This is a genomic window from Mycobacterium sp., from assembly GCF_044223235.1.
Lineage (GTDB): Bacteria > Actinomycetota > Actinomycetes > Mycobacteriales > Mycobacteriaceae > Mycobacterium.
Genome location: NZ_JBGAME010000006.1, coordinates 55,598 through 112,354, shown reverse-complemented (window position 1 = coordinate 112,354; position 56,757 = coordinate 55,598). Strand labels below are relative to the sequence as shown.

Sequence of the window (56,757 nt, the reverse complement as noted above, 5' to 3'; positions counted from 1 at the left end):
ACGAGCGAGATTCACATCATTCCGGAGCTTCGCCCCTTTGTGGATTCGAACGCTCACACGTTGGTTGTCCGGATTCTGGGGATCTACCTCTCCTTTGAAGTCACTGAACGCCATCCCGTCGCTCGCGAAAATCGGACCGAACTGCCGAAAGTCCCACCCGTCATTGTCGAAGTAGCAGAACCGGATGCCAGTCCCGTCGAGCGTCGGCGCGTCAAGGTTAGACAACACCGTTGGCGTTTCGCCCTTTCGCTCACGCGGGATCGCCACGCACATTGCGTGCCTGCCCACGCGTTGGTTGTCGTCGGAGACTTGCCGCTGGATCTCCACCATGACCCTGGCTGCACGGGTAACTCCGCTCTGCTGCCTGAGGATCCTCGGCACATACCGTCCCAGAAGCCGCCCGTGCACCGGACGAGTATGTCCGCCGCCTGAGACCAAGAAGCCCGAGGCGTGGCCCGGTAACCGAGTATGCATGTACGCCTCAAAGTCATTGGGACGCGATGGCATTGGCGCTCCCGGTTGGAAGTTTGTGATGGTTGCGACCTGCGGGTCCCTGTGGAAGTCGAAGCCCGCAATCACGATGGCGAGACGGCGATCCGCATACCACGCGGGTAGCTTGCCGATCTGTTTAGAAGCTTCCCTTTTTAAGGGTCTCGACGCCCTCCTGGAAGGAGTTGCAGTCAGCCAGCAGCTTGGCTATCCATTCGGAGGTCGGCTCCTTTTGGGCTGAGTCGATGCGAGCAATCCCGGTGAACCCCACACTGAAGCATCCCCGCCAGCAGACGAGCTTCGTCGTGTGGTCGTCAAACACGCCGCCGTTTGACTTCGTCAGGCGCCGGTCGGCTACTTGGAGGACGAGATCCTCCGTCATCAGGGTCTGAATCAGCGTCACGGTTCCCGTATGCCCGCTGGCTGAATACGCACCCTTTAGAGGCTATCGATGTAGTAGACAGATTTCTGCTCTCAAGCAGTCTTGATGTGCTCTGGGTGGGCGCGATGTTCGGGTCACTGCACACCACGTCATCGCAGCCAGCGCTACTCCCATCGCCGTTGAGCACGGCCATCGGGGCGGCGAGCGCCGCTCCTTCTCGAGCTGCCAGTGTCTCGGCCTTCCCAGTCTGGATACAGGCTGGCCACCGTCAGCGCATCACCGCCCAGGTGTGCAGCTAAGTCGACTTCGGGGCGCCCAAGTGCCCTAGCCGTTGCGGCTCCACTGACAGCTCTGCGCCACTTCCCCACCCTCGTCGGGGGTGTGCTCCCACCGTTTGTCGGTCCGGCAGGGCAAGATGCCGTCCATGGTGTCGGGGGTCGGACAGAGCGATACGGCTGCCCTCCGCAAGGCTCGCGGCGCGTTCTTCACTCCCGAGGCAGTTGCCCGGTATATCACCGACTGGGCCGTTCGCAGCACGTCAGACCGCATCCTCGAACCGTCGTGCGGTGAGGCCTCGTTCCTGCTCGCGGCGGTCGACCGACTGGCGGCACTGCGCACTCACGACGGCAGCGCGCAGTTCGCCGCACTCGACGGAATCGAACTGCACGACGCCTCCGCCCGCGCGGCCCGCAAGCTGCTGAGAAACGCGACTGTCAACGCACGGATCGAGGTGAACGACTTCTTCGCCGTCGACCCGACCGGCTCGTACGACGTCGTGATCGGCAACCCGCCGTACATCCGCTATCAGGATTTCTCCGGCGCGGCGCGGGCGCGGTCGCGGGAGGCTGCGCTGCGTGCGGGGGTCGGCCTGACCAATCTCGCGTCCAGTTGGGCGGCGTTCGCCGTGCACTCGGCGCTGTTTCTGCGGCCCGGCGGGCGCATGGGGCTGGTGTTGCCGGCCGAATTGCTGAGCGTCAACTACGCCGCCGAGGTGCGCCGCTTCCTGATGGCATCGTTCGCCCGTGTCGATCTGGTGCTGTTCACCGAGCGGGTGTTCCCCGACGCGCAGGAGGAGGTGCTGCTGCTGCTGGCCGACGGCTACCTCGACGGTCCGACGGACCACGCCTCCGTCCACCAAGTGCGCAACGCCGCCGAACTGGCCTCGATCGCTGCCGGGCGCACCTGGACGCCGACCCGGCCCGAGGAGAAGTGGACGGCCTCGCTGCTGTCCGCCGATGCCCTCAACGCCTACACGGGGCTGCTGTCGAGCGATCGTTTCACCGTGCTCGAAAGCTGGGGTGACACGACGCTGGGGATGGTCACCGGTAACAACAAGTACTTCGCACTATCCCCCGCCCGCGTTGCCGATCTCGGGCTGGAACCCACCGACGTTCTCCGGCTGTCGCCGCCCGGAAGCCGTCACCTGAGAGGGCTGACGTTCGGGAGCGCCGCGCTCACCGAGCTTGGGCGCAACGGTGCTGCCACTTGGCTGTTCCGCCCGTCCGGCGACCCATCGCCGGCGGCGCTGGCCTACATCGCCGCCGGAGAGGGCGCAGGCGTCCACACCGCCTACAAGTGCCGCGTGCGCAAGCCCTGGTGGCGCGTGCCCAACCTGGCACCCGCCGACCTGCTGCTCACCTACATGAATGCCGACACTCCTCGGTTGTCGACCAACGCCGCCAAGGCTGCCCACCTGAACTCCGTTCACGGCGTCTACCTCGCACCGAAGGTGCGCAAGCTCGGCAAGGCCCTGTTGCCGTTGGCGTCGCTGACGTCGATGACGCTGGTGGGTGCAGAAACCGTGGGCCGCGCGTACGGCGGCGGGATGCTCAAGCTCGAACCGCGCGAAGCCGACCGGCTGCCGGTGCCTCCGACGGCGTTGGTCGAGGCCGCAGCAGAACGCCTCACGAACATTCGCCCGCAGGTGGCCGGGCTGCTGCGCGGCGGGAAGTTGACTGAGGCCTCCAAGCTCGTTGACGACGTGCTGCTGGTCGGCGAATTGGGCATGGCCCGCGCCGAAGTCCGAGTGTTGCGCGACGCGCACGCCGAACTCACCGCCCGACGAGTCGCGAGAGGTCGCCGTGGCGCGAATTGACGACCTGCTCATCGGCGCGATCAGGGCGGCAGGCCCAAAGCCGCCCGATGACGCACCGCAAGCGCAGAAGAACCCGTGGGGCAACAAGATCAGCACCACTCTGGCGCTCGCGATCGCCCAGGAGTTGCGGGCGCGTGGCATGGACGGAGCCCGCCCTGGCGAGCCGGGCGAGGGCGGATTGTCGGGTGCTGAGCGGCGGCTTGCGGGCGGTCTCGGAGCCAAAAAGGTCGACGTCACTTGGGCTACCGAGGAATCGGGTCTGATGCTGGCCTGCTCGGTGAAGACGATCATGTTCCGCGACGTCGTCAACGGACACTTCCAGAAGAACCTCACCAACCGGCGCGGTGATCTGCTGTTCGAGTCGACCACCCTGCACCGCCGATTCCCCTTCGCCGTCGTGGCCGGGTTTTTCTTCTTCGACATCGGCGCAGCCAGCGACCACACGCCGCGTCGCAACAGCACTTTCGACAACGTCTTCCCGCGCTTCCGGCTGTTCACCGGCAGGGCCGATCCGGCCGACCGCGACGAGCAGTTCGAACGGCTCTACGTGCTGCTGGTGGACTCCAACCCCGTTGCGCCGTCAGTGATCTGCCACGAAGTCAACAGCCCCGAGGCGCCGGTGGCCCTCGGGGTCGTGTTCGACGAACTCATCGAACTGACCGCGGAGCGCAACTTCGACATGTACGAGGCAACCAGCGACCACACCATCAGGAAGGCGCGCAGCAAGTAGGAGCGGCGTGGTCAATCGAAGGCTACGCCGTGGTTTGTCGAAGGCTACGCCGTGGCCTTCGATGTAGACGCTGATCCAAACCGGAACTCGACCACGTCGCCGTCGGCCATCACGTAATCCTTGCCCTCCATCCGGACCTTGCCCGCCGCCTTGGCCGCTGCCATCGATCCCGCCTCCACCAGATCGTCGAAGGACACGATCTCGGCCTTGATGAAGCCCTTCTCGAAGTCGGAGTGGATCACCCCGGCGGCCTTGGGGGCGGTGTCGCCCTGATGGATCGTCCAGGCGCGGGCCTCCTTCGGCCCGGCCGTCAGATAGGTCTGCAGCTTCAGCGTGTGGAACCCGGCCCGGGCCAGCGCGTCGAGCCCGCGTTCGGACTGGCCGATCGACTCGAGCAGTTCGGCCGCTGACTCGTCGTCGAGCTCCTGCAGTTCGGCCTCGATCTTCGCGTCCAGGAATACCGCGTCGGCAGGGGCGACCATCTCACGCAACGCCGCCACCCGCGCCTCGTCGGTGAGCACCGCCTCGTCGGCGTTGAACACGTAGAGGAACGGTTTGGTGGTCAGCAGGTTCAGTTCGCGCAGCAGCGAGGTGTCGGTACGGGACGCGAACAGGGTCGTGCCCCCGTTGAGCACCTCCTGGGCCGCCACCGCCGCGTCGTAGACCGGCCTGCGGTCCTTGTGGGTCCGGGCTTCCTTGTCCAGCCGTGGCAGTGCCCGCTCCAGCGTCTGCAGGTCGGCCAGGATCAGTTCGGTGTCGATCACCTCGATGTCCGAGCGGGGATCGACGCGTCCGTCCACGTGCACCACGTCGTCGTCGGTGAACACCCGCACCACCTGGCATATCGCGTCACATTCGCGGATGTTGGCCAGGAACTTGTTGCCGAGCCCGGCGCCCTCCGACGCACCCTTGACGATCCCGGCGATGTCGACGAACGTCACCGGCGCCGGCACGGTCTTCTCGGAGCCGAAGATCCCGGCAAGCGCATCAAGCCGGGAGTCGGGCAGCGGAACCACGCCCTCATTCGGCTCGATCGTCGCGAACGGATAGTTGGCTGCCAGCACGTTGTTGTGCGTCAGCGCGTTGAACAGAGTCGACTTCCCGACGTTCGGCAAACCGACGATTCCCAGGTTCAGGCCCACAGGAAGGACAGTGTAGGAGAATGTGACGGGCGCGCCGGAGCACGCTGGCAGCGCGGCAACGGCGGAAGCCGGTACGGTCGACCTGTGTCAGGACAGCGTGCACGGTCGACGGTGGCGGCCGACCATCGTTCTGTGCACCCCAATTTCCCGGGTCTGCCGTGGTGGGGGGCGGTGCTGCTGGCCGTGACGGCCACCGTCATCGGCTTCGCGATCGACGCCGGTTCCGGGAACAAGGAACTGGGCTTCGCCTTCGCCGCGTGCTACGCGATCGGCTGCGTACTGGCGGTCCTCGCGGTGCAGCAGGCCGGCCTGTTCACGGCTGTGATCCAGCCGCCGCTGATCCTGTTCGTCAGCGTGCCCACCGCCTACTTCCTGTTCCACAACGGCCAGCTCGACGGGCTCAAGGACCTGCTCATCAACTGCGGCTACCCGCTCATCGAGCGGTTCCCGCTGATGTTCTTCACGTCGGCGGTGGTGTTGCTGATCGGGATCGGCCGCTGGTACCTGGGAACGTCGACACGGCGGACACCGGCCACCAGCGCGGCGGCAGGCACCGGAATCGTCGCCGTCGCGTCGGCGAAGATCGCCGCACTCGTCAAGCGGCCTGCGAAGAATGACCCTGCGAAGAATGACGCTGAGCAGGTCAAAGCCCGTCGCAGGCATTCCAGCGATCGTCCGGCCCGAAAGGCCAGGCCGGCCAGCGGCGATCCGGACCGCGCAGCCCGCCGCCCCGCCAAACGCGCCGCACCGTCGCGAGCCAGGCATTCGCGCCCACCCGAGACCGAGACCGTCGAACCGGTGACCGACCGTCCGCGCCGCACCCGGAACCCACGGCGTGCCGAACCCCCACTGCCGCCGTCTACCGAGCCCAGACGCAGGTCGCGCTCCCAGCCTCCGCCCGATCGCTACAGCGGCTATGACCGGCCCGAACGCCGGCGCCGCTACGAGGATCGGTATGAGGATCGGTACTCGGAGCCCTACGACGACTACCCGCCGCCCGAACCGCGCGGACCCCGGACCACCGGCAGGCCGACGCACCATCCGATCTCGCGCGTGCGTTACCGCAGCAGCGGTGACGATGACCCGCGCGAGCAGACGTAAACGCGCCCCCCAAACGGGGGAATTTTCGGCAGTTTGTGGCTGCTCGCCGAGAGCACTACCGGCGCGGCGGGCGGATCTCCCTGGGCAGCGAGAACACCAGCGTCTCGTTGGCCGTCGTCACCGGCTGCACGGTGTCATAGCCGAAGTCGGCCAGACGTTCGAGCACCCCGCGCACCAGCACCTCGGGCACCGAGGCACCCGAGGTGACCCCGACGGTCGTCACACCCGCCAGCCAGGCCGGGTCGATGTCGTCGGCATAGTCCACTAGGTACGACGCATTGGACCCGGCGCCGAGCGCCACCTCCACCAACCGCACCGAATTCGACGAATTGCGCGACCCCACGACGATCACCAGTTCACACTCTGGCGCCATCGCCTTGACCGCGACCTGCCGGTTCTGCGTCGCGTAGCAGATGTCATCGCTGGGCGGGTCCTGCAGCGTCGGGAACTTCTCCCGCAGCCGCCGCACCGTCTCCATCGTCTCGTCCACGCTCAGCGTGGTCTGCGACAGCCAGATCACCTTGTTCTCGTCGCGCACGGTGACACCGTCCACCGCGTCGGGCCCGTCGACGAGCTGGACGTGATCGGGCGCCTCACCGGCGGTGCCGACCACCTCCTCATGACCCTCGTGGCCGATCAGCAGGATGTCGTAGTCGTCGCGCGCGAACCGCTTGGCCTCGTTGTGCACCTTGGTGACCAGTGGGCAGGTGGCGTCGATGACCTGAAGGCTGCGCTCGGCGGCATTGGTGTGCACGGTCGGCGCGACGCCGTGCGCGGAGAACACCACGATCGCGCCCTCGGGCACCTCGTCGGTCTCGTCGACGAACACCGCACCCGCCTTGGCCAGCGTCTCCACCACGTGCCGGTTGTGCACGATCTCGTGGCGCACGTACACCGGCGCGCCGTGCTTCTCCAGCGCGCGCTCGACGGTTTCCACCGCCCGGTCGACGCCGGCACAGTATCCGCGCGGCTCGGCGAGCAGCACCCTCTTGCCGGAAACACCGCCACTGACCGAGCTGGACGCACCCGGAATCCCCATATTGATCGTCGGCGGCATGGAAACAAGGGTACTGACCCGCGGCCAGACAAGACCAGTCGAATCACCCGGCCGTAGGCTGGGCGCCATGGCAACTGCACCGTACGGGGTCCGTCTGCTGGTAGGCGTGGCGGTGACCGCGATCGAGGAGACCCGAAAGCTCCCGCAAACCATCCTGATGTACCCGATAACGCTTGCCAGCCAGGCCGCCCACATCGTCATGCTGATCCAGCAGAACATCGCCGACCTCGTCATCAAGGGTGACGAAACGCTCGACACCATTTTCCCGCCCAAGGCGGAGAAACCCGAGTGGGCGACGTTCGACGAGGAGATCGACGACGAGTTGCCCTCCCCCGCCGAGAACGGGGAGCGGCTCACCGAGGGACGCTTCGCGCTGTACAGCACCGGAGAGCCCGACGTCACCCCCGCGGCAAAAGAAGCCCGGCTCGCCCGCGCCGACGCTCCCGACATCGTGCGCGAGCTGGACTACGAGTCGCTCACCCTGGCCCAGCTCCGGGCCCGGCTGACGTCGTTGCGCGTCGCCGACCTGGAGGCCCTGCTGGCCTACGAGGGCGCGACCAAGGCGCGCGCGCCGTTCCAGACACTGCTGGCCAACAGGATCACCCGCGCGACCGCCAAGTGAGCACGCCGGGGCCGCCGAACTCCGCGGAGAACCCCTGGCCCGTCCGCGCGGTGGCCATCCGGGTCGCCGGGTGGATCGACAAGCTCGGCACGGTGTGGGTCGAAGGCCAACTGACCCAGCTGAAGATCCGTCCCGATTCCAAGACGGTGTTCATGGTGCTGCGCGATCCGGCCGCCGACATGTCGCTGTCCATCACCTGTCCCCGTGACCTGGTCCGCAACGCCCCGGTGAGATTGGCCGAGGGCACCCAGGTGATCGTCTGCGGTAAGCCGACGTTCTACACCGGCCGGGGGTCATTCTCGTTGCGGGTCAGCGAGATCCGTGCGGTCGGCATCGGCGAGTTGCTCGCGCGCATCGAACGCCTGCGCAGGCTGCTGGACGCCGAAGGTCTGTTCGATCCGCGACTGAAGCGCCCGATCCCGTTCCTGCCCAACACCATTGGTTTGATCACCGGCCGGGCATCGGCGGCAGAACACGACGTCATGAGCGTGGCGGCCGACCGCTGGCCCGCGGTGCGCTTCGCGGTCCGCAACACCGTCGTCCAAGGTCCCAACGCCGTCCCACAGATCGTCGAAGCCCTTGCCGACCTGGACCGCACTGCCGGCGTCGACGTCATCGTGATCGCGCGCGGCGGCGGCAGTGTCGAGGATCTGCTGCCGTTCTCCGACGAGACGCTGTGCCGCGCCATCGCCGCATGCACCACGCCGGTGGTCAGCGCGGTCGGCCACGAACCGGACAACCCCCTGTGCGACCTGGTGGCCGACCTGCGGACGGCGACGCCGACCGACGCGGCCAAGCGGATCGTGCCCGACGCGGCTGCCGAGCAGGCACTGGTGTCCGACCTGCGCAGACGGGGCGCGCGCGCCCTGCGCAATTGGGTGAATCGCGAGGAACACACGATCGCTCAGCTGCGTAGCCGCCCGGTGCTGGCGCGGCCGCTCGACTCGTTGACCGCGCGCTCCGCCGAGGTCGAGCGGGCACACAGCGCGGGGCGACGTGACATCAACCGGCTCATCGGGACGGAAACCGACCGGCTTGGTCACCTGTCGGCGCGATTGACCGCGCTGGGGCCCGCCGCCACCCTGGCGCGCGGCTACGCCGTCGTGCAGACGGTGCCGGACTCCGGTGCGGCGACGGTGTTGCGGTCGGCGGACGGCGCGCCGCCGGGAACGAGGTTGCGGGTGCGGGTGTCCGACGGGGCTGTCATGGCCATCAGTGACGGGCCGGAAAGGGCATCATGACGAAACCTGTTGGCGAACTGGGCTACGAAGAGGCGCGGGATGAGCTCATCGAAGTCGTGCAGCGACTCGAGCAGGGTGGCCTGGATCTGGACACGTCGCTGAAACTCTGGGAGCGAGGCGAACAACTCGCCAAACGCTGCGAAGAGCACCTGGCCGGCGCGCGCAAACGGGTCCAGGACGCACTGGCCGGGCGGGAGCCCGACGAGGACTAGCTCCGGCCGCGCCATGAATATCTGACCAATCCGCGCAAGCCCTGACATCGGCTTGCGCGGCGCATAGCGTGGCCCTTGCCGAGGAACTCGAAATCGATACTCCACTACGAGGAGGCAGTCGTGCCCAACGGAAAGCCCAACATCCTGGTCATCTGGGGCGACGACATCGGGATCAGCAATCTGAGCTGTTATAGCGACGGCCTGATGGGATATCGCACCCCGAACATCGACCGCCTCGCCAACGAGGGCATGCGGTTCACCGACTCGTATGGCGAACAGAGCTGCACCGCCGGCCGGGCGGCCTTCATCAGCGGGCAGAGCGTGTACCGCACCGGGATGAGCAAAGTCGGAATGCCGGGTGTGCCGATCGGCTGGGCCGCCGAGGATCCGACCATCGCCGAGCTACTCAAGCCCCTCGGCTATGCGACCGGCCAGTTCGGCAAGAACCACTTCGGCGATCTGAACAAGTATCTGCCGACGGTGCACGGGTTCGACGAGTTCTACGGCAACCTGTATCACCTCAACGCCGAGGAGGAGCCGGAGCAGTACGACTACCCCCACAAGGATCAATTCCCGAGGCTCTATGAATTCGCATTGCCACGTGGAGTACTCGACTGCAAGGCCACCGCCGATGTCTCCACGGAACCCGACGATGCCAAGTTCGGCCCGGTCGGCAAGCAGACCATCGCCGACACCGGCCCGCTGGACACCAAACGCATGGAAACGATCGACGACGACATCGCCGACAGAACGGTCGACTACATCAAGCGCCAGCACGAGGCAGGCAATCCGTTCTTCGTCTGGTGCAACTTCACCCACATGCACGTCGTCACCCACACCAAGCCGGAAAGCCGCGGACAGGCCGGGTTGTGGCAGTCGGCGTATCACGACACGATGATCGACCACGACAAGAACGTGGGCACCGTGCTCGACGTGCTCGACGAACTCGGCATCGCCGAGGACACCATCGTCATCTACTCCACAGACAACGGCCCCCACCGCAACACCTGGCCCGACGCCGGCACCACGCCGTTCCGCAGCGAGAAGGACACCAACTGGGAGGGCGCCTTCCGGGTGCCGGAGCTGATCCGCTGGCCCGGCAAGATCGCGGCGGGCGTGGTTTCCAACGAGATCATCCAGCATCACGATTGGCTTCCCACACTGCTGGCGGCGGCCGGCGAACCCGACATCGTCGAAAAGCTCAAGACCGGCCACACGGCCGGCGCGGACGGCCAGACCCAGTACAAGGTGCACATCGACGGCTACAACCTGCTGCCCTACCTGACCGGCGAGGTCGAGGCGAGCCCGCGGCGCGGGTTCTTCTACTTCTCCGATGACGGGGATCTCGTCGCGATGCGCTTCGAGAACTGGAAAGCCGTGTTCATGGAGCAGCGCTGCCAAGGCACGCTGCGCATCTGGGCCGAGCCTTTCACCGTGCTGCGCGTGCCCCTGCTGTACAACCTCCGCACCGATCCCTACGAGTACGCCAACATCACCTCGAACACGTACTACGAATGGCTGTTCAAGCACGACTTCTTCGTGTTCTACATGACCGCGATGGCGACGAAGTTCCTTGACACATTCCGGGAGTTCCCGCCGCGGCACGAACCGGCGAGTTTCAGCGTCGACCAGGCCGTGGAGAAGCTCAACGCGTTCCTGGGCAAGGACTGACCCCGCGACGCGAATCACCAAAGATCATCCGAAAGGGGTGATGTGCCCGCCTATGCTCGGCTGGAAGCATCACCGTGCACAACCAAGCGCCCAGCAGGAGGTCAGTCATGCCCGGAGGTAAGCCCAACATCCTGGTGATCTGGGGCGACGACATCGGCATCTGGAATCTGAGTTGTTACAGCCGCGGGATGATGGGCTACTCCACGCCGAACATCGACCGGATCGCCGCCGAAGGCATGCTCTTCACCGACAGCTACGGCGAACAGAGCTGTACCGCGGGCCGGTCGTCGTTCATCACCGGGCAGAGTGTCTATCGCACCGGCCTCTCAAAGGTCGGCATGCCGGGCTTCGACGTCGGTCTGCAGAAGGAAGACCCGACCATCGCCGAACTGCTCAAGCCGCTGGGGTACGCCACCGGCCAGTTCGGCAAGAACCACCTGGGCGATCTGAACAAGCACCTGCCGACCGTGCACGGCTTCGACGAGTTCTTCGGCAACCTGTATCACCTCAATGCCGAGGAGGAACCCGAGCACGAGGACTACCCGACCCGCGAAGAGGCGCCACTGCTCTACGACGCCCTGAAGCCGCGCGGGGTCATCCACTCCTGGGCCACCGACACCGACAGCAGTGAGGTGGACGAGCGCTACGGCCCGGTCGGCAAGCAGCGCATCGAGGACACCGGGCCGCTGACCAAGAAGCGGATGGAGACCATCGACGACGAAACCACCGCGGCCTGCGTTGATTTCATCAAACGCCAGCAGGAGGCCGACACGCCCTTCTTCGTCTGGATGAACACCACCCACATGCACTTCCGGACCCACACCAAGCCGGAGAGCCGCGGGCAGGCCGGCCGCTGGCAGTCGGCCTACCACGACACGATGATCGACCACGACGGCCACGTCGGCCAGTTGCTCGACCTGCTCGACGAGCTGGGCATCGCCGAGGACACCATCGTCGTCTACTCCACCGACAACGGCCCGCACGCCAACAGCTGGCCCGACGGTGCCACCACGCCGTTCCGCAGCGAGAAGGCCACCAACTGGGAGGGCGCCTTCCGGATCCCCGAGCTGATCCGCTGGCCCGGCAAGATCAAGGCCGGTTCGGTGTCCAACGGCGTTGTGCAACACCATGATTGGCTGCCGACCTTCCTGGCGGCCGCCGGCGATGATGGCATCGTCGACAAGCTGAAAGCCGGGCATACGGCCGGTGATATGACGTACACGGTGCACATCGACGGCTTCAATCTGCTGCCGTATCTGACCGGCGAAGTGGACGAGAGCCCCCGGCCGGGGATGATCTATTTCTCCGACGACGGCGACGTGCTGGGCATCCGGTTCGGCAACTGGAAGGTCGTGTTCATGGAGCAGCGCTGCCAGGGCACGCTGCAGGTCTGGTTCGAACCCTTCACCAAGCTGCGCGCACCGAAGCTGTTCAACCTGCGCACCGACCCGTTCGAACGCGCCGACATCACGTCGAACACGTACTACGACTGGTTGATCGACCGGATCTTCATGATGTTCTACGCCTCCGCGCTCGTGAAACGCTTCCTGGACACGTTCAAGGAGTTCCCGCCGCGGCAGGAACCCGCATCGTTCACGATCAACGACGCGGTCGAAGAGTTGGAGCGATTCCTCGGCTCGACCGCCGGTTGACCGTGGGCGAACTCGACAGCTGGCGCGACGGGCCCACCAAGGCAGCAATCGTTGCCTTCGTGGACACCGTCGTCACACCCGGAACGGACTTTGTCGCACCGGAGGAACGCGTCGCCGTCTTCGACAACGACGGCACCCTGTGGGTGGAGAAGCCGGCCTACATCCAGCTGGACTTCCTTGTACGCCGCCTGGCGGAGCAGGCGACAGCGGACCCGTCGCTGACCGACAAGCAGCCGTACGCCGCTGCGGCATCGGGCGACCTGGCCTGGTTCGGTGACGCCGTCACCAAGCACTACAACGGCGACGACTCGGCATTGAACGTTCTTGCCGGAGGCATCTTTTCGGCCTACCAGGGGCTGACGGTCGAGGAGCACTCCGAGCGGGTGCGGGCGTTTTTCGGCGAGGCCGGTCATCCCACCCTGGGCCGCCCCTACACCGCGTGTGGCTACCTGCCCATGGTGGAGCTGCTGCGCTACCTGGAGGCCAACGGATTCACCAACTACATCGTGTCCGGTGGCGGCCGCGACTTCATGCGGCCGATCACCGCCCAGCTGTACGGGGTGCCCCCGGAGCGGGTGATCGGCAGCTCGGTGGGGCTGGACTTCAGGGAGGGGAATCTGGTGACCACGTCCAAGCCGGAGTTCCTCAACGACGGCCCGGTCAAACCGGTCCGCATCTGGGGCCGCACCGGCAGACGGCCCATCCTCGCCGCGGGAAACTCCAACGGCGACATCGAGATGCTGGAGTACACCAGCGCGGGGTCCGGACCGTCGCTGAGCCTGCTCGTCCACCACGATGACGCCGATCGCGAATTCGACTACACCGCCGGAGCGGATAAAGCGCTGGACCTTGCATCGTCGAAGGGGTGGACCGTCGCAAGCATCCGCGACGACTGGGCGAACGTCTTTGCCTGACAGGGCCGCGGGGCCGACCGTGGCTGATGACCTGTTCTGGGTCCCCGCGCAGACCGCGGCACTCGGCTCCGAGCGGCACTACCCCGAGGAGGCCCCGGCCCGTGAGGTGACGGTCGACGGTTTCTGGATGCAGACGCACCAGGTGACCAATGCCCAGTACGCCGAATTCGTCGATGCCACAGGATATGTCACCGTCGCCGAGCGGCCGCTGAACCCGGACGATTACCCCGGAGCCCCGCCGCAGAACCTGCAGCCGGGATCGATGGTGTTCCACCGGACCGACGGTCCGGTCGATCTCCGCCACCTCAGTCAGTGGTGGACATGGACGCCGGGCGCGTGCTGGAAGCATCCGCGGGGGCCGCGCTCGTCGCTGCGCAACCGGGACAGCCACCCCGTGGTGCACATCGCCTTCGAAGACGCCGCAGCCTACGCCCAGTGGGCCGGCCGCGAGCTGCCCACCGAGAACGAGTGGGAGGTGGCGGCCCGAGGCGGACTCCCCCGCACCGCCTTCACCTGGGGTGATCAACCCGAGCCGCGAGGGCAGAAGTTGGCCAACTACTGGCACGGCGAATTCCCCTACCTGCCCGATACCGGCTACGGCCAGACCACCCCGGTGGGCAGCTTCCCGCCCAACGGCTACGGGCTCTTCGACATGGCCGGTAACGTGTGGGAGTGGACCACCGATTGGTACACTGACACCCGCGCCGTCGAATCCTGTTGCGCCGAAAATAGTTACGATCCCGCCCAGCCGCAGTTCCGGGTTCCGCGCAAAGTCGTCAAGGGTGGATCGTTCCTGTGCGCCGACAGCTACTGCATGCGCTATCGGCCCGCCGCACGCAGGCCCCAGCCAATCGACACCGGCATGAGCCACATCGGGTTTCGGTGCATCAGCAGAACCGACACGCCATGACCCCGCCCTGAGCGAGACCTGATGTCCGAGATGTCCACATCCATCGTCGGAAAGGAAGAAGGTGCCGAGAACACCGGGCATACAGCTGCCCGCCGCATTGTCACCCGGCTGGGGTGCAGCGCTGTCACCTGGGCCGGTGGCCGCGACGACGATCACCGAGGCCTACGCCCGCCTGGTCGCCAAGGATGCCTACTTCTGGGCGTGGCCGCTGGTGAACATACTCAACCGCAGGCAAAAACAGTCACACGTCACCGCACACGTGATGGCCGGACCGCTGCCACTGGCTCCGCTGAACACCCTGGGCATGCTGACCGACTACATCTCGCCCGAGGAGCGCCAGGTGGCCTGCCCCAACCAGGATGTCGTCTACGGCAACGGCTTTGCAGCGCTGGATCAGACGCCCGTGGTGGTCCAGGTCCCCGACTTCGGTGACGGGTTCTGGTCGTTGACCCTCTACAACGAGCACCACTTCTTCGCCCCCAACGCCCTGAACAGGTACTCACTGGGCACCAAGAACTCCACCCTGCGCACCGACGACGACGGCAGCCTCACCATCCACGTGCAATCCGACCCACCCGGCGGTGACCGCGACGGCAATTGGCTGCCCGCACCAGCCGGCGCGGACTTCACCCTCTACATCCGCGCCTACTGGCCGAAGGTCCCTGTGCTGGACGGTGGTTGGACACCTCCGCCAGTGCTTCGCGTGGAATGACATCACCCTGGCGGGGGGATAGCGCATTTCGGGCCGGACGGCTTAGCCTGCGGTGTTGACTGGCGACACACGCCGCGGGAGAGGACTGGCATGACCGAGCCGTTCAAGGGTGTCATCAAGCTCGACGTCCGGGACTCCGTCCCGGACTGGACGCCCTACACCCGGAAGAGGGCGCCGGAAGGGGCGCCGAACATCCTGATCGTTCTCTACGACGACACCGGCCTTGCCGCGTGGTCGCCGTACGGCGGGCGCATCAACATGCCCACGCTGGACCGGCTCGCCGACAACGGGCTCGCCTACACGCAGTGGCATACCACCGCGCTGTGCTCGCCCACCCGGTCGATCTTCCTGACCGGCCGCAACCACCACGTCAACCGGTGCGCATCGATCACCGAGGGCTCCAACGGTTTTCCCGGCGCCGCGGGCAGGCTGCCCGCCGAGTGCGCCACCATCGGCCAGGTGCTGCAGGACAACGGCTATTCGACGTTCTGGCTCGGCAAGAACCACAACGTGCCCGAGGAGGACATCAACGCCGGCGGCAACCGGTCGGAGTGGCCGCTGTCGAAGGGCTTCGACCGCTTCTACGGGTTCCTCGGCGGGGAGACCAACCAGTGGTATCCCGACCTGGTCGAGGACAACCACTTCATCGAGCCGCCCTACGGGCCCGACGAGGGCTACCACCTCTCCAAGGACCTGGCCGACCAGGCGCTGCGGATGCTGCGCGACCAGCATTCGGCCACCCCGTCCAAGCCGTGGTTCATGTGGTTCTGCCCGGGCGCCAACCACGCCCCGCACCACGCGCCGCAGGAATACATCGACAAGTACAAGGGCGCGTTCGACGACGGCTACGAGGCGTACCGCGACTGGGTCCTGGCGCGGATGATCGAGCGGGGTGTGCTGCCCGCGGGCACGCAGTATTCCGAGCTGAACCCGATGCCCGCCGATGTCGCCAATCCGGCCGACGACGTGCGGCCGTGGGCCGACCTCAACGACGACGAGAAGCGGTTGTTCAGCCGCATGGCCGAGGTGTACGCGGCGTTCTCGGAGTACACCGATGTGCAGACCGGCCGCATCATCGAGTACCTCGAGCGCAGCGGGCAGTTGGACAACACGCTGATTTTCTACTGCGCCGACAACGGCGCGTCCGGTGAGGGAACCCCCCACGGGTCGGTCAACGAGAACAAGTTCTTCAACGGCTACCCCGACAGCCTCGAGGAGAACCTCCAGTACCTCGACACGCTGGGCAGCACCGAGACGTACAACCACTTCCCGACGGGCTGGGCGACCGCGTTCTCCACGCCGTTCCAGATGTTCAAGCGGTACTCGCAGTACGCGGGTGGCACCTGCGATCCCCTGATCGTGCACTGGCCCAACGGGATCAAGGCCAAGGGGGAAATGAGGCACCAATACCACCACGCCACCGATATCGTGCCGACCATCCTCGATGTCACCGGCCTCGAGATGCCTGCGGTGTACCGCGGGGTCGAGCAATACCCGCTCAACGGGGTGTCGATGCGCTACAGCTTCGATCAGGCGCACGCGCCGACCACCAAGAAACGCCAGTACTTCTCGATGCTGGGCACCCGCGGCATCTGGGCAGACGGCTGGAAAGCGTCGGCCGTCCACGCGCCGATCAGCAACAAGGGCAATTTCGACAAGGACGCCTGGGAGCTCTACCACGTCGACGAAGACCGCTCCGAGTCGCGCAACCTGGCCGTCGAGTACCCGGAGAAGCTGCAGGAACTCATCGACGCGTGGTTCGAAGAGGCGGAGGCGAATTTCGTCCTGCCGCTTGATGATCGGACCGCCACGCAGATGCTTGCCGTCGAGCGGCCGCAGGCCGAGCCGCCGCGTTCGCGCTACGTGTACTACCCCGACACCTCGCCGGTGCCCGAGGGGGCGGCGGTCAATGTGCGCGGCCGGTCGTACAAGATCATTGCCGACGTCTCGGTCACCCCCGACAGCCAAGGCGTGATCTTCGCGCACGGCTCCCGGTTCGGCGGGCACACGCTGTTCATCAAGGACCGCAAGCTGCACTACGTGTACAACTTCCTGGGCATCAAACCCGAGCAGACGTTCGTCTCGCCGGAACTTCCGGCCGGCGATCTGACGCTGGGCGTGGAGTTCGTCCGCGAAAGTGCGGGCGAGCACGGCGAATCGTTGGGTACCGCCAAGCTCTACGTCGGTGACAATGTGGTGGCCGAAGGGCCGCTGCGTACCCAGCCCGGGAAGTTCACCCTGTCCGGTGACGGGCTGTGCGTCGGCTTCGACAGCGCCGACCCGGTGAGCCGGTCCTATCCCCCGGGGTTCGAGTTCACCGGCGGCCGAATCCTCGGGGTGGGCGTCGACGTCGGCGAGGATGTGTACGTCGACTTGGAGCGGGAGGCGGCGGCGGCGTTCGCCCGCGACTGATCCACCGCTTGAACGTCAGAAGACTGAACGTCACCAGCGCCGGACCGCCTCGCGGCGGGTGCTCACCCCAGCTTGCGGTAGATCGACTTGCAGTGGGTCTTGAAGGTGTTCACCGACATCGACAGCGCCTGCGCGATCTCCACCGACGTCATCGGGGTGCGCAGGTGGGTGAGCACCTCGCGCTCCCTGGCGGTGAGGTCGCGGGAACCGGCCGCCGCGGCCGAGTCCCGGCACGGCTGGTCGTGGTTGTCGACGAAGAAGAAGCGCACCCGCTGCGGTGCGACCAGGGCCAGCGCGTCCTCCAGGAAGCGGTGCGCGGCTTCGGTGTGCCCGTCCTGCCATGCCACGAGCGCACGGGTCAGCGCGGCACCCGACCGCTGGTAGCCGGGGACGTCGGAACCCTCCGCACCTTCGGCGAGGCGCAACGCCAGTTGCGTGTCGCAGCCCGCGGCGCGGCCCGCACGCCGGTAGCTGCTCCACGGAGCGCCGTGCGTATCGGTCTCGGTCATACGCCCCACCGCCGCTTCCGCGGTGCGCACCATTGACACATCGTCTGCGGCCGACACCGCGAAGGCCAGCATCAGCCGGGCGAGGTCGGGGTAGCCGTGCCCGACGGCGGCGTCGACGGTCAGAAAGTCCTCCGCTGCCGCGCCGATCTCGCCGCGCCACAGTCGGATCCATCCGTCGGTCAGCCGCGTGATCCCCGCACCATCGTGCGACAGCCACGGCTTCGCCGTGCCCTCCTGGGCTGGCCGGGCGACCTGCCGCAGGTCCGGGCCTGGTCAGGCGATCGGCGGCGCGGCGTCGCCGTGGTCGGCAATCCACCGGCGCCCGCGTGCCACGGCCTCTTCCGTCGCGCCCAACACCCGATCGCTCGCCGGCACCACCCCGTCGGGCCCCAGCACGTCCGTCAGACCCGCGCGCTGCAGCAGTGTGACGGTGGCCGGGCTGGCACCGGCGATGATCAACCGGCCGCCGTTGTCGCGCAGGTCCTGAGCCCATCGGCGGATCGCCTTGAGTACCTTCGACGACGGGACGTCGGGCAGCGATCGCACGCCGAGCACCACCACGGCGTTGTGGGAGTCGGCCACCCGGGGCCAGTCCTCGTCGATGCGGGGTACCTCGGCGAACAGCCCGACCCCCGTGTACTGCAACACCGTCACCGCGTCGCTCTGCACGGCGTCGGGCACCGAGACGATCACCCATTCGCCGTCATCGGTGCGCTCCATGGCCATCAGCTGGGCGGCCTGCGACGCCTTCACGCAGTAAAGCACCAGCGAGGTGATGGCACCGATGAGGATCGCGGTGTGCAGCGGGAGCTGGGTGGTCGCGAGAAAGGTCACCAGCATGGCCAGCGCCGACAGCGGCGCGGTCCGGATCACCAGCGTGATGTCGGCCCACCGGCCCGCCACCAACTCAGCACCGATGACCAGGATCAGCCCGCCGATCACCGGCATCGGGATGAGTTCGGCGGTCGAACCGGCGACCAGCACCAGCACCGCCAGCCACACCCCGGCGAAGATGCCCGCCCACCGCGTCTGCGCACCCGCCGATACCGCCACCCCGGTTCGCGACAGCGACCCGCCCGTCGGCAGCGCCCCGAAGAATCCGCCCGCGACGTTGGCCGCACCCTGCGCGACGAAGTCGCCGGACGTGCTGGGCCTGCTGCGGTCGGGGTTGGGCACCGCGGCCGAGATGCCCGCCGCCTGCGCCAGGCCGACGAGGGCGACGGCTAGGCCGCCGAGCAGCAGGCCGGGCATCGCTTCGAAGTTCGGGATCGACAGCGACGGTAGCGCGTTGGGGATCGACGCGATGTCGCCGACGGTCTCCACGTCGAGGTCGACCCTGATCGACGCCACCGTGACGACGGCGGTCACCACCACCAGCGCGATCAGCGTCGCGAACGCTTCCAGCCGCTTGACCAGCCTGAACACCGCCCAGACAGCGACGGTGCCCAGCGCCACCACGCACGGCGCGAGTTGCCATGACCCGATGTGCGCGAACGCGTCGACGAACTTGCCGATGGTGTTGTGGCTGTCCGGCCGGTAGCCGGTGGCGTCCTTGACGACCCCGGCGATGATCTGCAGCGCGATGCCCGTGGTGAAACCGGTCATGACGGCGTTGGAGACGAAGTTCATGATCGAGCCGAACTTCAGCAGGCCGAACACCAGCATCACGAGCCCGACGACGACGGCCAGCGCGGCAACGTTGGCCGGATCGGCCGGATCGAGCCCCGCCTCCGTCAGCACGCTGCGCGACGACAGGGCCAGCGCGCTGGTCAGCGTGGTGACCATCAGCACGGTCCGGGCGAACATCGATCCGACGATCGTGGACACCACACCCGAGTACAGCCCGGCGACCGGGTTGAACCCACCGATGCTGGCGTAGGCCATGCCCTCGGGGATCGAGAACAATCCCGTCACCAGGCCGGCGATGACATCACGGAACCGTGGGCGGCCCAGCGCCGAACCGGCCCGCCTGACGCGTGACCGTTGAGCGCTCCCCGTAGACCCCGTGGACATTGCCATCACCATCCCACGTGGGCAGGGGGACGGGACATCACCCCCTTCGGGTGAGTTGTTCGGGTTGTGCGGCGGCGATCGCCCGGCAGCTCTGGTTCGACGGGGCCGCTATCCTCGGATCCGTACCGCAACGACGACAAGGGAAGCATGCGCCGCGCCGCCAAAAAACCCCGAAGACCTGTCCCACCCCGGCCTGACGGGAGCAACCGGCCGGAGGTGGGATCCTGCTGACGGCACTCGGCGGCATCGCTGTCGGCGTTGCTGTGGTGCTGCTCATCACGGCGCTGACCGGGTATTTCGTCGCTCAAGAGTTCTCGTATATGGCGGTGGATCGGTCGCGGTTGAAGGCTCGCGCGGAGGCGGGCGACTCTGCGGCTGCCCGCGCGTTGTCGGTGACCAGGCGCACCTCGTTCATGCTGTCGGGTGCGCAACTGGGGATCACGGTGACCGGCCTGCTCGTCGGTTACGTCGCCGAACCGCTCATCGGGCGGGGGCTCGCCCAGCTGCTCGGGGCGGCCTCGGTGCCGACCGGGGTGGGCGTCGCCGTCGGGGCGACCGTCGCGCTGCTCTTCTCGACGCTGGTGCAGATGCTGTTCGGCGAGTTGTTTCCCAAGAACCTCGCGATCGCGCGCGCCGAACCCGTCGCGCGCGCGCTGGCCGCGTCCACGACGCTGTACCTGCGGCTGTTCGGCTGGCTGATCTGGCTTTTCGACCAGTCGTCCAACCTGCTGCTGCGGGTGCTGCGCATCGAACCGGTGCACGACGTCGAGCACTCCGCCACCCCGCGCGACCTCGAGCACATCGTCGCAGCGTCCAGGGACGCCGGGGACCTGCCCCGCGAGCTGTCCGTGCTGCTGGACCGGATCCTGGACTTCCCCACCAGCACGGCCGAGCACGCGATGATTCCCCGCATCCGCGTCGACACCGTCCGCGAGGACGAACCCATCGACGCGGTGCTGGACCGAATGGCCAAGGGCCACACTCGGTATCCGGTGGCCGACCGGTCGGGTGACGACATCGTCGGCGTGGTCGATCTCAACGATCTGCTCGGCGCCGATCCGACCGGCACCGCCGGTTCGCGGTGCAGGCCGCCACTTACCGTGCCGTCGTCGCTGCCGCTGCCCGCGGTGGTGCGGCAGCTGATGGCCGCCGATGAGCAGATCGCCATGGTGATCGACGAGTACGGCGGGTTCGCGGGCATCGTCACCGCCGAGGACATCGCCGAGGAGCTCGTCGGCGAGATCGCCGACGAACACGACACCGGGCACCGCGCCGAGGTCGTCCGTCAGGGCGACAGCTGGGTGCTGCCCGGCGACCTGCATCTCGACGAGGCGGAACGGGTGCTCGACGAACGGCTTCCCGCAGGCGATTACGAAACGGTCGCCGGTCTGCTGCTGGCGCGGTTCGGCAGGCTGCCCGCCGTCGGAGACACGGTGGAGATCCCGCTCGAACCCGAGGGCGCCAACCTGTTGTCGGACTCGCCGTCCGCCAAACAGCTGGTGGCGACGGTCGCCGCTGTCGACAGGCATGTGCCGGCGTCGGTACTGGTTCGGGTGCGTAGCGATGAGGCCGAAGGCCCCGCCGATGAGTGATCCACTGGTGATCGTCGTCGTGACCATCGGTCTGATCACGGCCAGCGCGTTCTTCGTGGCGGTCGAATTCGCCCTGATCGCGGCGCGCAAGCACCGCTTGGAGGATGCGGCGACGACCAGCCGCTCGGCCCGCGCGGCGCTGCGCAGCACCACCGAGCTGTCCCTGCTTCTCGCCGGCGCGCAGCTCGGGATCACGGCGTGCACGCTCGCGCTCGGCGCCATCACGAAACCGGCTGTGCACCACTGGATCACACCGGTGCTGCAGAGCTGGGGGGCGCCGTCCTGGACGGCGGACGCGGGCGGTTTCGTGCTCGCCCTGCTGATCGTGACGTTCCTGCACCTGGTACTCGGCGAGATGGCCCCGAAATCGTGGGCCATCGCCCATCCCGAGCGGTCGGCGACCATGCTGGCGCTGCCCATGCGCGGGTTCATGGCGCTGACCCGCCCGCTGCTGCTGACCCTGAACCGGGCGGCCAACTGGTGTCTGCGCCGAGTCGGGGTCACACCGGTGGACGAGGTGGAGACCGGGCAGAACCCCGACGCGCTGCGACATCTCGTCGAACATTCGGCGACGCTGGGCACACTCGACGAGCGCTATCACGCCAACCTGATCAGCGCGCTGGAACTGGAGAAGCTGACCGTCGGGGATATCACGGACTCCGCCCCCCTGATGGGTGTTCCGCTCGACGCCGACGTGGCGCAGATCCACCGGCGCTCGATGGAGACCGGGCACCTGCGACTGCTCGTGTTCGGCGCCGACGGCGCGGTCGCCGGGGTCGTCCACGTGCGGGACAGTGTGCGGGCCGCCCCTGGCGCCACCGCGGGCGACCTGATGCGGCAGGTGTTGACGGTGCCCGCCGAAACGCCCGTGTATCAGGCGTTACAAACCATGCGGGAGACCCGGACGCATCTGTGGCTGGTCACCCGCGGCGGCGCGGTGTCCGGTGTGCTCACCGTCGGCGATGTGCTGAACCGGTTGCTCCCGGTCGCCGCCTGAGTCCGGGCCTGCGCCGACGCCGTGCACCGGCCGACCATCGATGCTTTACTATCTGCTTATGAATGCAGATAACCATTCATCGCGCGGGCACCGCCACGAGCACCATGACCACCCGCATCCGCACGTGCACGAGCACCGGCTCGGATTCGGCGCCGCCGTCAGGGAGTTCTTCGCACCGCACTCCCACGACCACTCCGACAGCGTCGACAGCGAGTTGGAATCCAGCGCCATCGGGATACGGGCGGTCAAGATCAGCCTGGTCGTTCTCGGCATCACCGCGCTGCTGCAGGTCGCGGTCGTGGCGGTCTCCGGTTCGGTGGCGCTGGCCGCCGACACCATCCACAACTTCTCCGATGCCCTGACCGCCATCCCGCTGTGGATCGCGTTCGCGATCGGGACCCGTGCCGCGACCCGCCGCTACACCTACGGGTTCGGCCGCGCCGAGGATCTCGCCGGACTGTTCGTCGTCGCGATGATCACGCTGTCCGCTATCGTGGCGGGCTACGAGGCGGTCAGACGGCTCATCGATCCCGTACCGATCGAGCACCTCGGCTGGGTCGCCGCGGCGGGACTGATCGGCTTCATCGGCAACGAACTGGTTGCGACCTATCGGATCCGGATCGGCAGGCGCATCGGTTCGGCGGCCCTGGTCGCCGACGGCCTGCACGCCCGCACCGACGGATTCACCTCCCTGGCAGTGCTTTTCAGTGCAGGCGGGGTGGCGCTGGGCATTCCGTTGGCCGACCCGATCGTCGGCCTGATCATCACCGCCGCCATCCTCGCGGTGCTGCGGACCGCCGCGCGCGACGTATTCCGCCGCCTCATGGACGGCGTCGACCCGCACCTCGTCGACGCCGCCGAGCGGACCCTTACCGCGCAACCCGGCGTCATCGCGGTTCGCTCGCTGCGGATGCGCTGGATCGGACACCGACTGCACGCCGACGCCGAATTGGATACCGACCCAGAAGTGACCATCACCGACGCGCACAAGATCGCCCACCACGCCGAACACCAGCTGACCCACGCGGTGCCCAAACTGGCGACGGCGTTGGTGCACGCCTACCCGGCCCACCGTGAGAGGCTCACCGAGATCGCCCATCATCACTGAGTGGTTCGCCACCGACTGGATGGACACGGCGCGGGCGCAGGAAAGTGCTGGGATTCCAGAGCCGTTCATGGCAGGCACTGCTCGCCGAGAGATAGGGTTCTTCCTCGGCGACGCGAAGGGGGTGCTGTGCTGCACGACGAACTCACCCTGACGCAGAAGCGTGCCCTGTCGGTGTTCACGCTGCTAGTCCTGCTGTTCGCCGCCTACTTCCTCAGCGGTTTCTTTATCCTCATCGTGGTGGGCGCGGTTGCTGCCTACCTGTTCTCCCCGCTCTATCAGCGGCTGCGGCGACGGTTCGGCACCGGCTTGTCGGCCACCCTGACGCTGTTGGCAGCGCTGCTGATGGTGATCATCCCCGTCACGATGGTGGTGATCCTCGCCGTCGTCCAGATCACCCAGATGGTCAACGCCGTCAGCGGCTGGATCGCCGCCACGGACGTCAGCACGCTTGGTGAACGCGCGCTGCGGTTCATCAACGAACTGCTCGCCCGGGTGCCCTTCCTGAACATCAATGTCACCGCCGACTCACTGCGTCAAGCGGTCATCACCGTCTCCCAGCGCGTCGGCGAATGGCTGCTGCACGTGCTGCAGGGCGCGCTGGGCGGGGTGGTCGGCGGGATCACGTCGTCGATCATCTTCCTGTACGTGTTCATCTCGCTGCTGGTCAACCAGGACAAACTGCTCACACTGATCCGCCGGCTCAACCCGCTGGGCGAAGAGATCACCGACCTGTACCTGGCCAAGACCGGCGCGATGGTCCGCGGCTCCGTCAAGGGTCAGTTCGTCATCGCGCTCGCACAGGGCATCGCGGGGGCGATCTCGATCTACATCGCCGGATTCCACCAGGGCTTCTTCATCTTCGCCGTGATGTTGAGCGCGCTTTCGGTGATCCCCCTTGGCAGTGGCATCGTCACGATCCCGTTCGGCATCGGAATGATGTTCTTCGGCAACGTCTTCGGCGGCATCTTCGTGGTGGCGTTCCACTTGATCGTGGTGACGAACATCGACAATGTCCTGCGCCCGCTGCTGGTGCCCAAGGAAGCCCGGCTGGACCCCGCCCTCATGCTGCTCGCGGTGTTCGCGGGCATCGCCATGTTCGGGTTCTGGGGTGTGGTGATCGGACCGGTGTTGATGATCGTGGTGGTCACCACCATCGGCGTGTACCTGTGGGTGAATAACGGGGTGCCGCTCGATGTCGACGGGGATGTCGACGGGGATGTCGATGGGGACAGCGATCGGGACAGGGACGGGGACCAACCACCGGATGAACCCGGCCTGCTGCAGCGGCTGATCGAACGATTGCGGAGCCGCGCACCGAAGCCCGCCGCCGCGCCGGCGCCGCAACAGCCGACCGGCGATTAGGGCGTGTCTGCGCGCCGAGATCGTGCGTGACTGCAGTGCCCCGCCCGCCGGTCCACGACCACCGTGCAGAGGTCGGTGCAGACGGAGGAGGCGCTGGATCAGACCAGCCGCTGTCTGAGGAACTCCACCACCCGCTTGCGCGCCTCGTAGGCGGGGTGACCGTCGGCCTCCCTCACCTCGAGCGTCAACACGGAATGCGCCATCCTGCCGAAACCGTGCGGATTGCCCGGCGCGGAATCGATCTCGATGATCTCGAACGCGTCGCCGAGCCGATCCTGCAGCGTCGCGAACCGCTCGCGCGGCGAGAGACGATCCGCACTGAACCTCAGGCCGAGCGCGCACAGGCCGTCGTCGGCGGCGCGCCGCTGCACCACCTGCAGTTCGCGTTCGGACAGCCCCGGGTCGCGGCGCCGCCGCGGTGTCAGCGGCACCGGCAGCGACGGTTGGCTCAGCACCGGCGCCAGGACGGCGTCGTCGACCGCGGCGGCCAACGCGAACCCGCCCGTGAAGCACTCGCCGATCACCCCGACTCCCCTGCCCGGGGTCCGCTCGTTGAGGTCGTGCGCAAGCGCCCGCACGAAGTGGGCCACCGGCCGGTCGGCGTTGGTCGCGAAGGCCGCGAATTCCCTTGCCACACAACCGCGAAGCATTGTCGGCACGCTGCCCGGGAAGGAGACTGGCCGACCCGGCACACCGAACAGTGACGGCGCGGCGACGGTGAACCCGTTGTCCACCAAGTGATCACCCAGACCGAGCACCTGCGGGGTGAGGCCGGGCATCTCCGGGATGAGCACCACACCGGGGCCCTGACCCTTGCGGTAGACGTCGTGGGTCAGCCCGGCGGCGGTGAACGGAGCGGCCGTCCATCCGGTCAGATCGGTTTGCGGGGCGGTCATGGCGACTCCGTTCTGGCGGACTTCGCGCAGGCTAGACCGCGGGAAGGGGGGCCTGCGCCTGCGTCGCTGCCGCCAGAGTACGGAACTCCTCGGTACTGCCCGCGCCGGTGATGGCCACCTGCGCCGGCCCGGTCGGCCCGTCGAGCCGTGTGGTCCACACTGGTTCGGTGCCCTCACCGCCGGTGTAGACCACCCAAGTGACGCCGTCGACGTCCTGCACCCCGGTCGGCACCACATCGGGGTCGATGGAGGCGACCAGCTTCTCCTCGTCGGCATTGCTCTGGGTCAGGCTCAGGTACATGCCGCTCGGCGCGAGGTAACCCACCCGCGTACTCACGGCGTGCATCGCCTTGCCGGTGGCGGGGTCGGTGTGGCCGCCGTCGACGCCACCGCGGCCACCCGAATTCGGCTGCCACCCCTCGGGCAGCTGCGGCAGCCGCACCGGGATCGGCAGCGCAACGGCATCGGCGTGCAGTGCCGCCGGCGCGTCGTAGGAGGGGGCGGGACCCGCGACGGGTCCGCTCGGCTGATACGAGCACATGCCGAGCACCCCCGCCAGCACGATGCACGCCAGGACCAGCGGCGCGATGGACCAGAACATGTCGCGGCCGTCCTGCAGCAGCCGGGGTTTGGGCGGCTTCGGACCGGGGGGGCCGGCGATGTGCGGGCCCGGCGGGCCGGGCTGTGGCGGAGACGTCACAACCGTCAGTATCCCAGGTGTTCGACGCCGGCCACCTTCTGGGAGAATCACCAGCCATGAGCCCTTCGCGCCGTGAGACACCTGACCGCAACCTGGCCCTGGAACTCGTTCGGGTCACCGAGGCAGGAGCCATGGCAGCCGGCAGATGGGTCGGCCGCGGTGATAAGGAGGGCGGCGACGGCGCCGCCGTCGACGCCATGCGTGAGCTGGTCAATTCGGTGTCGATGCAGGGCATCGTGGTGATCGGCGAGGGCGAGAAGGACAACGCCCCGATGTTGTACAACGGCGAAGAGGTCGGCAACGGCGACGGACCGCTGTGCGACTTCGCCGTCGACCCGGTCGACGGCACCACGCTGATGAGCAAAGGTCTGCCGAACGCCATCTCGGTACTCGCAGTGGCCGAGCGCGGCGCCATGTTCGACCCGTCGGCGGTGTTCTACATGAACAAGATCGCCGTCGGGCCCGACGCCGTCGATGCGATCGACATCACCGCGCCGATCGGTGAGAACGTCCGTCAGGTCGCCAAGGCGAAGGGCCTGTCGTTGTCGGACATGACCGTCTGCATCCTCGACCGGCCCCGGCACGAGCCGCTGATGGCCGAGGTGCGCGCCACCGGCGCACGCATCCGGCTGATCACCGACGGCGACGTCGCGGGCGCCATCTCCGCGTGCAGGCCCGATTCGGGCACCGACCTGCTCGCCGGTATCGGCGGCACCCCTGAAGGCATCATCGCCGCGGCCGCCATCCGCTGTATGGGCGGGGCGATCCAGGCCCAGCTCGCACCCAAGGACGACGACGAGCGCCAGAAGGCACTCGACCGCGGGTACGACCTGGACCAGGTCCTGCGCACCGAGGATCTGGTGTCCGGCGAGAACGTCTTCTTCTGTGCCACCGGTGTCACCGATGGCGACCTGCTCAAGGGAGTTCGCTACGCCGCGGGCGGCTGCACCACCCAATCCATCGTCATGCGCTCCAAGTCGGGCACCGTCCGGATGATCGAGGCCTACCACCGGCTGTCGAAGCTCAACGAGTACTCCGCGATCGACTTCACCGGAGACCTCACCGCGGCACACCCCCTTCCGTAACAACGAACACACCAAGGGAGAACATGACCGGCGACAGTGTTGTCGAATCAGCAGACGGCGTCCAATACCGGATCGAGCACGACACCATGGGCGAAGTCCGGGTGCCGATCAACGCGCTGTGGCGCGCCCAGACCCAACGCGCGGTGGAGAACTTCCCGATCTCGGGCCGCGGCCTGGAGCGCACCCAGATCCGTGCGCTAGGCCTGCTCAAGGGGGCCTGCGCGCAGGTGAACAAGGACCTCGGGCTGCTCGCGCCCGAGAAGGCCGACGCGATCATCGCCGCGGCCGCCGAGATCGCCGACGGACTGCACGACGATCAGTTCCCGATCGATGTCTTCCAGACGGGTTCGGGCACCAGCTCCAACATGAACACCAACGAGGTGATCGCGAGCATTGCGGCTGCCAACGGTGTGACGGTGCATCCCAACGACGACGTCAACATGTCTCAGTCGTCGAACGACACGTTCCCGACCGCGACCCATATCGCCGCCACCGAAGCCGCGGTGCGCCATCTCATCCCGGCGCTCGAGGTGCTGCACGAGTCACTGGTGGGCAAGGCGCGGCAGTGGCACACCGTCGTCAAATCCGGCCGTACCCACCTGATGGACGCCGTCCCGGTGACCCTCGGCCAGGAGTTCGGCGGCTACGCCCGCCAGGTCCAGGCCGGCATAGAGAGGGTGCGCGGGTGTCTTCCCCGGCTCGGTGAACTGGCCATCGGCGGCACCGCCGTCGGCACCGGGCTCAACGCACCCGACGGCTTCGGCGCCAGGGTGGTCGAGGTGCTCACGAACGAGACCGGCATCGCCGAATTGCGCACCGCGAGAGACTCTTTCGAGGCTCAGGCGGCCCGTGATGGCCTCGTCGAGGCATCCGGCGCGCTGAAGACCATCGCTGCGTCGCTGACCAAGATCGCCAACGACGTCCGCTGGATGGGTTCGGGCCCGCTGACCGGCCTGGGTGAACTGCACCTGCCCGATCTGCAGCCGGGCAGCTCGATCATGCCGGGCAAGGTCAACCCGGTGATCCCGGAGGCGGTGACCCAGGTAGCCGCGCAGGTGATCGGGAACGACGCCGCCGTGACGGTCGGCGGGCTGTCCGGAGCGTTCGAGCTCAACGTCTACATCCCGATGATGGCCCGCAACCTGCTGGAGTCCTTCACCCTGCTGACGAACGTGTCAAAGCTGTTCGCGGCCAAGTGCATCGACGGCCTGGTGGCCAACGAGGCACACCTGCGCGAGCTCGCCGAGTCGTCGCCCTCCATCGTCACACCGCTGAACTCGGCGATCGGCTACGAGCAGGCCGCCAAGGTGGCCAAGCAGGCGCTCAAGGACAAGAAGACGATCCGTCAGACCGTCATCGACCTGGGGTTGATCGGCGACAAACTGTCGGTGGATGAGCTGGACAAGCGCCTCGACGTGCTCGCCATGGCCAAGGTCAGCCCCGAAGCCCCGTAACCCCTGCGATTTCGGCGCGCTTTTCGACGCGCAGCGTACGAAAGCGCGCCGAATCCCACGGGGTGCGGGGGGCCAAAGGTCCCCGAGCCCGAGGTCGTGGTGCTCTGACGGTTCGGCGGTGGCCTGAGGCACCGTGGAACGATGACCGTCAGCGCCATTCCGAACCCTGACACCATCCGGGCGGCGATGCTCATGGCGGGACGGGCACCGTCGGTGCACAACTCCCAGCCGTGGCGCTGGCGGGCCCGGCCCGACGGGCTGGACCTGTACGCCGAGCCCGATCTGCACCTCACCAACATCGATCCGGACCGCCGCGATCTGATCCTGAGCTGCGGCGCGTCCCTACACCACGCCGTCACCGCGCTGGCCGCGCTCGGCTGGCGCGCCAGGATCCAGCGCTTTCCCGACCCGGGCGACCGCAATCACCTCGCCGCGCTCGGCCTTCAGCCCCACGAACCCAGCGAGTTGGATCTCACACTCGCCGCGGCGATCCCGCACCGGCGCACCGACAGGCGCCGCTACGGCAGTAGGCAGGTCTCCCCCGCCGACATCGCGCTGATGGGTGCGCGGGCCGCGCGGGCCGGTGTCACGCTGCGCCGGGCCGAGTCCATCGGGAACCTGGCCGAACTCATCGAGCGCGCGGCGTCGCTGCCGCATGCCGGTGACATCGACTACCTGCACGAACTAACCGAATGGAGCGGCCGATACGGATCGCGGGCCGGCATCCCGGCCCGCAACACACCGGTCCCCCACCCGACCGCGCCCAAACCGGCACGCTTTTTCGCCGGTACCGCGCTGGCCCAACCGCCGGGGTCGGCGGATATCGAGGACAACGGTGCCGTGATCGTGTTGGGAACGCGCGACGACGACGAGCTGGCGCGGCTGCGCGCCGGTGAGGCGACCAGCCTGGTGCTGCTGACCGCGACCGCGCTCGGGCTGGCGAGCTGCCCGATCACCGAGCCGCTGGAGATCGCCGAAACCCGGGCGGCGCTGCGCAGCGAGATCTTCGAGGACGGCGCGTTCCCGCAGATGCTGCTGCGGATCGGGTGGGCCGTTCCCGGCGCCGATCCGCTTCCCGCCACACCCCGCAGGCCACCGTCCTGGTGAGGCACTGACGCCGCTCACCCGCGGTATGGTCGGACCCCGCCATGACCCCACCGACCGGCGTCGTCGTGGCCGTCGACGGGCCGCGTCTACCGGTGACCTACCGATGGCCTACTGATGTCCGTGGTGGTCGCGGTCGAGTTTGGAGACGAACACGGCCGCCTGGGTGCGGCGCTCCATGCCCAGCTTGGCCAGCAACCGGGACACGTAGTTCTTGACGGTCTTCTCCGCCAAGAACATTCGCGCCGCGATCTGCTTGTTCGTCAACCCCTCACCGAGCAGGTCGAGCAGGACCCGCTCCTGCTGGGACAATCCGGACAGCGGGTCGGACCGTTCTGCGTCGCCGCGCAGCTTGGCCATCAGCGCGGCCGCGGCGCGGTTATCCAGCAACGAGCGGCCCGCCCCGACGTCCTTGATCGCCTGAGCCAGTTCCATGCCCTTGATGTCCTTGACCACGTATCCGCTCGCCCCGGCGAGGATCGCGTCCAGCATGGCCTCATCGGAGGTGAACGACGTCAGCATCAGACAGCGCAGATCGGGCATCCGCGCCAGCAGATCACGACACAGTTCGATGCCGTTGCCGTCGGGCAGCCGAACGTCGAGCACCGCGACGTCGGGCGCCAGCGCGGGTATCCGCGCCAGGGCCTGCGACACCGAGTCGGCCTCCCCGATGACCTCGAGCTCGGGATCGGCACTCAACAGATCGATCAAGCCGCGCCGCACGACTTCGTGGTCATCGACCAGGAAGACCTTGACCATAGACCACCCTTCGCGCTGTCCGTCCTGCCACAGCGAGTCTCACAAGCGACGGTGACGATCGCAAGTGAGAACGGCGCAGTCGGTGTCGTGCAGCACGGCCAGGCCACGCGGTCCGACCAGCTCGCCTGCGCCGCCGGAGCGCTCGGCGCCAACCACCACCAGCTGAACCGAGTCGGCCGCCTTGGCCAGATAGTCAAGCATGGTGCCGTGATTGGTCAACGCCTGCACGTCGAGTTCGGGATGGCGTCGACGCCAGCCGGCCAGGCGCCGGTCCAGCTGCGCCAGGGCGAGCCGGTTGGCCTCGGCGACGGCGCCGACGTCGTGGACGTCGGTGAACCGCGACTGCCAGGTGGCCAGCACCCGCAGCGGAGCGCGCCGCAGCAGCGCCTCGTCGATGCCCTTTTGCAGCACGCCGTCGGCGTTGGTCCAGTCGTCGATCTCGACCAGGATGTACCCCGGATTCGACACAGGCACCGCGCGCCGGCGGATGACCGCCACCGGGCAGTGCGCCGACCGGATGATCGCGGCCGCGGTCGAGCCGATCTGGCCGCGCGTGGCGTTCTTCAATCCCACCGCCCCGACGCAGATCAGCGCCGCAGACCGCGACGCGGCGACCAGTGCCCGCTCCGGCCGCTCCTGCCGGATTTCCACCTCGATCTTGACCGGCTGCATCGTGGCCTCGACGGCGATGAACGCATACCGGATCGCGATCTCGGCGGTCGCGAGATCCCGTGCGGCGTCATCCGGACTGGCGTGATCTTCCTCGGGTTCGATCGCATACAGCAGCCGAAGTGGAATGTCCCGCTCGACGGCCTCATCGACCGCCCAGAGCGCGGCGTCGATCGCGGTGCGCGATCCGTCGATACCGACGACGACGGCAGGCGAAGGGATGTCGGACATGGCGGCCTCTCTGTCAGATGAACGTCAGGACGTCGTCGAGCGGCCTGCGTGGGGTCGGCGCTGGCACCTTCTCCAGGGTCGGGGCAACCCCGATACGGATGAGTAACTGCGGGAAGGTATCTCGCCCGATGAGCGCGGTGATGATGTTGCGGCCGACGGCCAGTTCGGTCACGTGGGTGACGGTGCAGCTCGCCAGGCCCGCAACGGTACATTCCAGCAAAATGCGGGAGAGCGCCTCGCCGCTGAGCACGGCCGCGTCGCGGGTGTCGCCGTCGGTGGACAGGACCGCCACCTGGGCATGGTCCTCGCCGAGCGCGGCCCTGCGCTGGGTGTGGCCGGTGACTGGGAAACTGCGGCCGACGTCGACGCGTTCGCTTTCCGAAGCCGACACCAGCGAGCTGTACGGGATGCCTTCCTCGGTCTGGATCGGCGCGGTCCACCAGCCCAGTTCGGCGTGATAGGGCGAATCGTAAAGGCGCAGCGCCTCGGTGAGCGTCGACGCCTCCGCCAGCTGGGCCCGCGCATCGCCGCTGAGCACGTCGAGGTGCAGCCCGGGGTCGATTCGCGCGCGCAGCAGGGTCTCCTGGCGTTCCCACTCAGGCGGAGCGCCCAGCGGCAGGCGGTCGGTGCGCCGCAGCGGGATCGCGTCGGCCAGTCGGCGGTGGGCATCTGTGACGAACTCCATGGGCACAAAATCGATCGAGGCCAGATGGGCGGGGTCATTGGGATTGGGGAAGCGCTCGACAGTGGTTCGCCAACCTGCGGCGGCCAGGGCGACGCGCAGGTGGTCGAGCGCCGCACCGCAACTGATCAGCGCCTCACGGCCGCCGTCGTCGGCAGACCGCATCACCCGATCGCGATCCAGGTACAGGTGCAGGACACCATCGGCGGCCACCCACCGCCAGGGTTGGCTGTTGTGCAACGAGGGTGCGCGACATGCCAACTCGACGGCGTCCCTGACGACCTCGGCGTCGACCATCGTGTCCGGCATATCACCAGCGTGATCGGCGCGGACGTCCAGACGTAGGGCCTTAGGTCCTCAACGCCGCCGCCGAACGTCAGGCGCCGTTGTTGGGTCCGCCCGAGTTCTGGTCGGGGATGTCGGTGATCGGGAAGTTGGGCATCGGCGCCGGCGAGGGAGTATCCGGTAGCGACAGGATGTCGCCGGTCGGAATGTCCTGAAGGGCGTTGGCGGGCGGGCCGTTATCGCGGCCGCCGTAGCTGCTGCCCGGCTCCCGCGGGCCGAGCAGCTCGCTGACGGTCACCAAATGGTAGCCGTTGGCCTTGAGCACGGGAATGAACTGGTAGACCAGATCGACTGTGGACGAATAGGTGTCATGGAACAGCACCACCGAACCCGGTTTGACCTGGGTCATCAGCATGTACCGGGTGGCCGCCGTGTTCGAGTCGTTGATCCAATCGAAAGGAATGACGTCCCAAAGGATTTCGGCGAGACCAAGCTGTCTGGCGGCGTCCCGCACAGCGTCGTCGGACAGCCCGCCCGCTGGACGGTACAGCGTCGGGGTGACGCCCGTCGCCGCGGTGATCGCGTCGCTGGCCTTGGACAGCTGGCTGGCGACCAGCTCGGACGGGATGGTGGTCATGTTGGGGTGTTCCCAGGTGTGGTTGCCGATCTCCATTCCGGCATCCGCGATGCGCTTGGCGCCAGCCGGGTTGGCCGCCACCTTGTTGCCGATCAGAAAGAACGTCGCCTTCGCATCGTTGTCGGCCAGGATGGACAGCAGCCGGTCGGTGAACGGGCCCGGGCCGTCGTCGAAGGTCAGCGCGACGCACTTGACCTGCGAGCAGTCCACGGTGTCGGCGCCGGCCCTGCGCACGTGCCCGGTCAGCCCGCCGACCACCAGAACCGCGACGGCGGCGACCACCCCGGCGGCCGTCCGCCAGTAGCGCCAGGCCAGGCTGTCGGATCGTCTCGGCACCCCGGCAGCCTACTGGCCGCGGCTGTGTGCACCTGTGAAATCAGAGCGCGCTCAGGGCAACGCGCCGGGGCTGATCTCCTCGAGCATCTCGGTGACCAGCGCGGCGATCGGCGAGCGTTCGCTGCGCTGCAGCGTGACGTGGGCGAACAGCGGATGACCCTTGAGCTTTTCGATCACCGCCGCCACCCCGTCGTGCCTGCCCACCCGCAGGTTGTCGCGCTGCGCCACATCGTGGGTGAGCACCACCCGCGACCCGGCTCCCAACCGCGACAACACCGTGAGCAATACATTGCGTTCCAGCGACTGCGCCTCGTCGACGATGACGAACGAGTCGTGCAGCGATCGGCCGCGGATATGGGTGAGCGGCAGCACCTCGAGCATGCCGCGCGAGAGCACCTCCTCGAGGACCGCCGGGCTCGCCAGCCCTTCGAGCGTGTCGAAGACGGCCTGGGCCCACGGGCCCATCTTCTCGCTCTCGCTGCCGGGCAGGTACCCCAACTCCTGCCCGCCCACGGCGTAGAGCGGGCGGAAGACCACAACCTTGCGCTGGGTGCGGCGCTCCAGCACCGCCTCCAGTCCCGCGCACAGCGCCAGCGCCGACTTGCCGGTGCCCGCCTTGCCGCCCAGGGACACGATGCCGACGGACTCGTCGAGCAGCAGGTCCAGCGCGACCCGCTGCTCGGCCGAGCGCCCGCGCAGGCCGAACACCTCACGGTCGCCGCGCACCAGCTGCACCTGCTTGTGCGCGTTGACCCGCCCAAGCGCGTGCGAGCTGTTGCCCAGCAGCCGAATTCCGGTGTGGCACGGCAGATCTCGAGCCGCTTCCAGGTCGATCTCGCCGCTGGCGAACAGGGCGTCGATGTCCTCGGCCGCCACGTCGAGTTCGGTCATCCCCGTCCAGCCGGAGGTGATGACGTCCTGGGCGTGGTACTCGTCGGCGGCCAGTCCGACCGCCCCCGCCTTCACCCGCAGCGGGATGTCCTTGCTCACCAACGTGACGTGTTTGCCCTCGGCGGCCAGATTGGCAGCGCAGGTCAGGATGCGCGAGTCGTTACTGTCGGTGCGGAACCCTGCGGGCAACACGCTGGGGTCGCTGTGATTCAGCTCGACATGCAGCGTTCCGCCTTGAGTGCCAACGGAAATGGGCTGATCGAGCCGTCCGTGCTCGAGGCGCAGATCGTCGAACATCCGCAGCGCCTGGCGGGCGAACCAGCCCAGCTCGTGATGGTGGCGTTTGGCCTCCAGTTCGCTGATCACCACGAGGGGGACCACGACCTCGTGCTCGGCGAACCGGGTGCATGCCCAGGGATCGGACAGCAGAACGGACGTGTCGAGCACATAGGTGCGGATCTCATTGCAAACAGAGGCATCACTCACGGGCGCTCCTCGATGCGAGGGTGTTCACGCGGCCCCGCACGAACAACTCGGCGGACGCAGCGGCACCGGGACCGGGGCCGGTCCTCTCGTGATCGAAACGATCGGTTCCGCCCGGACAGCAGAGCATGTCGCTAGCCATCGAAAATGACGCTACTCCCGGTTGAGCTTTCGCGCTGAGCAGGCGCGCCGCGCGACGGCCCCCGCAACGCGATCCGCCCCCGTCGCATCTGCGTGCGCCGGGGGCGGAAGGAGGCACTGTTCAGCCGGTGACGAGGGGGCGCAGCGCCGGCTCGTCGGCCAACCCCCACGCCGTGATCCGATCGGAGATCACCTGGCGCAGCGCGACCTCGTCGAAGATGCCCGCCGCCGCCATCGCGGCGACTTTGTCCTGGTAGGCGTCGATGTCGCCGCCGATCACCCCGAGGCCTTCAGCCCGGTGAGCGATGGCGGCGATCGTCTCGTCGCGGCGCTCGCGGAGGCAGTGGGCGACCAGGTTGGCGAAGAACTCCTCATGACGTTCCTCGTCGCTGGCGATCCGGCCGACGAGGCCCTTGAGAACCGGCTCTGTGATCTGCGCCTCAAGATTGCGGGTGTAGACCGCGTGGGCCCGTTCGAACATCGCCATGAACGCCAGCGTCTCGATCTGCGAGTACCCCTCGGAGCGGTAGCCCTTCATCACGTGTTCGACACGGACATCCTCATTCGCGGTGGGGTCGATCTCGCGGGTGACCACCAGATAGTTGCGCAGCGCGATGGCGTGCAGATGCTCCTCGGCGGTCCAGCGGCCGATCCAGCGGCCCCATTTGTCCTCGAGGATGAAGTTGAAGACCAGTTCGCGGTGGTAGCCGGCGAGGTTGTCCTTGGTGATCAGCAGGATCTCGACGGCGTCCGTGACGTGCCTGGGCAGGGTGACCTGAGAGGGATCCCAGTCCTGGCCACCCAGGAAGGCGAAGTTCTCGCCCTGGTCGAACGGCACATAGTCATGCGCGTACCAGAGGTCCTCGGTATCGAGGTGACGGCGCATCTCCTGCGCCACGACGGGCTCCAACTCAGCGGTCAGCGCATTCGCAACGGGTTTGACTGCCATGAAAGTAACTGTAACCCGGATTCACATGTTCTCTAAATCGGGGCGGCGGCGTTTCGCCTAGCGGTGCAGGCCCCAGTCCTCCAAACCCTCGTAGAGGGGGAACTCATCGGCCAGCCGGCGGACCCGCAGCAGCGAGGCGGCGTCGGCGGCCTGACCCCGCGCCAGCGCGGTGGCGATGATGTCGGCAACCTCGATGAAGTCGATATCCCCGAAGCCGCGGGTGGCCAGCGCCGAGGTGCCGGTCCGCAGGCCTGAGGTAACCATCGGCGGCCGCGGGTCGTCGGGGACCGCGTTGCGGTTGACGGTGATGCCGATCTCACCGAGCAGATCCTCGGCGGCGCGGCCGTCCAGTGACGATCGGCGCAGGTCGACGAGGACAAGGTGCACGTCGGTGCCGCCGGTGACGACACGGACACCCGCGGTGGCGGCGTCGGTGGCCAGCAGGCGGTCGGCGAAATGCGCCATGTCGACCCACAGGTGGGCGCCGACCTCGTCGGGCATCGACCGGAACGCGGCGAAGTCCAGCGTGCGCGGGTAGGCCGACCAGCCGGCGACCAGCACCCTGGGCCGGAAAGCGCGGGCGGTGGCGCGCACCGTCTGCATGTCGATGCGGCCCGTGGCGGCGTCCACGCCGTAGTAGCCGGAGTCGTACACCATGCCCGAGAAGTTCAGCTTCATGCCGTGGATCAGGTGGCCGCCGAAGGCCAGGTCCAGCCCAAGCAGCCGCTCCCCCGGCTTCATCAGTGCCGCGAGAACGGCCGCGTTGGCCTGCGCGCCGGAATGCGGCTGTATGTTGGCGAATTCGGCCCCGAACAGCGCGGCGGCACGGTCGCGGGCCAGGTTTTCGATGCGGTCGACGCGCTCGCGCCCGCCGTAGTAGCGCCGCCCCGGCAGGCCCTGCTCGCGGGGAGAACGACTACTGCAGCGTGAGGCCGGGGTAGAGCGGGTTGGCGGCCAGCAGTTCCGACGCGGCCGCATGCACGCGGGCGGCGGTGCCGTCGGCCAGGGTGTACTTGGCCTTCGACGGACCCTTCGGCCCGGCGTCGGGCTGGGTGTTCGTCAGCACGTCGACGACCAGCTCGGCCACCCGGTCGAACTCGGCGGCGCCGAACCCGCGGGTGGTCAGCGCCGGGGTCCCGAACCGGATCCCGCTGGTGTACCACGCGCCGTTCGGGTCGGCGGGGATCGAGTTGCGGTTGGTGACGACGCCGGAGTCCAGCAGCGCCGACTCGGCCTGGCGTCCGGTCAGCCCGAATGACGAGACGTCCAGCAGCACCAGGTGGTTATCCGTGCCGCCGGTGACCAGCCGCGCGCCGCGCTTGAGGAAACCGTCGGCCAGCGCCTTGGCGTTGTCGGCCACCCGCTGCGCGTAGCCCTGGAACGCCGGCTGGCGTGCCTCGGCCAGCGCGACGGCCTTGGCGGCCATGATGTGCGAGAGCGGGCCGCCGAGGACCATCGGGCAGCCCTTGTCGACGGCGTCGGCGTAGTCCGGGGTGGCCAGCACCAGCCCGCCGCGCGGCCCGCGCAGCGACTTGTGCGTGGTCGTGGTGGTGACGTGGGCGTGCGGAACCGGGTCCTCGTTGCCGGTGAACACCTTGCCCGCGACCAGACCGGCGAAGTGCGCCATGTCGACCATCAGGGTGGCGCCGACCTCGTCGGCGATCTCGCGCAGCTTGGCGAAGTCGATCCGGCGCGGATACGCCGAGTACCCGCCGACCAGGATCAGCGGTTTGAACTCCCGCGCAGTGGCGGCCAGCGCGTCGTAGTCGAGCAGCCCGGTCTCCGGGTCGGTGCCGTAGCTGCGTTGATGGAACATCTTGCCGGAGATGTTCGGGCGGAACCCGTGGGTGAGGTGCCCACCCGCGTCCAGCGACATTCCCAACAGCCGCTGGTTGCCGAGCTTGGCGCGTAGCGCCTCCCAGTCCGCCTCGGACAGGTCGTTGACGTGCTTGGCACCGAGTTCGGCCAGGCCGGGCGCCTCGACCCGGGTGGCCAGGATCGCCCAGTAGGCAACGAGGTTGGCGTCGATACCCGAATGCGGCTGCACGTAGGCGTGCGGGGAGCCGAACAGCTGCTCGGCGTGCTCGGCGGCGATCGCCTCCACCGTGTCGACGTTCTGGCAGCCCGCATAGAACCGGTGCCCGATGGTGCCCTCGGCGTACTTGTCCGACAGCCACGTCCCCATGGTCAGCAGCACGGCAGGCGACGCGTAGTTCTCGCTCGCGATCAGCTTGAGCGAATCCCGTTGATCGGCAAGCTCTTTGCGGGTGGCATCGGCGATGCGTGGCTCTACGGACTCGATGACCTGCAGCATGGCGCGGTAGGCGGCGCTGGCAGTGTCGACGTACTCGGCGCCAGGCGCGGCGGCCGAGGGGGTCACGACGGGTTCTGCGGTCATGACCCAAGCCTAATGCCCGGCTCGGCGGGCCAAACTCCCGCTATGCGGCTTCGGTGCGCAGCGACGACGGGATCAGCGGCTCGTCGAGCAGCCTGCCGAACCGATCGGCCAGGCTGACGTCCGACGGCCGTGCGTCCAGCCATGCCCGCAACAGCCGGTAGCCCTCCACGTAGGTGCTGGTGTAGGCCCGCCACAGCGGCGAGGACAGGAACTTCAGCGACTGCCGCGCCCGCTCGTCGTTGACCAGCAGCCAGCGTTTGAGGAAGGCCACCACGTCGTCGACGTCGCGGTGCTCGTCATGCAGCATCAGCGCGGCGTCCTGGCGCACGTCAGCCAGCGCCGAGGCGGCCTGCGACACGGCCTCGGCGCGCTCCCCGTCGAACCGAAGCCCCAGGTCGGCGTAGATCTCCTGCGCCCACGGGCCCCAGCCGGGGCCGACGACCGCGTACAGCGCCAGGTCGGCCAGGCCCTCGGCCATCAGGCATTGCGGGGTGTTGACCAGGAAGATGGTCTGCTCGGCGTGGCCGAGGCCGGCCACCAGCCCGGCCTCCTTGCGGCAGTGCTCGGTGTGATGGCCCGGATAGGACTCGTGGGCGACCAGCCGCGGCAGGTTGGCCATCTGCTGTTTGAGATCGGCGTTGACGGCCACCGTCGATCGGTAGTCGCCGAGGTAGTAGTTGAACCCCGACCACGGCTTGTCGGTGACGACCTCGTAGGTGATGGTCTCGGCGTCGGGCAACGGGTAGGCGACCCGCACCCGGTCGCGCAGCGCGCTGGAGAACGCGTGGATGCATTCCTCCAGCCGTTCCGGCGGGATTTCGTCGGTGCTGCGGTAGGCCTGCATGCGGTCCTCGAGCGGGCCGCTGCCGCCCAGGGCCTCGTCCAGCCTGGCATGTGCCTGCCGGTAGACGTCGGGGTCGCCCTTTCCGATGTGCACATCGAAGTACGCCGACACCTCGTCGACGAATCCGACCTGCTCGCCCGCGAACTTGCGGCCGGCCAGCGCGAGCGCACGCAGATGCGCCGCGACGAAGTCGGCCCTCGGCTCGTCGAAACCGTCCGCCCGGGGCACCCGCGGCAGTTCGGAGAGCAGCCGATCGGCCTGGCGGGCCAGCTCGGCGGGGTCGGGCGCCGGCTCGGATTCCACCGCGCGGCGCAACGCGGGATCGCCGGTGAAGGAGTCGACGTAGCCGTCCTCGACGCGGTTGAACCGCAATCCGAGCAGCAGGTATTCGCGGATGAGTGTGCCGGATTCCATGTCCACAACCGTAAATGCAAGACTGTGCGCATGCCGCGGCTGAGCGAGCCCAGCCCCTATGTGGAATTCGACCGGACGCAATGGCGTTCGTTGCGCATGTCGACACCGTTGAAGCTGACCGAGGACGAAGTGGTGAGGCTGCGCGGCCTCGGCGAGAGGCTGGACCTGCTGGAGGTCGAAGAGGTCTACCTGCCGCTGGCCCGCCTGATCCACCTGCAGGTGGCGGCCCGGCAGGGGTTGTTCGCCGCGACCGCGGAGTTCCTCGGCGAACCCCAGCAGAACCCGGACCGGCCGGTTCCGTTCGTGATCGGTGTGGCGGGCAGTGTGGCGGTCGGCAAGTCCACCACCGCCCGCGTGCTGCAGGCGCTGCTGGCCCGCTGGGAACACCACCCCAGGGTGGACCGGGTCACCACCGACGGCTTCCTGTACCCCAACAGCGAGCTGGCGCGGCAGAATCTCATGCACCGCAAGGGCTTTCCGGAGAGCTATGACCGCCGGGCGCTGATGCGGTTCGTCACCGCGGTCAAATCCGGCACAGATGTCGCCTATGCGCCGGTGTATTCGCATCTGCTCTACGACATCGTCTCCGACGAGACGCAGGTGGTGCGGCACCCGGACATCCTGATCCTCGAGGGTCTCAACGTCCTGCAGACCGGCCCTGCGCTGATGGTGTCGGACCTGTTCGATTTCTCCGTCTACGTCGACGCCCGCATCGAGGACATCGAGAAGTGGTACATCACCCGGTTTCTCACGATGCGCTCGACGGCGTTCGCCGATCCGGCGTCGCATTTCCACCACTACTCGACACTCACCGACGAGCAGGCGGAGATGGCGGCCCGCGACATCTGGCATTCGATCAACCGTCCCAACCTGATCGAGAACATCCTGCCCACCCGGCCGCGGGCGACGCTGGTGTTGCGCAAGGACGCCGACCACTCCATCAACCGGCTGCGGCTGCGTAAGCTCTGACATCCGGCTGGTGCCCGAGAGCGGGGCGTTCTCGGGCACTTTCGCGCTTTCAGGTGCGGATGCGACGCACGCCGGCGTACTGCAGCTCGGCGAACACCGCGGTGTAGACGCCTGCCGCGACGGTGACCACGATGCCCGCGGTGGTGAGTGGCAGGACGCCGGTGACGACGACCGCCACCGCAATCACCGAACACACCGCGTTGGCGATCACCGTCGCCCACCCCGCCTTGCGCACGTTGGCGGCGGCCGCGAGGACGAACACCACGGCGCCGTAGCCGATGGAGAAGATGCCGACGCCGTAGCAGACGGCGGTGGGGATACCCGTCAGGCCCGAGATCGGGCCCGCCGCGGCCACCACGGCGATTCCGGTGAGGCCGACGATGATCGCGTCGGCCCGCATGGCCAGGCGCAATAGGGAATCCGATGCGGCATGAAGAAGGGCGGTCATGACAGGTCCTTTGTGCGGAGGGGGTGTGGATGCCGATGTCACGCCGCCAGGCGGCGCGCACCGAGGTACTGCAGCCACGCGAAGAAGGCGGTGAACGCGGCGGTGGCGAGGGTCAGCGTCACGCCGAGTCCGGTCATCTGCGGAGTGCCGGTCACCACCACCGCGACGGCGGCCACGGTGAACACCACGTTGCCGACCGCGACACCGATGCCGACGTTTCGCATCGAAGCCAGGGCGGACAGGCCGAACACGGCAAAGCCGTAGAGGACGAAGGCGGCGCCCAGTCCGAACTCCTGGGCTGCGGTCAATCCGGTCGACGCCGACAGCGGTTCGGCGGTCGCCGCGAGGATCAGGCCGACGAGGCCGGTCAGGGTGGCGTCGGCACGCAGCGCGAAACGCAGCAGCGAGTCGCGGTCGGCGGACTGGTCGGTGGACGAGGAAGTCGGTCGGTTGCCGATGGCGGTCATGGGTGAGCTCCCGGTGCTAGGTCGTCATGGACGGGATGGACGGGACACCACCGATGCTGCGCAGAACCCGCTGCCAGATGAACGCCAGACGCTGCCGACTACTGCCAAACGCAGGTCAGCGCGCTGCGTCAGTTCGCGGTGACAGCCCGCGCCGCGACCTGACCGCCCCGCAGGTCCGCCGCGATGACCTTCGCCGCCGCGTTCTGCCAGTTGTGCAACGAGCGCTGCGGCACCTCGGTCACAAACCACTGCCAGGCCTGCCGCGCCACCGGATCGAGTCCGGCGGCGGTCGCGTTCTGCGCGTAGGCGCGCACGCCCGCGACATACGGGAAGTACAGCGAGTTGTAGTGCCGCCACTGCTCGGTGGTGCCGAAATCCCCGCCGTCGCGCGGCTTGAGCCGGGCGATCCGGTCGGCCAGCAACGCCTTGAGTTCGTTGGCGCGCTCCAGCGGCTGATCCGGAGCGCCCCGCGCGGCCAACCGTTGGTCGATGATCGGCAGCGCGGTGAGCGGGCTGGCGACGAGCTTGGACAGGTCGCCGTAGTGGCCGAGTGCGCGCCGGGTGAGCCGGGCGAAGGTGACGTCGTCGACCTCGTCGAGCGGGTTGGCGGATCTCAACGGCAGCGCCGCCTCGGTGCGGCGCAGCGCGGCACGGTCGGCGCGCAGGCCGGGTGAGCGGGAGAATGCCAGCCGGTCCAGCAGTGCGGCCAACGGATCGGCCAGGACGTTGACGGCGATCGCGATAGCGAGGCTGGTGAACAGCAGGACGGTCAGCGCGGTCTGCGCCGCGCCCCGTGTCACGGCCAGCCCGACCAGCGCCTGCCCGCCGAACAGCAGCGCGACGACGGCCGACGCGGTGAACGAGCGCAGCATGTCGGCCCGCAGGGCCTGCCCCTCGTCGAACGCGTCCCACAGCGCTACGGCAACACCGAGCAACAGCACGTCGAATCCGGTCGAGGCGAGCGCCAGCCAGCTGGGGACCAGTCCGAGCGGGATGATCAGGATGGCGTTGGCCAACGCGAAGAACAACGTCGCGAAGACCACCATGCCCGCCACCGAGCCCGGATACTGCCTGCGGAGCAACGCCCGCAGCAACGCGCCGAGCGTCGACACCGAGATGACCGCGAACATCAGCCAGTGCCCGGGCCGCAGCGGACCGTCGACGCTGCCCGCGAGCACCGCGCCGAGCAGTACCAGCGCGGCCATCACCGTGATGACCAGGACCTCGCGGGTGCGGCTGCGCCAGGCGTCGGCGGAGCTGGTCAGCTCGATCAGCACCGTGAACCAGGCCACGCCGGGGATGACGGCCAGGTAGATCTCGACGCGGCTGAGCAGTTCGGTGTGCGTGACGGCCACCAGCCTGATCGCGTCGAGGGCCACCACCAGCGAGAAGCCACACAGACCGGCGGCAGCGAGCACCAGGACGGGTTTACCCGGATTGCGGGCGAGCAGATACAGACCCAGCCACCAGCTGAGGGAGAACACCACCGCGGACATCGCCGCCATGGTCACCAGTGTCGCACTGGTGAGCGATCCCGGGCCGGGGCCCTACCTGCCGTAGCGGCGGTGCCTCACCGAGTAGTCGCGAAGTGCACGCAGAAAATCGACCCGCCGGAAGGCGGGCCAGTACGCCTCGGTGAACCACATCTCCGAGTAGGCGCTCTGCCACAGCAGGAAGCCGGACAACCGCTGCTCACCCGAGGTCCGGATGACCAGATCGGGGTCGGGCTGACCCGACGTGTAGAGATTCTCCGAGATCGCCTCGACGGTGACGGCCTCGATCAGCTGTTCGCCGCTGATGCCGTTGGCCATCTCCTTGCTGAGCAGGGCACGCACCGCATCGACGATCTCCTGACGACCGCCGTAGGCCACGGCAACGTTGACATGGAACAGACCCGAGGCCGACACCGACGTGGATTCGACCGCGCCGCGCAGCCGCCGGGCCGGTTCCTCACCGAGCAGCGAAAGGTCGCCGACGGTGCGCACGCTCCATTCGTTGGGCGGCGCGCAGATCTCCTCGACGACGTCGGTGATGATCTCGATGAGCTCGGCGAGCTCCTCGGGGTCGCGCTGCAGGTTCTCCGCGGACAACAGGTAGACGGTGGCCATCTCGATGCCGGCTTCCTGGCACCAGCGCAGCATCTCGGCGATCTTGGCGGCGCCCACCCGATAGCCGTAGCTGACGTCGGTGTGACCGGCATCACGCGCCCACCGTCGGTTACCGTCGCATAGCACCGCGATGTGCCGCGGCAGTTGGGATTTGGACTGCACCAGTTCCTGGCGCAACCGCATCTCATAGAGCCGGTAGGCCGGCTCCTTCAGAAGCGGGGGAATGATGTCCATAGGGTTTCAGACTACTGTGAACCAGCAGATCCCCCATGCCGTCAGTGGAGGTGACATGACCGTGCCATCTATGCCGGCCGGAACCGCCGATTTCGATCATGCGGTGCCGTCCGGGCCACCCGAGGATCTGCCCGAGGCCGTGGCCGACGGTGTCGCACAGTTCATCGGCAAACCCCGGGCCCGCGGCTGGATCCATGTCTACTCGGCGATCATCGCCGCGATCGCGGGCGCAACCCTGGTGTCGGTGTCGTGGGCGCTGGAATCGACCCGCGCCGGCGTCGCCACCCTGATCTACACCTTCACCATCGTGGCGATGTTCGCCGTCAGCGGCACCTACCACCGGGTGCACTGGCGGTCGCCGACCGCCCGCAAGTGGATGAAACGCCTGGACCATTCGATGATCTTCGTGTTCATCGCGGGCAGCTACACCCCCTTCGCCCTGCTGGCGCTGCCGGAGGAGAAGGGGATGGTGCTGTTCTGGATCGTCTGGGGCGGTGCCGTCGCCGGTGTGCTCCTGAAGATGTGCTGGCCGTCGGCGCCGCGCTGGGTGGGTGTGCCGCTCTACCTGCTGTTGGGCTGGGTGGCGGCGTGGTTCGTCGGGCCGATCATGCACGGCGCAGGGATCGCCGCGCTGGTCCTGCTCATCGTGGGCGGCGCGCTGTACAGCATCGGCGGGGTGCTTTACGGGCTGAAGTGGCCCAACCCATGGCCGACGACGTTCGGCCATCACGAATTCTTCCACGCCTGCACGGCGGTGGCCGCGATCTGCCACTACATCGCGATGTGGTTCGCGGTGTTCTGAGCGCGCGCCGCCGCGCTCGACGGGGGCTCAGCCGGGCGGGGCGGCGTCGGCGGACGACCAGTACGCCTTCATGGTCGCGATCCGGCCCTCGTCGTCGAACGTCATCACGTTGATGGGCTCGATGCGGGTGGGTGAGTCGCTTGCGGCGATGGTGATGGCGAACAGGAACGCCGCCTCGCCTCCGGCCACCCGCAGCGTCAGCAGTTCACTCTCCCGCTTCAGCGTGGCGATATTGGCGAAGAAGCCGTGGATGGCCTCGCGGCCGACAAGCACCTCTGACCCGACCGGATCCTCGGTAGCGCTCGACGGTCCGCATGATGTCCTGCGTGAAGTCCTGGGCGCTCGGCCTGGTGCGCACGCTACACAGTCGCACCCAAGGCGGTGGCGAGGTCCTCGGCCGTCGTGACCGGCAGGTCGCACACCCGGCCCCGGCACACGTAGGCCGCGTCGGCACCGCCGACCCGGTCGCGGTCCATCAGCAGCTCCTGGGAGTTGGCCGCCCCGCCGACGACCACCGCCCCGCCGGGCGCCAACGTCCGCGCGGCCGCCAGCAGCTCCGAGTGCCCCGGATCGCATGCGACGGCGATCTGGATGGGTCCGCGCACGGCCGCCTCCGCGACGGCCAGCCAATGACCCGCCGAGCGCGCCGCACGCTCCAGGATCGGGGTGGCCGTCGACAGCGTCGCTTCGGCCGCTGCTCCGTACCGCTCGGCCGCCGGTGCCGGCGCCAGGTGAGCCGCCAGCTGCAGCGCTTCGGCGATGGACGACGCCCCCGATGGGGTCGCACCGTCGATCGGATCGGCCGGACGCACCATCAACTGCTCGGCGTCGTCGGCGGTGTCGAACCACCGGCCCGGACGCTGCGGATCGGCGAAGTGCTCCAGCGCTACGTCGAGCAGCCGGCTCGCCGGGTCCAGCCACGACGCCTCACCGGTGATCTGGTGCACGGTCAGCAGTCCCGTCGCCAGTGCCGCGTAGTCCTCCAGGATCGCGGCGCTCTCGCCGACCAGACCGCCGAGGCTGGCCCGGCGAAGCCGCCCGTCGACGACGTGCACATCGAGCACGCCGATGGCGCAATCCCGTGCCGCGGCGAGGAATTCGGGACGTCCCAGCGCGACGCTGGCCTCGGCCAGCGCGGTGATGGCAAAGCCGTTCCAGGCCGTGACAACCTTGTCGTCGCGGCCCGGCTGCGGCCGTGTCAGCCGTGCGGCCAGCAGCGCCGCACGAACCCGCGCGAACCTCGCCTCATCGCCGGGATCGTCGGGCAGCTGCAGCACCGAGCTGCCGTGCTCGAAGGTTCCCGCCTCGGTGACGGCGAAAACCTTTGCCGCCCAACGGCCGTCATCCTCGCCGAGGACCTCGCACAGCTGTCCGGGGGTCCACACATAGGTCAGGCCCTCACGGCCGTCGGTGTCGGCGTCCAACGACGAGATGAACATGCCGCCCGCCCCGAGTTCGTCGATCATGAACCGGGCGGTCTGTTCGGAGACACTGCGCGCCAACGCATTACCCGTGCGACGGGCCCAGTGGGCGTAGGCCCGCAACAGCAGCGCGTTGTCGTAGAGCATCTTCTCGAAATGCGGCACCACCCACGACGCGTCGACGCTGTACCGGGCGAACCCGCCTGCGAGCTGGTCGTAGATTCCGCCCCTGGCCATCGCGGAGCAGGTGCGCTCCGCCGCGGCAAGCGTTGCGGCCGAGCCAGTGCGCTCGTGGCTGCGCAGCAGCGCTTCCAGCAGAGCCGACGGCGGGAACTTCGGGGCGCGACCAAAGCCGCCTCGGACCGTGTCCTCATCGGCCAGCACCGCGCTCACCGCGGCATCGCACAGCGCGGCCTGCACCGGCACCGAGCCGCTGGGCAGGCCGTCGGCCATCGAGCGCAGCTCCCCGGTGATGCGGTCCGATGCCTGCTCCACCTCGGGCCGCCGGGTCCGCCAGGTCTCCACGATCGCGCCCAGCAGCTGCAGGAACTGCGCCTTCGGGTAGTAGGTGCCGCAGAAGAACGGCCGCCCGTCGGGCGTGAGGAAACACGTCATCGGCCAGCCGCCCTGGCCGGTCAGCGCCACCGTGGCGTTCATGTAGACCGCGTCCAGGTCGGGGCGTTCCTCTCGGTCGACCTTGATGCACACGAACCCGGCGTTCATCGCCTCAGCCACCTGGGCGTCCTCGAAGGACTGGTGGGCCATCACGTGACACCAGTGGCACGCCGCGTAACCGATCGACAGCAGGATCGGCACGTCGCGCGACGCCGCTTCGGCCAGCGCCTCGGGGCTCCACTGCCACCAGTGCACGGGGTTGTCGGCGTGCTGGCGCAGGTAGGGGCTGGTCGCGGAAGCAAGTCGGTTGCCCACACGCTCACAGTAGGCGCTGGGCTGCGCCGGCGGCCGACGGTGGGCTGCGCCCGGCGGCCGGGCTCAGCCCGGATCGCGGGCCGTGCTGCCCGCGGCGGTCCCGTTGTCCGGCTCGTTGCCGACTGTGCCGTCATCGACGGCCTGGTCGGGTTCGGGGTGATCGCGATCGAAGGATTCCGGCAGCCGCTTGAGGTGCCGGTTCATCGACCACACCAGGAAGAACGTCCCGATCAGCAGCAGGATCACCACGAGGAAACCGAACGGGCTCGCCTTGCCGAAATCCGGCCCGGTCTGGCGGGGTTCCTCCTGCGCCAGCAGCCCAACGAGCAGGCTCAGTCCGGCTACCAGCGAGTCAGTCACCGTCGTCCTCGATCCCGGCGAACAGGTCGGTCTCGGGCAGCTTCACCGGAACGCGCGAGCGCGCCAGCTCGAACTCCTCGGTCGGCCACAGTCGCTGCTGCCACTCGATCGGTGCGGCGAAAAAGTCACCGTTCGGGTCGATCTGGGTGGCGTGGGCGCGCAGGGCATCGTCACGCTGCGCGAAGTACTTCGCGCATTCGATGCGGGAGGTCACCCGCTTCAGTAACACGTCCATGGCGTGATCCCAGTGTTCCAGCCATTTGTCGAACGGGCCGTGCAGGCCGTGCTGGGCGAACTCGTCCTGCAGCAGCTGCATGCGCTGGCGCAGGAAACCGTGGTTGTAATACAGCTTGCTCACCACCCACGGCTCCCCCGCATCCGGCAGCAGAACGTGGTCGCCCGCCGCCTCGAACGCCGCGACCGACACCTGATGGCAGCGAATGTGGTCCGGATGCGGGTAGCCGCCGTTCTCGTCATAGGTGGTCATGACATGCGGCCTGAACTTGCGGATGACCCGCACCAGCTCCTCGACGGGCTCCTCGAGCGGCACCAGCGCAAAGCTGTCCTCGGGCAGCGGCGGCAGCGGATCGCCCTCGGGCAGGCCGGAGTCGATGAAACCCAGCCAATGGTGCTCGACGCCGAGGATCTCGGCGGCCCTGGCCATCTCGTCCCGGCGGATCTCGGCCATCCTGCCGTGCACCTCGGGCAGGTCCATCGCCGGATTGAGGATGTCCCCGCGCTCGCCGCCCGTCAACGTCACCACCATGACCCGGACACCCTCGTCGACGTACCGAGCCATCGTCGCGGCGCCCTTGCTGGACTCGTCGTCGGGATGGGCGTGCACAGCCATCAACCGCAGTTCACTCATCTCTTCCCATCTAACTACGGTCTTCCCATCTGACTACGGCGTGTCCCCACCTCGCCTGGCGCGGGAGCCTAGCCCCAGCTTCCGATACGCGGCCTGTCCAGCCCTATAGTTCCAGTCCTGATGATCCACACCGACCCACGGGCACCCAAAAGGCCATGATCGAGCGTCCGACCGAGCGTTACGGACGGCAGAAACTGTCCAGGCGCCGCCGCCGGAGCGCGGTCATCGTGCTGACGGCGCTGGTGCTTGCCCTCGGCGTGACCGTCGCGGTCATCGCGGCGCAGCGGTTCGGCACCGGCGAGGTCAAAGGGGAACTCGGCGCCTACGAGCTCATCGATCCGCAGACCGTTTCGGTGACGATCAGCGTGACCAGGCAGGATCCATCGCAGCCCGTGGTGTGCATCGTGCGTGCCCGATCGATCGACGGTGACGAGACCGGCCGCCGTGAGGTGCTCGTCCCGCCTGCGTCGGCGTCCACCGTGCAGGTGACCGCCATCGTCAAGTCCAGCAGGCCGCCGGTGGTCGGCGACATCTACGGCTGCGGCACCGACGTGCCGTCATACCTGGTCGCCCCCTGACCGCGCCCAGCCGCCCCGCCCATAACAAACTGCGAACAGCCAATACATGAAATTCGGTTGACGCCGCGGTGGTACCATCGAGTGGTACACGGTTCCGGCTGGAGCCGTGTATTGCTGCTTTTGCGCGCAGGAATAGCGCCGTCGATGGCGGCAATACACGCAGGAGCTCCCGGCACGGGAGAGCCGAAAACCGCGGGGACCCGAAAACTTCGTACGCGACAAGCGCGAGACAACGACGACAGGAGCGCGATATGACCGATACACAGGTCACCTGGCTGACGGAGGAGTCATACGACCGGCTGAAGGCCGAGCTCGACCATCTGATCGCCAACCGTCCGGTGATCGCCGCCGAGATCAACGACCGCCGCGAGGAGGGCGACCTCCGCGAGAACGGCGGCTACCATGCTGCCCGCGAAGAGCAGGGGCAGCAGGAGGCCCGCATCCGCCAGCTGCAGGAACTGCTGAACAACGCGAAGGTGGGCGAGGCTCCCAAGCAATCCGGTATCGCCCTGCCCGGATCCGTGGTCAAGGTCTACTACGACGACGACCAGAGCGACACCGAGACCTTCCTGATCGCCACCCGCCAAGAGGGCATCAACGACGGCAAGCTCGAGGTGTACTCGCCGAATTCGCCGCTGGGCGGCGCCCTGATCGACGCGAAGGTCGGCGAGACGCGCACCTATACGGTGCCCAGCGGAAACACCGTCAAGGTCACCCTGGTCAGCGCGGAGCCCTACCACTCCTGAGGCTCAGGCCTGAAACCCCGCGCGCGGGGCTAACCTGCAGGCCATGGCGCAGATCGCCGAGGAGCTCTACCTGCTGCTGCTCGACAACGCGTCCGCGCAGCCTGCATTGGACCGGCAGCGCCGCGCGCGGGTGGTGGCAGCCGCGGCGCTCCTCGACCTCGCCTACGCCTGCCTGATCAGGCCGGCCGTCGCCGGGGACCCGGTCGAGGCGGGCCTGCTGGTGGCACTCACCGCCGCCGCGCCCGTGGACCCGGTCGGCGCACCCGCATTGCGGCTGCTGCAGCGCAGACCGATGCGGCCCACGGCGGTGGTGGCGAAGCTGCGCAAGCACACCGAGCACGACCTCACCCGGCATCTGGAGCGCACCGGGCAGATCCGGCGCGTAGGGCTGCGCACCGCCGCCGTCGGCGGCGCCGTCGACGGCCGCGATCATCTCGCTGCTGCACGCCGTCGACGGTCTCGGTGCGCTGCTGAGCCTCAACGAGCGCGGCTGGCGCTGGGTGCACGCCCGCGCCGGTGAGATCGCCAGCGGCAGCTGGGTCGACGAATACCCGACCGCGCTTGCGGAGGTCAACCTCGCGATCACCGCGTCGACGCTTCGCTCCGCCCTGGCTTGACTCAGCCGGCGGCCAGGGCCTGCTCCAGGTCGGCGAGCAGGTCGCCGATGTCCTCGATGCCCACCGACAGCCGGACCAGGTCGTCGGGCACCTCCAGCTGAGAGCCCGCGGTGGACGCGTGGGTCATGGCACCCGGGTGCTCGATCAGCGACTCCACCCCACCGAGCGACTCGGCGAGAATGAAAACCTCAGTGCGGGAACAGAATTCACGAGCAGCCTGCACGCCGCCGCGCAGCCGCACCGACACCATGCCACCGAAGCCGCTCATCTGCCTCGCGGCCACCAGATGGTTGGGGTGGCTGGGCAGACCCGGATAGAGCACCGCGCCGATCGCGGGATGCCCGTCGAGGAATTCGGCGATCACCGCGGCGTTGTCGCAATGCCGCTGCATGCGCAACACCAGCGTCTTGAGACCCCGCATGGTCAGGTACGCGTCGAACGGCCCGGGCACCGCGCCCGCGCCGTTCTGCAGGAAGGCGAAAGCGGCATCGAGTTCCCCGTCGTTGGTCAGCAGCGCGCCCCCGACCACATCGGAGTGCCCGCCGATGTACTTCGTCGTCGAATGCAACACGATATCCGCGCCGAGCAGCAGCGGCTGCTGAAGCGCGGGCGATGCGAACGTGTTGTCCACCAACACTTTCGCCCCAGCCACCGCGGCGATCTCGGCGATGCCCGCGATGTCGGCTATCGACAGCAGCGGGTTGGTCGGGGTCTCGACCCAGATCAGCTTGGTCTGCGGAGTGACGGCGGCCCGCACCGCGTCCAGATCGGACAGCGCCACCGGTGTGTGGGTGATGCCCCAGTGCGTGAACACCTTGTCGATGAGGCGGAAAGTGCCGCCGTAGGCGTCGTCGGGAATGACGACGTGATCACCGGGGCGCAGCACGGCGCGCAGGGCACAGTCGGTCGCGCCCATGCCCGAGCTGAACGCACGCCCGAACGCCGCCTCCTCCACCGCGGCCAGGGCGGCTTCCAGCGCCGCTCGGGTGGGGTTGCCGGTGCGCGCGTACTCGAAGCCACCGCGCAGACCACCCACCCCGTCCTGGGCGAATGTCGAGCTGGCGTAGATAGGTGCGTTGACGGCGCCGGTGCCGGGGTCGGGCCGGAAGCCGGCGTGGATCGCTTTGGTGGCCAGTCCCCGCCACCTGCCGTGTTCACTCATAACGGGTTGAGCCTATCGGGACCCGTGTCCGCGCCATCGCGGTGTAGACATGGACCATGACCGTGGCGATCGCGAACCTGCTGGACACCGACGCGATGCTGGCGCCAGAAGAGCTGGATCTCCGGGCGACCGTGCGCCGGTTCGGTGAGCAACGGCTGCGGCCGCACATCGCCGAATGGTTCGAAGCGGGTGGGGTTCCGGTCCGGGAACTGTCCGCCGAACTCGGCAAGCTGGGTCTTCTGGGGATGCACCTCAACGGGTACGGCTGCGGCGGGTCGACGGCCACCGCCTACGGCGTGGTGTGCCAGGAACTGGAGGCCGTCGACAGCGGTCTGCGCAGCATGGTGTCAGTTCAGGGGTCGCTGGCGATGTTCGCGATCTATCGGCACGGCAGCGAGGAACAGCGCGAGCAGTGGCTGCCGGGGATGGCCGCGGGCGAGGTGATCGGCTGCTTCGGCCTCACCGAACCCGACTTCGGCTCCAACCCCTCCGGCATGCGCACCACCGCGCGCCGCGACGGTTCCGACTGGATCGTCAGCGGTTCCAAGATGTGGATCACCAATGGCACCGAGGCCGACGTGGCGATCGTCTGGGCCAGGGCCGAGGAGGGGATCGTCGGCTTCGTCGTGCCGACCGACTGCCCCGGCTTCTCGGCGCGCGAGATGACCCGCAAGCTCTCGCTGCGCGCATCGATCACCGCGGAGCTGTACCTGGATGAGGTGCGGCTGCCCGCCGACGCGCAGTTGCCCGAGGCGCGGGGCCTGTCCGGCCCGCTCGCCTGCCTGTCGGAGGCCCGGTTCGGCATCGTCTTCGGCAGCGTCGGCGCAGCCAGGGACTGCCTGGAGACGACGCTGGACTATGTCGCCGCCCGCGACGTGTTCGGCAAACCCCTTGCCGGATACCAGCTGACCCAGGAGAAGCTCGCCGACATGGCGGTCGAACTGGGTAAGGCCCAACTGCTGGCGCTGCATCTCGGCCGGCTCAAAGACGCCGGGCGCATCCGGCCCGACCAGGTCAGCTTCGGCAAGCTCAACAATGTGCGCGAGGCGCTGCAGATCGCCAGGCAGTGCCGGACCTTGCTGGGCGCCAACGGAATTACGCTCGAGTACCCGGTACTGCGGCACGCCAACAACCTCGAATCGGTGTTGACGTACGAGGGCACCTCCGAGGTGCACCAGCTGGTGATCGGGGAGGCGCTGACCGGCGTCAGCGCCTTCCGCTGAATGTTCTACGAGCCGTTCGGGCGCGGACCCTGCGGTAGGGGTTGGGGATTCAGCGGCACACACACCGTCGACATGATCTTGTCCGCCAGCGTCTGCCGCTTGGGGTCCCACAGCGGGAACAGATACCCGATGTAGCAGATGATCTGATCGACGAAGTGCGCGATCTGGCGCACGACCGACAGGGCGAACCCGATCGGCTGCCAGGTCTTCTCGCTGACCACTTTGAACTTCAGCACCGACTTGCCGATGCTCGAACCCGTGGTGCCCTGCCGGTAGCCCCAGTTCCACACCCAGTACGCCAACGCCAGCAGCGATGTCAGCGCGTACACGATGGTGCCGAGCATCGAGAAGGTCGACGTGCAGTAGATGCTCGAGCCGGACGACCCCGTCACACACTCGTTGTCGGCGGTCCCGAACGCGATCCCCTGACCGATGCCGACCAGCACCCCGACGGGAATGAAGTCGATGAGCGCCGCGCCGACCCGGTGGATCCACGGCGTGAAGGCCTCTTTGGGTAACACCGGAGCAGCAGTGGGCGCCGGCGGGTATCCGCCTGAAAACGATGGTGGCGGTGGCGGATACGCACCAGGAGGAGGTTGACGATAGCCACCGGGCGGCGGAGGCGGCGGATAGCCTCCCGGCGGTGGCGGTGGATAACCGCCGGGCCGGGGTTGTTGAAAGCCGCCGCCGGGCGGCGGAGGCGGCGGATACCCACCGGGGGGCGGGGGTGGATAGTTCCCTGGGGGCGGCGGCGGTGGTTGGGTCATGGTCGCCTTCCGGTGGTGAACTTAGCTGGCACTGAGCGGTGCTCACACTACCCGAGAAGGCGCTGCCAGCAATGGATTCACGCCGTAACTTAATCACGTCGACATTCATCGCCACCTGTGGGAAGTGAGCGCCGAGGCGGCGTCCCGTATGCCATTTGCCAGAGCCGCAATCCGTTCGCGCGACAGCGGCTAACGGTCGGCTAACGGCGCCCGCTGCCCTCCGAGAGGAAGCCGAGAAGGTCGTGGCGGGTCAGCACACCCACCGGCTTACCCTCTTCGACCACCATGACGGCGTCACATTCGCGTAGCGTTTTCGCCGCGGTGCTGACCAATTCGCCTGCGCCGATGAGGGGAAGCGCCGGGCCCATGTGCTGCGAGACGGCGTCGGCCAGCTTGGCGCGCCCCTCGAACACCGCCGACAGCAGCTCCCGCTCCGACACGCTGCCCGCCACCTCGCCCGCCATGACGGGCGGTTCGGCTCCGACGACGGGCATCTGGGACACGCCGTACTCGCGCAGGATGCCGATCGCGTCGCGGACGGTCTCCGACGGATGGGTGTGGACGAGATCCGGGAGCGCACCGGACTTGCCGCGCAACACATCCCCGACGGTGGACTGCTCGACGGACCCGTCCAGGCGGCTGCGCAGGAATCCGTAGGAGGACATCCACGCATCGTTGAAAACCTTTGACAGATAACCGCGTCCGCCATCGGGCAGCAGCACCACCACCAGTGCGTCGGGCCCGGCCTGCACGGCGACCTTGACGGCGGCGACCACCGCCATCCCGCACGACCCGCCGACCAGCAGCGCCTCCTCGCGGGCCAGCCGCCTGGTCATGTCGAAGGAGTCGGCATCCGATACGGCGATGATCTCGTCGGGGACCGTGGGATCGTAGGCCGACGGCCAGAAATCCTCGCCGACGCCCTCGACCAGGTACGGCCGCCCCGTCCCGCCCGAATAGACCGAACCCTCCGGGTCGACCCCGACAACGCGGACGCTGCCACCGGACACCTCCTTGAGGTAGCGCCCGGTGCCGGTGATGGTTCCGCCGGTGCCGACACCCGCGACGAAATGCGTGATCTTGCCGTCGGTGTCGGCCCAGATCTCCGGTCCCGTCGTCTCGTAGTGGCTGGCGGGCCCCATCGGGTTGGAGTACTGGTCGGGCTTCCACGCGCCGTCGATCTCAGTCACCAACCGGTTGGAGACGCTGTAATAGCTGTCCGGGTGATCCGGCGGCACCGCGGTCGGGCACACGACGACGTCGGCGCCGTAGGCACGCAAGACATTCCGCTTGTCCTCGCTGACCTTGTCGGGGCAGACGAAGATGCACCGGTAGCCGCGCCGCTGCGCCACCAGCGCAAGACCGACGCCGGTGTTGCCGGAGGTGGGTTCGATGATGGTGCCGCCGGGGCGCAGTTCCCCGCTCTGTTCGGCGGCGTCGATCATCCTGACCGCGATCCGGTCCTTGGCGCTGCCGCCGGGATTGAGGTACTCGATCTTGGCCGCCACCACGCCGGCCCCCTCAGGGACAACTGAATTCAGCTGGACCAATGGTGTGTCGCCGATGAGGTCACTGATGTGCCGCGCGATCCGCATATCCCCATGATCGCAGATCGCCGCCGCGTGGTTCCGGCGTCTTTACCAGGTGGCCTCGCGGATGTACTCGCCGATCTGGCGCAGCGATCGGGTGGCCTCCGACACCATGGGCGCACCGATCTGGAACACGTGCATCTGTCCGGGCCAGACCCGCACCTCCACCGGCACCCCTGCCGCGGCCAGCAGGCGGGCCGCCTTGCGGGCATCGCTCACCAGCACCTCGGATCCGGAAACATGGATCAGCGTGCGCGGAAGCCCCGGCTCGATGTGGTCGAGCGGTTCATAGATTTCTTCGGGGTGGCCGTCGACCATATTGCGTTCGGCGGCCTTCTCGACCAGCGCAACCAGCGCGTCGAAGGCGCGGGGCGGGAACATCGCGTCGATGCGGGCGTTGGGATGGCAGGCCCGGGTGCGGTTGTCGATCTCGAAGAGGGGTGACATGGCGACGAGCGCCGCGGGGTCCTCGCCCTCCAGCTGCAGCCGCTCGGCGAGCGCCAGCGCGAGGTAGCCGCCGGCGGAGTCGCCTGCCAGCACGATCCTGTCGGCGTCGTAGCCGCGGGCGCGCAGCCACCGGTACGCGTCATAACAGTCGTCGAGCGCCGTGCCGACCGAATGCTTGGGGATCATCCGGTAGTTGACCACCAGTACCGGGCTATCCGCGTACCTCGACAGCGCCGTTACCAGTGGGCCGTGCGAATTGGCGCCGCCGCTGAGAAACGCGCCGCCGTGCACGTAGAGGACAACGCTGCGGTGTCCGTCGGCGGGCAGCACCCCCGGCGCCCGGACGAGCTGCGCGGTGCAGTTCGTCAGCCGGATCGTCGCGCGGACGGTGCCGGGCACCGGGCGCACGATCCGGGATACGAGGTCGACCAAGCCGAACGGCCACGGCAGACGCGGAGCATAGCTACCGATTGCCAGAGTCGGCCTAATCGTGAGGAAAGCAGCCAGCGCGGCAAGCCTTCCTGCGATGCTCGGGCCGTCTTCGAGAACCTCGACGGGCACCCCGTCGCTGACGGGGTATTTGCGCGACTTCTGCGCTCTGGCTGCGCTTATCGCAGCATGAGGCATCGTCGATATCTTGCTCGGTGCCGTCATCGCCACCACTTCCTACGCCTTTGTAGTGCCCCGGTGAGCTACGTCACTGTACCGACGTCGGTAACTTAGCTTGACACCGTTAACAGATTCAACTGTCAAAGAGTCTTAATTGATACCGGACTTGAGACCGCAACGTGATCGCTGACCCTGTCCTGCGCCGCGGTTAACCGCGGCGCGCGGTCCTAAACTGGCCGTGTGGGCATCCGAGCACCCCGCCGGTCGACCAGCCGGTCGACTATTGCCCTGGCGGCGGCGGCCGCGCTCGCGTCAACGGGCTCCGCGTACATCGGCGCGCGCAACCTGCTCAGCGGGCAGGCCGATCAGGCCCGCCGCGTCATCCCCAAGTCCTGGGATGTGCCGCCCCGCGCCGACGGTGTCTATGCCCCTGGCGGTGAGCCCGTACAGAAGTGGTCACGCGAGCTTCCCGTCGACCTGCACCTGATGGTGTTCGGCGACTCCACCGCCACCGGATACGGCTGCCACCAC

53 protein-coding genes and 1 pseudogene (1 of these 54 running past the window's edge) are annotated in these 56,757 nt (G+C 67.9%); 26 read left to right on the top strand and 28 right to left on the bottom strand.

The window, feature by feature from the left end; all coding sequences use genetic code 11:
- Nucleotides 1-628: 628 nt before the first annotated feature.
- Nucleotides 629-892 (bottom strand): hypothetical protein, encoded by a 264-nt coding sequence (locus ADBZ6K_RS11360; protein ID WP_526346569.1) that lies wholly within the window; start codon nt 890-892, stop codon nt 629-631.
- Between the two features lie 403 nt (nt 893-1,295).
- Between ADBZ6K_RS11360 and ADBZ6K_RS11355 the strand changes: the two genes are divergently transcribed.
- Together ADBZ6K_RS11355 and ADBZ6K_RS11350 are read left to right on the top strand one after the other, a co-directional pair.
- Nucleotides 1,296-2,966 (top strand): HsdM family class I SAM-dependent methyltransferase, encoded by a 1,671-nt coding sequence (locus tag ADBZ6K_RS11355; protein WP_526346811.1) that lies wholly within the window; start codon nt 1,296-1,298, stop codon nt 2,964-2,966.
- Entirely contained in the window at nt 2,953-3,696 is a 744-nt protein-coding gene (locus tag ADBZ6K_RS11350; protein WP_526346567.1) for a hypothetical protein, read from the top strand. Before ADBZ6K_RS11355 ends, ADBZ6K_RS11350 begins: the two co-directional genes overlap by 14 nt.
- 44 nt (nt 3,697-3,740) lie before the next feature.
- Here the strand turns inward: ADBZ6K_RS11350 and ychF are convergent, their stop codons facing one another.
- Nucleotides 3,741-4,838, bottom strand: coding sequence for a redox-regulated ATPase YchF (gene ychF / locus ADBZ6K_RS11345; RefSeq protein ID WP_526346565.1), 1,098 nt, complete (start codon nt 4,836-4,838; stop codon nt 3,741-3,743).
- Nucleotides 4,839-4,970: 132 nt separating this feature from the next.
- Between ychF and ADBZ6K_RS11340 the strand changes: the two genes are divergently transcribed.
- Nucleotides 4,971-5,939, top strand: a complete 969-nt coding sequence (locus ADBZ6K_RS11340) for a DUF6542 domain-containing protein (RefSeq protein ID WP_526346563.1) — start codon at nt 4,971-4,973, stop codon at nt 5,937-5,939.
- A gap of 55 nt (nt 5,940-5,994) precedes the next feature.
- Here the strand turns inward: ADBZ6K_RS11340 and ADBZ6K_RS11335 are convergent, their stop codons facing one another.
- The gene (locus ADBZ6K_RS11335; protein WP_526346561.1) at nt 5,995-6,996 is read right to left on the bottom strand and encodes a 4-hydroxy-3-methylbut-2-enyl diphosphate reductase; all 1,002 of its coding nucleotides are present in this window, start codon (nt 6,994-6,996) and stop codon (nt 5,995-5,997) included.
- Nucleotides 6,997-7,063: 67 nt separating this feature from the next.
- Between ADBZ6K_RS11335 and ADBZ6K_RS11330 the strand changes: the two genes are divergently transcribed.
- The 9 genes from ADBZ6K_RS11330 to ADBZ6K_RS11290 all read left to right on the top strand — a co-directional run bounded on the left by ADBZ6K_RS11330 (nt 7,064) and on the right by ADBZ6K_RS11290 (nt 17,342).
- On the top strand, nt 7,064-7,618 hold the full coding sequence (locus tag ADBZ6K_RS11330) for a lipid droplet-associated protein (RefSeq protein ID WP_526346559.1): 555 nt from the start codon (nt 7,064-7,066) through the stop codon (nt 7,616-7,618).
- Entirely contained in the window at nt 7,615-8,859 is a 1,245-nt protein-coding gene (gene xseA / locus ADBZ6K_RS11325) for an exodeoxyribonuclease VII large subunit (RefSeq protein ID WP_526346557.1), read from the top strand. Before ADBZ6K_RS11330 ends, xseA begins: the two co-directional genes overlap by 4 nt.
- Nucleotides 8,856-9,071 (top strand): exodeoxyribonuclease VII small subunit, encoded by a 216-nt coding sequence (locus ADBZ6K_RS11320; protein ID WP_526346555.1) that lies wholly within the window; start codon nt 8,856-8,858, stop codon nt 9,069-9,071. Before xseA ends, ADBZ6K_RS11320 begins: the two co-directional genes overlap by 4 nt.
- A gap of 120 nt (nt 9,072-9,191) precedes the next feature.
- A complete protein-coding gene (locus ADBZ6K_RS11315; protein WP_526346553.1) occupies nt 9,192-10,742 on the top strand; it encodes an arylsulfatase in 1,551 nt (516 codons plus the stop codon).
- A 107-nt stretch (nt 10,743-10,849) separates the two neighbouring features.
- Complete coding sequence (locus ADBZ6K_RS11310; protein WP_526346551.1) at nt 10,850-12,394, top strand: arylsulfatase; 1,545 nt, start codon at nt 10,850-10,852, stop codon at nt 12,392-12,394.
- Entirely contained in the window at nt 12,391-13,308 is a 918-nt protein-coding gene (locus ADBZ6K_RS11305; protein ID WP_526346549.1) for an HAD family hydrolase, read from the top strand. The genes ADBZ6K_RS11310 and ADBZ6K_RS11305 overlap by 4 nt, the downstream gene beginning before the upstream one ends.
- A 19-nt stretch (nt 13,309-13,327) precedes the next feature.
- Nucleotides 13,328-14,218: a formylglycine-generating enzyme family protein gene (locus ADBZ6K_RS11300; protein WP_526346547.1), complete on the top strand. Its 891-nt coding sequence runs from the start codon at nt 13,328-13,330 to the stop codon at nt 14,216-14,218.
- Nucleotides 14,219-14,279: 61 nt separating this feature from the next.
- A complete protein-coding gene (locus tag ADBZ6K_RS11295) occupies nt 14,280-14,930 on the top strand; it encodes a DUF1214 domain-containing protein (protein WP_526346545.1) in 651 nt (216 codons plus the stop codon).
- A 90-nt stretch (nt 14,931-15,020) separates the two neighbouring features.
- Nucleotides 15,021-17,342: an arylsulfatase gene (locus tag ADBZ6K_RS11290; RefSeq protein ID WP_526346543.1), complete on the top strand. Its 2,322-nt coding sequence runs from the start codon at nt 15,021-15,023 to the stop codon at nt 17,340-17,342.
- Nucleotides 17,343-17,404: 62 nt separating this feature from the next.
- On the opposite strand, the gene ADBZ6K_RS11285 is transcribed toward ADBZ6K_RS11290, so the two are convergent.
- Entirely contained in the window at nt 17,405-17,851 is a 447-nt protein-coding gene (locus ADBZ6K_RS11285; RefSeq protein WP_526346541.1) for a response regulator transcription factor, read from the bottom strand.
- Between the two features lie 273 nt (nt 17,852-18,124).
- Nucleotides 18,125-19,864: a solute carrier family 23 protein gene (locus tag ADBZ6K_RS11280; protein ID WP_526346539.1), complete on the bottom strand. Its 1,740-nt coding sequence runs from the start codon at nt 19,862-19,864 to the stop codon at nt 18,125-18,127.
- A 224-nt stretch (nt 19,865-20,088) separates the two neighbouring features.
- Between ADBZ6K_RS11280 and ADBZ6K_RS11275 the strand changes: the two genes are divergently transcribed.
- The 4 genes from ADBZ6K_RS11275 (at nt 20,089) to ADBZ6K_RS11260 (ending at nt 24,923) form a co-directional block, all read left to right on the top strand.
- Nucleotides 20,089-21,456, top strand: coding sequence for a CNNM domain-containing protein (locus tag ADBZ6K_RS11275; RefSeq protein ID WP_526346809.1), 1,368 nt, complete (start codon nt 20,089-20,091; stop codon nt 21,454-21,456).
- Complete coding sequence (locus ADBZ6K_RS11270) at nt 21,449-22,453, top strand: CNNM domain-containing protein (RefSeq protein ID WP_526346537.1); 1,005 nt, start codon at nt 21,449-21,451, stop codon at nt 22,451-22,453. Before ADBZ6K_RS11275 ends, ADBZ6K_RS11270 begins: the two co-directional genes overlap by 8 nt.
- A 58-nt stretch (nt 22,454-22,511) precedes the next feature.
- Nucleotides 22,512-23,561: a cation diffusion facilitator family transporter gene (locus tag ADBZ6K_RS11265; protein ID WP_526346535.1), complete on the top strand. Its 1,050-nt coding sequence runs from the start codon at nt 22,512-22,514 to the stop codon at nt 23,559-23,561.
- 129 nt (nt 23,562-23,690) lie between these two features.
- Entirely contained in the window at nt 23,691-24,923 is a 1,233-nt protein-coding gene (locus tag ADBZ6K_RS11260; RefSeq protein ID WP_526346807.1) for an AI-2E family transporter, read from the top strand.
- 98 nt (nt 24,924-25,021) lie between these two features.
- Here ADBZ6K_RS11260 and ADBZ6K_RS11255 read toward each other — a convergent pair whose 3' ends face one another.
- Complete coding sequence (locus ADBZ6K_RS11255; RefSeq protein ID WP_526346533.1) at nt 25,022-25,819, bottom strand: dienelactone hydrolase family protein; 798 nt, start codon at nt 25,817-25,819, stop codon at nt 25,022-25,024.
- 31 nt (nt 25,820-25,850) lie between these two features.
- Nucleotides 25,851-26,519 carry a DUF4245 family protein gene (locus ADBZ6K_RS11250; protein WP_526346531.1) on the bottom strand — a complete coding sequence of 223 codons (669 nt, stop codon included), beginning with the start codon at nt 26,517-26,519 and terminating at the stop codon, nt 25,851-25,853.
- Between the two features lie 56 nt (nt 26,520-26,575).
- On the opposite strand from ADBZ6K_RS11250, the gene glpX reads away from it, so the two are divergent.
- The 3 genes from glpX to ADBZ6K_RS11235 all read left to right on the top strand — a co-directional run bounded on the left by glpX (nt 26,576) and on the right by ADBZ6K_RS11235 (nt 30,165).
- Nucleotides 26,576-27,604, top strand: a complete 1,029-nt coding sequence (gene glpX / locus ADBZ6K_RS11245; RefSeq protein WP_526346529.1) for a class II fructose-bisphosphatase — start codon at nt 26,576-26,578, stop codon at nt 27,602-27,604.
- Between the two features lie 23 nt (nt 27,605-27,627).
- Complete coding sequence (locus ADBZ6K_RS11240) at nt 27,628-29,058, top strand: class II fumarate hydratase (protein WP_526346527.1); 1,431 nt, start codon at nt 27,628-27,630, stop codon at nt 29,056-29,058.
- A 141-nt stretch (nt 29,059-29,199) separates the two neighbouring features.
- Nucleotides 29,200-30,165, top strand: a complete 966-nt coding sequence (locus ADBZ6K_RS11235; RefSeq protein ID WP_526346525.1) for an Acg family FMN-binding oxidoreductase — start codon at nt 29,200-29,202, stop codon at nt 30,163-30,165.
- Between the two features lie 108 nt (nt 30,166-30,273).
- Here ADBZ6K_RS11235 and dosR read toward each other — a convergent pair whose 3' ends face one another.
- The 9 genes and pseudogenes from dosR to ADBZ6K_RS11190 all read right to left on the bottom strand — a co-directional run bounded on the left by dosR (nt 30,274) and on the right by ADBZ6K_RS11190 (nt 39,881).
- Nucleotides 30,274-30,921, bottom strand: a complete 648-nt coding sequence (gene dosR / locus ADBZ6K_RS11230; protein WP_526346523.1) for a hypoxia response regulator transcription factor DosR/DevR — start codon at nt 30,919-30,921, stop codon at nt 30,274-30,276.
- Nucleotides 30,922-30,960: 39 nt separating this feature from the next.
- Complete coding sequence (locus ADBZ6K_RS11225) at nt 30,961-31,821, bottom strand: universal stress protein (protein ID WP_526346521.1); 861 nt, start codon at nt 31,819-31,821, stop codon at nt 30,961-30,963.
- Between the two features lie 13 nt (nt 31,822-31,834).
- Nucleotides 31,835-32,812 carry a nitroreductase family protein gene (locus ADBZ6K_RS11220; RefSeq protein WP_526346519.1) on the bottom strand — a complete coding sequence of 326 codons (978 nt, stop codon included), beginning with the start codon at nt 32,810-32,812 and terminating at the stop codon, nt 31,835-31,837.
- Nucleotides 32,813-32,879: 67 nt separating this feature from the next.
- Nucleotides 32,880-33,761 (bottom strand): polysaccharide deacetylase family protein, encoded by an 882-nt coding sequence (locus tag ADBZ6K_RS11215; protein ID WP_526346517.1) that lies wholly within the window; start codon nt 33,759-33,761, stop codon nt 32,880-32,882.
- 51 nt (nt 33,762-33,812) lie between these two features.
- Nucleotides 33,813-35,138, bottom strand: a complete 1,326-nt coding sequence (gene phoH2 / locus ADBZ6K_RS11210) for an RNA 5'-3' helicase PhoH2 (RefSeq protein WP_526346515.1) — start codon at nt 35,136-35,138, stop codon at nt 33,813-33,815.
- Between the two features lie 259 nt (nt 35,139-35,397).
- A complete protein-coding gene (locus ADBZ6K_RS11205; RefSeq protein ID WP_526346513.1) occupies nt 35,398-36,225 on the bottom strand; it encodes an acyl-ACP desaturase in 828 nt (275 codons plus the stop codon).
- Between the two features lie 57 nt (nt 36,226-36,282).
- A pseudogene (gene glyA, locus ADBZ6K_RS11200) lies at nt 36,283-37,125 on the bottom strand (serine hydroxymethyltransferase); the annotation flags it as partial.
- Between the two features lie 16 nt (nt 37,126-37,141).
- Nucleotides 37,142-38,623 carry a glycine hydroxymethyltransferase gene (locus tag ADBZ6K_RS11195; RefSeq protein WP_526346511.1) on the bottom strand — a complete coding sequence of 494 codons (1,482 nt, stop codon included), beginning with the start codon at nt 38,621-38,623 and terminating at the stop codon, nt 37,142-37,144.
- A gap of 40 nt (nt 38,624-38,663) precedes the next feature.
- Nucleotides 38,664-39,881 carry a DUF885 domain-containing protein gene (locus ADBZ6K_RS11190; protein ID WP_526346509.1) on the bottom strand — a complete coding sequence of 406 codons (1,218 nt, stop codon included), beginning with the start codon at nt 39,879-39,881 and terminating at the stop codon, nt 38,664-38,666.
- A gap of 30 nt (nt 39,882-39,911) precedes the next feature.
- Between ADBZ6K_RS11190 and coaA the strand changes: the two genes are divergently transcribed.
- Nucleotides 39,912-40,850 carry a type I pantothenate kinase gene (coaA, locus tag ADBZ6K_RS11185; protein ID WP_526346507.1) on the top strand — a complete coding sequence of 313 codons (939 nt, stop codon included), beginning with the start codon at nt 39,912-39,914 and terminating at the stop codon, nt 40,848-40,850.
- 49 nt (nt 40,851-40,899) lie between these two features.
- Here the strand turns inward: coaA and ADBZ6K_RS11180 are convergent, their stop codons facing one another.
- From ADBZ6K_RS11180 to ADBZ6K_RS11165, 4 genes are all read right to left on the bottom strand, one after another.
- Entirely contained in the window at nt 40,900-41,298 is a 399-nt protein-coding gene (locus ADBZ6K_RS11180; protein WP_526346505.1) for a hypothetical protein, read from the bottom strand.
- 38 nt (nt 41,299-41,336) lie between these two features.
- Entirely contained in the window at nt 41,337-41,765 is a 429-nt protein-coding gene (locus ADBZ6K_RS11175; RefSeq protein ID WP_526346503.1) for a hypothetical protein, read from the bottom strand.
- A gap of 128 nt (nt 41,766-41,893) precedes the next feature.
- Complete coding sequence (locus ADBZ6K_RS11170) at nt 41,894-43,270, bottom strand: hypothetical protein (RefSeq protein ID WP_526346501.1); 1,377 nt, start codon at nt 43,268-43,270, stop codon at nt 41,894-41,896.
- A gap of 42 nt (nt 43,271-43,312) precedes the next feature.
- Nucleotides 43,313-44,107, bottom strand: coding sequence for a (2Z,6E)-farnesyl diphosphate synthase (locus tag ADBZ6K_RS11165; RefSeq protein WP_526346499.1), 795 nt, complete (start codon nt 44,105-44,107; stop codon nt 43,313-43,315).
- A gap of 55 nt (nt 44,108-44,162) precedes the next feature.
- On the opposite strand from ADBZ6K_RS11165, the gene trhA reads away from it, so the two are divergent.
- Nucleotides 44,163-44,909: a PAQR family membrane homeostasis protein TrhA gene (gene trhA / locus ADBZ6K_RS11160; RefSeq protein WP_526346497.1), complete on the top strand. Its 747-nt coding sequence runs from the start codon at nt 44,163-44,165 to the stop codon at nt 44,907-44,909.
- Nucleotides 44,910-44,936: 27 nt separating this feature from the next.
- Here the strand turns inward: trhA and ADBZ6K_RS11155 are convergent, their stop codons facing one another.
- From ADBZ6K_RS11155 to mca, 4 genes are all read right to left on the bottom strand, one after another.
- Entirely contained in the window at nt 44,937-45,182 is a 246-nt protein-coding gene (locus tag ADBZ6K_RS11155) for a nuclear transport factor 2 family protein (protein ID WP_526346495.1), read from the bottom strand.
- Between the two features lie 86 nt (nt 45,183-45,268).
- A complete protein-coding gene (locus tag ADBZ6K_RS11150) occupies nt 45,269-47,260 on the bottom strand; it encodes a thioredoxin domain-containing protein (protein WP_526346493.1) in 1,992 nt (663 codons plus the stop codon).
- A gap of 63 nt (nt 47,261-47,323) precedes the next feature.
- Nucleotides 47,324-47,620, bottom strand: coding sequence for a hypothetical protein (locus ADBZ6K_RS11145; RefSeq protein WP_526346491.1), 297 nt, complete (start codon nt 47,618-47,620; stop codon nt 47,324-47,326).
- Entirely contained in the window at nt 47,613-48,488 is an 876-nt protein-coding gene (gene mca, locus ADBZ6K_RS11140) for a mycothiol conjugate amidase Mca (RefSeq protein ID WP_526346489.1), read from the bottom strand. The genes ADBZ6K_RS11145 and mca overlap by 8 nt, the downstream gene beginning before the upstream one ends.
- A 155-nt stretch (nt 48,489-48,643) precedes the next feature.
- On the opposite strand from mca, the gene ADBZ6K_RS11135 reads away from it, so the two are divergent.
- The 3 genes from ADBZ6K_RS11135 (at nt 48,644) to ADBZ6K_RS11125 (ending at nt 50,332) form a co-directional block, all read left to right on the top strand.
- On the top strand, nt 48,644-49,066 hold the full coding sequence (locus ADBZ6K_RS11135; RefSeq protein WP_526346487.1) for a DUF4307 domain-containing protein: 423 nt from the start codon (nt 48,644-48,646) through the stop codon (nt 49,064-49,066).
- Nucleotides 49,067-49,317: 251 nt separating this feature from the next.
- A complete protein-coding gene (gene greA / locus ADBZ6K_RS11130; RefSeq protein WP_526346485.1) occupies nt 49,318-49,812 on the top strand; it encodes a transcription elongation factor GreA in 495 nt (164 codons plus the stop codon).
- A 43-nt stretch (nt 49,813-49,855) separates the two neighbouring features.
- Nucleotides 49,856-50,332 carry a GPP34 family phosphoprotein gene (locus ADBZ6K_RS11125; RefSeq protein WP_526346483.1) on the top strand — a complete coding sequence of 159 codons (477 nt, stop codon included), beginning with the start codon at nt 49,856-49,858 and terminating at the stop codon, nt 50,330-50,332.
- A 98-nt stretch (nt 50,333-50,430) separates the two neighbouring features.
- Here the strand turns inward: ADBZ6K_RS11125 and ADBZ6K_RS11120 are convergent, their stop codons facing one another.
- Nucleotides 50,431-51,591 carry a cystathionine gamma-synthase gene (locus tag ADBZ6K_RS11120; protein WP_526346481.1) on the bottom strand — a complete coding sequence of 387 codons (1,161 nt, stop codon included), beginning with the start codon at nt 51,589-51,591 and terminating at the stop codon, nt 50,431-50,433.
- Nucleotides 51,592-51,647: 56 nt separating this feature from the next.
- Between ADBZ6K_RS11120 and ADBZ6K_RS11115 the strand changes: the two genes are divergently transcribed.
- Nucleotides 51,648-52,814: an acyl-CoA dehydrogenase family protein gene (locus ADBZ6K_RS11115; protein WP_526346479.1), complete on the top strand. Its 1,167-nt coding sequence runs from the start codon at nt 51,648-51,650 to the stop codon at nt 52,812-52,814.
- A 5-nt stretch (nt 52,815-52,819) separates the two neighbouring features.
- Here the strand turns inward: ADBZ6K_RS11115 and ADBZ6K_RS11110 are convergent, their stop codons facing one another.
- The 3 genes from ADBZ6K_RS11110 to ADBZ6K_RS11100 form a co-directional block, all read right to left on the bottom strand.
- Complete coding sequence (locus ADBZ6K_RS11110; RefSeq protein ID WP_526346477.1) at nt 52,820-53,581, bottom strand: Rv1078 family RDD domain-containing protein; 762 nt, start codon at nt 53,579-53,581, stop codon at nt 52,820-52,822.
- Between the two features lie 200 nt (nt 53,582-53,781).
- On the bottom strand, nt 53,782-55,176 hold the full coding sequence (locus tag ADBZ6K_RS11105) for a cystathionine beta-synthase (RefSeq protein WP_526346475.1): 1,395 nt from the start codon (nt 55,174-55,176) through the stop codon (nt 53,782-53,784).
- 42 nt (nt 55,177-55,218) lie between these two features.
- A complete protein-coding gene (locus tag ADBZ6K_RS11100) occupies nt 55,219-56,271 on the bottom strand; it encodes an alpha/beta hydrolase (RefSeq protein ID WP_526346473.1) in 1,053 nt (350 codons plus the stop codon).
- Nucleotides 56,272-56,466: 195 nt separating this feature from the next.
- Here ADBZ6K_RS11100 and ADBZ6K_RS11095 point away from each other — a divergent pair, with 195 nt between their 5' ends.
- Nucleotides 56,467-56,757, top strand: the 5' end (the start) of a protein-coding gene (locus ADBZ6K_RS11095; RefSeq protein WP_526346471.1) for an SGNH/GDSL hydrolase family protein. It continues 687 nt past the right edge of the window; only the first 291 of its 978 coding nucleotides appear in the window; it begins with the start codon at nt 56,467-56,469; the stop codon falls past the right edge of the window.

What these genes read in the sequence shown, in the direction of transcription:
- ADBZ6K_RS11355 (WP_526346811.1), top strand. Translation starts at nt 1,296, where the DNA reads ATGGTGTCGGGGGTCGGACAGAGCGATACGGCTGCCCTCCGCAAGGCT.
- ADBZ6K_RS11335 (WP_526346561.1), bottom strand. Translation starts at nt 6,996, where the DNA reads ATGCCGCCGACGATCAATATGGGGATTCCGGGTGCGTCCAGCTCGGTC.
- ADBZ6K_RS11330 (WP_526346559.1), top strand. Translation starts at nt 7,064, where the DNA reads ATGGCAACTGCACCGTACGGGGTCCGTCTGCTGGTAGGCGTGGCGGTG.
- ADBZ6K_RS11320 (WP_526346555.1), top strand. Translation starts at nt 8,856, where the DNA reads ATGACGAAACCTGTTGGCGAACTGGGCTACGAAGAGGCGCGGGATGAG.
- ADBZ6K_RS11310 (WP_526346551.1), top strand. Translation starts at nt 10,850, where the DNA reads ATGCCCGGAGGTAAGCCCAACATCCTGGTGATCTGGGGCGACGACATC.
- ADBZ6K_RS11290 (WP_526346543.1), top strand. Translation starts at nt 15,021, where the DNA reads ATGACCGAGCCGTTCAAGGGTGTCATCAAGCTCGACGTCCGGGACTCC.
- ADBZ6K_RS11285 (WP_526346541.1), bottom strand. Translation starts at nt 17,851, where the DNA reads ATGACCGAGACCGATACGCACGGCGCTCCGTGGAGCAGCTACCGGCGT.
- ADBZ6K_RS11280 (WP_526346539.1), bottom strand. Translation starts at nt 19,864, where the DNA reads ATGTCCACGGGGTCTACGGGGAGCGCTCAACGGTCACGCGTCAGGCGG.
- ADBZ6K_RS11270 (WP_526346537.1), top strand. Translation starts at nt 21,449, where the DNA reads ATGAGTGATCCACTGGTGATCGTCGTCGTGACCATCGGTCTGATCACG.
- ADBZ6K_RS11265 (WP_526346535.1), top strand. Translation starts at nt 22,512, where the DNA reads ATGAATGCAGATAACCATTCATCGCGCGGGCACCGCCACGAGCACCAT.
- ADBZ6K_RS11255 (WP_526346533.1), bottom strand. Translation starts at nt 25,819, where the DNA reads ATGACCGCCCCGCAAACCGATCTGACCGGATGGACGGCCGCTCCGTTC.
- glpX (WP_526346529.1), top strand. Translation starts at nt 26,576, where the DNA reads ATGAGCCCTTCGCGCCGTGAGACACCTGACCGCAACCTGGCCCTGGAA.
- ADBZ6K_RS11240 (WP_526346527.1), top strand. Translation starts at nt 27,628, where the DNA reads ATGACCGGCGACAGTGTTGTCGAATCAGCAGACGGCGTCCAATACCGG.
- ADBZ6K_RS11235 (WP_526346525.1), top strand. Translation starts at nt 29,200, where the DNA reads ATGACCGTCAGCGCCATTCCGAACCCTGACACCATCCGGGCGGCGATG.
- dosR (WP_526346523.1), bottom strand. Translation starts at nt 30,921, where the DNA reads ATGGTCAAGGTCTTCCTGGTCGATGACCACGAAGTCGTGCGGCGCGGC.
- ADBZ6K_RS11225 (WP_526346521.1), bottom strand. Translation starts at nt 31,821, where the DNA reads ATGTCCGACATCCCTTCGCCTGCCGTCGTCGTCGGTATCGACGGATCG.
- ADBZ6K_RS11220 (WP_526346519.1), bottom strand. Translation starts at nt 32,812, where the DNA reads ATGCCGGACACGATGGTCGACGCCGAGGTCGTCAGGGACGCCGTCGAG.
- ADBZ6K_RS11205 (WP_526346513.1), bottom strand. Translation starts at nt 36,225, where the DNA reads ATGGCAGTCAAACCCGTTGCGAATGCGCTGACCGCTGAGTTGGAGCCC.
- ADBZ6K_RS11195 (WP_526346511.1), bottom strand. Translation starts at nt 38,623, where the DNA reads ATGACCGCAGAACCCGTCGTGACCCCCTCGGCCGCCGCGCCTGGCGCC.
- ADBZ6K_RS11190 (WP_526346509.1), bottom strand. Translation starts at nt 39,881, where the DNA reads ATGGAATCCGGCACACTCATCCGCGAATACCTGCTGCTCGGATTGCGG.
- coaA (WP_526346507.1), top strand. Translation starts at nt 39,912, where the DNA reads ATGCCGCGGCTGAGCGAGCCCAGCCCCTATGTGGAATTCGACCGGACG.
- ADBZ6K_RS11180 (WP_526346505.1), bottom strand. Translation starts at nt 41,298, where the DNA reads ATGACCGCCCTTCTTCATGCCGCATCGGATTCCCTATTGCGCCTGGCC.
- ADBZ6K_RS11175 (WP_526346503.1), bottom strand. Translation starts at nt 41,765, where the DNA reads ATGACCGCCATCGGCAACCGACCGACTTCCTCGTCCACCGACCAGTCC.
- ADBZ6K_RS11170 (WP_526346501.1), bottom strand. Translation starts at nt 43,270, where the DNA reads ATGGCGGCGATGTCCGCGGTGGTGTTCTCCCTCAGCTGGTGGCTGGGT.
- ADBZ6K_RS11165 (WP_526346499.1), bottom strand. Translation starts at nt 44,107, where the DNA reads ATGGACATCATTCCCCCGCTTCTGAAGGAGCCGGCCTACCGGCTCTAT.
- trhA (WP_526346497.1), top strand. Translation starts at nt 44,163, where the DNA reads ATGACCGTGCCATCTATGCCGGCCGGAACCGCCGATTTCGATCATGCG.
- mca (WP_526346489.1), bottom strand. Translation starts at nt 48,488, where the DNA reads ATGAGTGAACTGCGGTTGATGGCTGTGCACGCCCATCCCGACGACGAG.
- ADBZ6K_RS11135 (WP_526346487.1), top strand. Translation starts at nt 48,644, where the DNA reads ATGATCGAGCGTCCGACCGAGCGTTACGGACGGCAGAAACTGTCCAGG.
- greA (WP_526346485.1), top strand. Translation starts at nt 49,318, where the DNA reads ATGACCGATACACAGGTCACCTGGCTGACGGAGGAGTCATACGACCGG.
- ADBZ6K_RS11125 (WP_526346483.1), top strand. Translation starts at nt 49,856, where the DNA reads ATGGCGCAGATCGCCGAGGAGCTCTACCTGCTGCTGCTCGACAACGCG.
- ADBZ6K_RS11120 (WP_526346481.1), bottom strand. Translation starts at nt 51,591, where the DNA reads ATGAGTGAACACGGCAGGTGGCGGGGACTGGCCACCAAAGCGATCCAC.
- ADBZ6K_RS11115 (WP_526346479.1), top strand. Translation starts at nt 51,648, where the DNA reads ATGACCGTGGCGATCGCGAACCTGCTGGACACCGACGCGATGCTGGCG.
- ADBZ6K_RS11110 (WP_526346477.1), bottom strand. Translation starts at nt 53,581, where the DNA reads ATGACCCAACCACCGCCGCCGCCCCCAGGGAACTATCCACCCCCGCCC.
- ADBZ6K_RS11105 (WP_526346475.1), bottom strand. Translation starts at nt 55,176, where the DNA reads ATGCGGATCGCGCGGCACATCAGTGACCTCATCGGCGACACACCATTG.
- ADBZ6K_RS11100 (WP_526346473.1), bottom strand. Translation starts at nt 56,271, where the DNA reads ATGACGGCACCGAGCAAGATATCGACGATGCCTCATGCTGCGATAAGC.